The following is a 56781-nucleotide window of genomic DNA, read 5'->3' on the forward strand; positions in this document are numbered from 1 at the left end:
GGATAGCCGCGGCGGCGGCGACAAAACCGGAAACGAACAAGTCCAAACGCGAGGTCCGGGCCGCATGGCGATGCAGAATCGAAGCAATGGTGATGCCAGCGGCAGACTATTGCTGATTGACCGGGACAATGCACAGGCACAGCTGATCGCTGAATCGCTGGCGCAATGCCTGGATCAGGCCGCTCGAATTACAGTGGTATCAGGCGGAAAGCCCGCGGCTGAACTGCTGCGCGACGGCACCTTCGACATCGTATTGGCGGATTTATCGAGCCTGAGCGACCTCGCAGAACATAGCGATGACGCAGTGCAGCGGCTTGTGCGGCTGGCCAGCGGCGCCTTGCTTGTCGCGCTGTCGGACGGTGTTTCGGTATCATCGGCGGTTGGCGCGATGCGCGCGGGCGCCCATGATTATGTGGCCAAACCCATCAATGGCCCAACCATGGCCGCCCGCATCGGCGAATTGGCGCAACGGCATGGCAAGTGCCGGTCGCTGGGCATGGAAGCCCGCAATGCCGCCGGACTCAGCGATTTCGCCGGTTTCATCGGTGCTTCGAGCGCGATGCAGTTTGTCTATGAGCAGATCGGCCGGATCGCGACATCATCAGCCCCCGTGTTCATCACCGGCGAAAGCGGCACCGGCAAGGATGTCTGTGCTGAAGCATTGCACGCCAAGGGCCAACGCGCCGGCAAGCGCCTGGTGGCCATCAATTGCGCGGCGATCCCGCGCGATCTGATGGAAAGCGAGTTGTTCGGCGTGGCCCGGGGCGCGTTTACCGGCGCCCATGAAGATCGCAAGGGCGCTGCCGAACTGGCTGACGGTGGCACGCTGTTTCTCGACGAAATCGGGGAAATGGACCTGTCGCTGCAATCAAAATTGCTGCGCTTCCTGCAGACCGGAACGCTTAGTCGGGTCGGCGAAGCTGGTGTTCGGCATGTCGATGTGCGGGTGATCTGCGCGACCAATCGCAACCCCATGCAGCTTATTGCGGAAAAGAAGTTCCGCGAGGACCTGTTCTACCGGCTGCATGTATTGCCAATTCACCTGCCACCCCTGCGCCAGCGCCCCACAGATATCATGGTGCTGGCGCGACACTTCCTGGCGCGTTACGCAACCGAAGAGCACAAGAGCTTTGGCGATTATTCGGCCGAGGTCTCCAGTATGCTGACAGCGGCTGAATGGCCCGGCAATGTGCGCCAACTGCAAAACCTCGTACGCCGTCTGGTGGTCATGTTCGATGGCGGCGAGATCACGGCGACGATGCTGAGCGCGGCAGATATTGAATCACGTGGCGTGACACCAGCGGTTGATACCCAGCCCCGCAGCGAGCGTCGGCCACCTATCCTGCCAATGTGGCAGCAGGAACAGCGCATCATTGAAGATGCGATCGCTCGTTTCAGCGGCAATGTCTCGCTTGCTGCAGCAGCGCTGGAAATCAGTCCGTCGACCATTTATCGGAAGCGGCAAGGCTGGTCGGAACTGGCGTCAGCGAGTTAAGCCCCAAGCGCGATCACAAGAGACAAAATAAAGAGCATGCTGACCAAAGGTGTCATGACCCAGCGCTCTGACACACTGCGTGAAGCGGCATTTCCCACTATGCCCAGCAGGTAGAAGACGACTACCGCCCAAGCGGCAGCGTCGATCCAGTCCCCTATTGGCAAGAGTTGCAGCACGTGGGCCTTCTGCATCTGGATGGCCAGCAAGCCAATATAGATGAGAATGGCTGCAAGGCTACCGACGCGCAAAACGACCGGTAAACGACCATGCTGTCCACCCCAGGCAAACCGCCCCCAGGGGACTCCCATGGCAAGTGCTGCCTGAAAAACGGCCAGGCCGGCCAGCAATATTGCGCTGATGTATGCTGCAACCACGTTCATCGATATTCCTCCACGATCACACCCGTGACAGCCGATGCCAGAATGAAGGCTGGCAGGAGAGCTTCAAGGCGTGCTGGCCTCACGGGATTTGGCACGGTCGAGCCCAAGATAGTGTTCGCGCAAAATCACGGCGATGCCCGAGGCGACAATGATCAGGGCGCCAGCGATCATTGTAATGGTGGGCACCTCCGCGAACACCACCAGACCGATGATGATAGTCAGGATCAGCGAGACATATTCGAACGGGGCAATCACCGACATGTCCGCGTAGCGATAGCAGGAGGTGAGCAGCAACTGCCCTACCCCGCCGGCGAAACCTGCGCCGATAAGCAGCACCGCCTGTTCAGGCGTCGGTTTGACCCAGCCCAACGGGATGGTGAGCAACGACAATAGGCTAGCGCACATGAAGAAGTAGATGACGATCGTCTCGGTACGCTCGGTCTGGACCAGCTTTCGAACCTGCATCATGGCGAATGCAGAGAACACCGCTGCCCCCAAGGCTGCTGCTGCACCAATGGTTTCGCTGTTGCCAATCGGCGCGCCGCTGGAGAACAGCGTCAGGCGCGGCCACAAAATGATAACCACACCAACCAGGCCAACCAGTACAGCGGTCCAGCGGAAGACATGCACACGCTCTTTGAGCAGCAAAGCGCTGAACACCACGATCAGCAGTGGTGCCGCATACCCAATCGCAGTGGTCTCAGGGAGCGGTAGCCGGGTCAACGCAAAAAAGCCCATGCCCATCGAGCACACGCCAATAAAGGAGCGCAGAACGTGGCCAAGGGGATTGCTGGTGTGCAGGGCCGTGCGCAGTTTCCGCCGCCAGGCAAGATAGGCAATCACCGGAATAATGGCGAAGAAGCACCGGAAAAAAACCAGTTCACCCGCCGGTACGGTTTCGGTCGCCTTGAGCAGCGTGGCCATCACCACGAAGCAGCATACTGACAAAACCTTGAGCGCGATGCCGCGCAGGGGACTTCCCGCATTGAGCGTGCGGTTGGGCGCAACGGTCGCTTTGGGAGGGGACACGATCAACTCGTGGCTGGGATAGCGGCATGGGGTAGAGACCGGCGCAGCACATGGGTGGCGCGCCGGGTGAGAAATCAGCCTTTGGCTGCTTCGAGCTTTTCCTTGGCCATGCGCGCGGTAGCGAAAGCCTTGTGTTCGGGGCCGACAGCGCTGCCGGTCTTGACCACCTTGCCGGTGGCGTCATGAAGTTCCCAATGCCAGTTGGCGTTAGGGCCGCTGCCGCCCTTGAGGCGCAGCTTGATTTGAAGCGAGTTATCCTGGGTCATGAAAGCCTTATGGCGCAGCTTGGCGCGGCGTGGAAGGGGGTGGATGAAAAAGATGCTGCATGCCGCATGCCAACCGGCGCTATGGCAACGGCTTTAGACCTCTGACAACCTGACTTCGATCCGGTCCCCCCAAAAGGCGAGCATGTCACGAATAGGTTCCACCAAAGGGCATGGATCGGGATAGTACCAGACCTGATCCGTTCCGGTTGCCGTCAGGGTCTTGATGGTGCAGTACCAAGCCTCACCCTTATACGGGCAATGGGTGCGGGTTTCCGTTTCCTCGAGAATGCTAGGCTGGATATCCTCGCGCGGAAAATAGATTCGTAGCGGTGACCCCGGCTCATCGAGTTGCATGGCTTTGGTAGAGCTGGCGATCTCGGCGCCATCGAACAGTACGTGCGCCCGCCCCTTAATCGGCGAGATCTTGATATCCTTGTCGAGACATTGTGCTGTCATGATTGCCTGCCATCTCTGGGTTTGTTGGTTGAATAATAACAACGCACGAGGGTGATTGCGGTTCACCCGACCTTGACTCTGCAAAGGCTCAATCCTATATCCCTGCCACCTGTTAGCACTCTCCTTGTGTGAGTGCTAACAGCTCAGAAATTGCATTCGAAATGCTGCTATAGGAGCAAATCATGGGCTTCCGTCCTCTGCACGACCGCGTGGTCGTCCGCCGCCTCGACGGCGAAGAAAAGACCAAAGGCGGGATCATCATCCCCGACACTGCCAAGGAAAAGCCATCCGAGGGCGTCATCGTCTCGGTTGGCCCAGGCGCCCGCGACGACAACGGTAAAGTGACCGCACTGGACGTCAAGTCCGGCGACCGCGTGCTGTTCGGCAAGTGGAGCGGCACCGAGGTCAAGGTCGACGGTGAAGACCTGCTGATCATGAAGGAAAGCGACATCATGGGCGTGATCGAAGGCTAATCGCCTTCCACCCTCATTGTCCTCAACTCATTTCAAGGAGCGCCTCACATGGCTGCTAAAGAAGTAATCTTCTCCACTGACGCACGCGACAAAATGCTGCGCGGCGTCAACATCCTGGCCAATGCGGTCAAGGTGACACTGGGCCCCAAGGGCCGGAACGTCGTGATCGAAAAGTCGTTCGGTGCTCCACGCATCACCAAGGACGGCGTCACGGTTGCCAAGGAAATCGAACTGGAAGACAAGTTCGAGAACCTGGGCGCACAGTTGCTGCGTTCGGTTGCTTCCAAGACCAATGATATCGCCGGCGACGGCACCACCACCGCAACCGTTCTCGGTCAGGCCATTGTTGTTGAAGGCGTCAAGGCAGTTGCCGCCGGCTTCAATCCAATGGATCTCAAGCGCGGTATCGATCTGGCCGTGGACGAAGTTGTTGCTTCGCTCAAGTCCAGCGCCAAGAAGATCACATCTTCGGCTGAAGTTGCCCAGGTCGGCACCATCTCGGCAAATGGCGAAAAGGCCATTGGCGACATGATCGCTGAAGCCATGCAGAAGGTCGGCAATGAGGGTGTTATCACCGTCGAAGAAGCCAAGACCGCTGAGACCGAACTCGATGTCGTTGAAGGCATGCAGTTCGATCGGGGCTACCTGTCGCCTTACTTCGTGACCAATGCAGAGAAGATGACTGCGGTTCTGGACGATCCGCTGATCCTGCTGCACGAAAAGAAGCTCGGCAACCTGCAGGCTATCCTGCCGATCCTGGAATCGGTTGTTCAGTCGCAGCGTCCTCTGCTGATCATTGCTGAAGACATCGAAGGCGAAGCTCTTGCGACCCTGGTCGTCAACCGTCTGCGCGGCGGCCTCAAGGTAGCAGCCGTCAAGGCTCCTGGCTTCGGCGATCGCCGCAAGGCCATGCTCGAAGACATCGCCATCCTGACCGGTGGCCAGGTGATCTCGGAAGACCTCGGCATCAAGCTGGAAAACGTGACCATCGACATGCTGGGCACTGCCAAGCGCGTTGAGATCACCAAGGAAACCACCACCATCGTTGATGGCGCCGGTTCCCAGGATGACATCCAGGGCCGCGTTGGCCAGATCAAGGCGCAGATCGAAGAAACCACTTCGGACTACGACAAGGAAAAGCTGCAGGAACGTCTGGCCAAGCTGGCCGGCGGCGTTGCCGTGATCCGCGTTGGTGGTTCGACTGAAGTGGAAGTCAAGGAGCGCAAGGATCGCGTCGACGACGCTCTGAACGCTACCCGCGCTGCCGTTGAAGAAGGTATTGTTGCTGGCGGCGGTGTCGCTCTGCTGCGTGCTTCGAACGCCATCACCGTCAAGGGTGCCAATGCTGATCAGGACGCTGGTATTGCCATCGTTCGTCGCGCTCTGCAGGGCCCTGTCCGTACCATCGCCAACAATGCTGGCGCTGAAGGTTCGGTCGTTGTCGGCAAGATCCTCGAAAACACCTCGGTCAACTTCGGCTACAACGCCGCGACCGACGAGTACGGCGATCTGGTTGCGCTGGGCGTGATCGATCCAATGAAGGTGGTTCGTACTGCCCTGCAGGATGCCGCTTCGGTTGCTTCGCTGCTGATCACCACTGAAGCCCTCATCGTCGAGGCTCCCAAGGCTGACGCACCGGCCATGCCCGGCGGCGGCGGCATGGGCGGCATGGGCGGCATGGGTGGTATGGACTTCTAAGAAGTCCGACCCAGAAAGCTTTGGAGTTCGTTTCTTCCCAGTCACGGACTTCACGAGAAAGGCGCGGTGGCAACACCGCGCCTTTTTCCTTGAACCCTACCGAAACCTTTCCACGACATTAAACATGGCGGCCCAAAAGCTGTTCCAGCCTGCTTGTTAAGACCCGGTTAACTGGACCCAACACTTTGTTGAGGCGACCAGTTTTTTGGTCACAACCACAAGGAGCGGCATGTCGACAATCAGTGGCATAGGCGCACAATCAGCTTCACAGCTGACGCGCAACGCCTTCCAACCACCAAGCTTTGCCCGCTTGGACAAGAATGGCGATGACAGCCTGACGTTGAGCGAACTTGAGCTCAACGTCCCAAAGGGTGCATCGAGTGCGCAAGGCAAGAGCCGCGCGGAAGCTCTGTTCTCGGCAATGGACTCTGACAGTAACGGTAGTGTCACCAGCAGCGAGAAAGACGCGTTCGATGTCCAGATGGCCAATCGGCGGCAGACCATGGCGTTCATGGCTCAGCAAATGTCAGCGCCATCAAACGCAGATATCTTCGCCGACACCGACACAGATAGTGACGGCTCGGTGAGCCTCGCCGAGTTGGGTGCGGATGATGCTGCCACTTCGATCAGCAGTGAAGGACTGCAGAAGCTGTTCGACCTGATTGATGCAGATGGCGATGGCTCGATCACCGAGAGCGAAAGCTCGACCTTTCTCGATTCCGTCAAAGCCGCGCTAGAAGACACAGCGGGTGCGGCCGGCGAACCAACTCGCGGTGGACCACCGCCGGGTGGCCCTCCTCCAGGCGGGCCGCCGCCCGGTGGGCCACCACCGGCAACCGCAGAAGATGAAGAGACCACGGACGGCACGACGACGAGTTTGTTGGCCACTGCCCAGAATGCCTACACAGCAAGCGCACAACAGACACTGCTCGAACAGTTGACATCCATCTTCAGCACCTCAGCATGATCAGGTCGGGGGCGTACGCGCCCCCTCAACCATTTCAGCATGCCCGTTGCACATGTTAATGCCCCTGCAAGAGCTGCGTACAGCTAGCATGAGCAAAACTGAGGGGACGATTCGATGCGACCACCAAGAAGGACGGGTAGCGCGCTGGACAATGCCGAGGCAGCATTCAAGGCGGCGACGAGTAAGCCGGTCGAGACGGCGCCAAAGGCCAAGATCATTCCCGAAGGCAAGGAAATGGTGTCGCTGCGGCTGGACCGTGCTGTGCTGGAGCATTTCCAGGATGATGGCCCGGGCTGGCAGGACCGCATCAATGACGCACTGCGCGCAGCCGCCGGGCTGGACGAGGTTTAACCCCTACCCTAGCGGAAGAACAGCAGGCGCAGGGCCAGGGCGATCGAGACCACAACGACCAGTGGCCGGATCAACCGGGCGCCGAAGCGAATACCTGTGCGCGCACCAATGTAGCCACCCAGCAATTGGCCTGCCGCCATGGCCAGAGCGGCAGGCCAGACGACATCGCCCGCAGTGATGAAAATCGTCAGGGCCGCCAGATTTGAGGTGACATTGAGGATCTTGGTATTGCCTGAGGCTCTGGTAAGCCCGAGACCGAACAGCATTACGAAGCCGATGGTGAAGAACGAGCCGGTCCCCGGTCCGAAGATGCCGTCATAGAACCCGACAGCGAAGCCCAGTAGCGGGACAAACCGATGGAACGGCAGACGCGCCGCCTTGTCGACGTCGGACAGGTTGGGCGCGAAGAGGAAATACAGCGCAATACCAATCAGGGCGATCGGCACGGCGATGTTGAGCAGGCTGGTGTCGATCTGCTTGACGATCAGCGCCCCGCAGAAGCTGCCGGCATAGGTCAGCGCAATGGCGGGGATCAGCGCTGGCAGATTGATGAAGCCACGGCGCCAATAGGTGAACGCTGCCATCCCGGTGCCGAACACCGATTGCAGCTTATTAGTGGCCAGGGCGGCGACAGGTGGCAGACCTGCAGACAGCAAGGCCGGCAGCGCTATCATGCCGCCGCCGCCTGCTATGGCATCAACAAAACCGGCCAGCAGACCGACGCCAGCCAGTGCCAGCAGAACCAGAGGATCGAGCATGATGGATCAGGTCCGATCCAGTTCGCGCCGGCGCTGCATCGGGTCGTCAGGCGTTGGCACCTCGGCGACGCGCCGCTCATAGATGGGGATATTGATCATGGAGGACATGAAGCCACTCATCATCAGTTGGAAGCCCGACACCAGTGCCGTCATGGCAAGGATAACCGGGCGCATGGTCCTGCTCGGATTGAGTGGGCCGAAATCGCGCACGGCCCATTCTCCAACCCCCCAGACCAGAGCGGCAAAACCGATCATCATGAGCAACACCGCAACGAGCAGAGTACGCTCTAGGGTCAGCCCCTCAAGCAGGCGGTCGTAACTGCCTGATCGCGGTATAAAACCGTAGCGCGAGGCAAAGCGACGGCCAATCACAGCAAAGGAAATAGACTGCAGCCCCACAATGATACAGAGCGCTGCCACGAGGAATGTGTGGACATCGAAACTGACGCCGCCCAGGCGCAAAGGACCGGGCAGCAGAATGGCACCGACTAGCAGGCCCAGGCACAACAGGGCAATGCCGGGATAGAGAAACAGCCAGCGCGGTGAGAACAGCAGCAGAAAGCGCAAATGGCGCCAGCCGTCGCGGAAAGACCGCAAATGGGGAGGTCGGGAACGACCATCCTTGGCCAGGGTGGTGGGTACTTCGCGCACATCAAGGCGTGCCAGCGTCGCTTTCACCACCATTTCGGAGGCGAACTCCATGCCGGTGGTACGCAGGTTGAGGTTCAGCACTGCGGCGCGCGAAAAACCGCGCAAGCCGCAATGAAAATCGCGGATCGGGGTCCGGAACAGCAGCCGACCCAGTGCGCTCAGGACCGGATTGCCAATGTAACGATGATGCCATGGCATGGCGCCAGGCGCGACACCGCCTGCAAATCGGTTGCCCATGACCAGATCTGCCCCGTCGCGCAGTTGGGCAACGAAGGCATCAAGGCGGGAAAAGTCGTAGCTGTCGTCAGCGTCGCCCATGATGATGTAGCGGCCGCGTGCGGCGTTGATGCCTCCGGCAAGAGCGGCGCCGTAGCCGCGCTCCTCGATGGGGACAACGACAGCACCTGCCGCTTCAGCAATCTTGCGCGATCCGTCTGTGGAGCCATTGTCGGCGATCAGCACCTCACCCTTGATGCCGGATGACTGCAGAAAGCTGCTCGCCTTGGCGATGCAAATCGCCAAGGTCTCTGCCTCATTCAGGCACGGCATCAGTATGGTCAGCTCAAGTTGCTTCGCCAAGTTGCCCCCCAGGCAAGAGTGGCACAGTTGTGCCGTGAATCGGCGGGTCGTGGCAATCGGGCCGGCGGCCGAAAATGCCGCCTGTTGTCAGAGGCCAGAACTCACGCCGATGTCGCCGAGAACCTGCTCCAGCGTGGCGCGACGTTCTGGGGACCAGTCTGCAGTTCGCGAAACGATAAGGCAGGCTTCACTCCTGAGCATCACACCATCTTCAAGCACACGCAGACCATTGGCGGCGAGCGTGGAGCCCGTGGTGGTGATGTCGACCACGATATCGGCAACCCCTGATGCCGGGGCAGCTTCGGTGGCGCCCAGACTTTCAACCGTGCGATATTCGGCTATGCCGGCCTTGGCAAAATGCTGGCGGGTAATGGTGATATACTTGGTGGCGATGCGCAGCCAGCGACCATGGCGGGCGCGGAAGTCCGACGCGACATCGGCCAGATCGTGCATGTGGGTGACATCAATCCAGGACTCAGGGACAGCGACAACGCAGTCTGCCTTGCCAAAGTCGAGCTTGCTGGCGATCGACACGCTGGCCGGGCCGGTCTCACTGGTTTCGTGAATAAGGTCGAGCCCGGTGACGCCGACATCGATATTGCCGCGGATCAGTTCGCGGGCAATTTCAGAGGCTGGAAAGAAGCGCACGGTGACATCGGGCATGCCCTCGATAGCGCCGAGATAAGAGCGCGCGCCGCCGGGGCGGGTAATGGTCATGCCTTTGGCGGCAAACCAGTCGCGTGTCAGTTCTTCCAGACGCCCTTTGGAGGGCACGGCCAGGGTAATGCCGGTCATGATGCGACCTCCGCTTCGAGACGATCAACCCAGACAGAACAGCCGGAGGCGGCGATGGGTGCAGTGGCGCCGAGGCGTTCTAGCAGACGATCATACTGGCCGCCCGAGGCGAGAATTTCGCCGCTGGGACCGGTGAGTTCAAAAACGATACCGGTGTAGTAATCGAGGCGTGGCGAAAAACTGGCGTCAAAGCTTACCCGGGCTTCGCCCAGGCCATTGAGGTGGCGGCGCAGGGCACGGATGGGGGCACCAAGCATCAGCTTGTGCTGAGCGGCCAGTGCCTCAATCTGCGTGAGTGCCTGCAGCACGGAGCCGGAAATAGCCAGATAATCACGCAGCAATTTGAGCGTTTCAGGCGGCACATGCGCCGCGTCGAGCGCCTGCTGCTCAAGATAGCGATCAGCGATTTCGTCTGGCGTACGACCTTCGGAAAGGCTGAGACCCGACGCCACCATCTGCGCTGTGACATCTTCGACCAGTTCTTCGCGACTGGGCTGAGCCTCGCGCGGCATGTCGGGTGCTGCCTCAAGGCGTGTCAGCAGCCGATTGAGCGCTTCGGTGTGACCGAAGCGGTTGCGAATACGTGGACGCCAGGCGTCAGGCATGTCGGCCTGGGCCAGCAGGCCCTCGAACAAGCCAACGCCACCCAGACGAACCTGCGGCGCGACACCAAAAATCGACAGCGCCGCGCGGGCAAATGTCAGCACCTGATCAAGCGCAACATCGCCATCGGGCTGGGCCAGCAACTCGATACCGGCCTGGTCGAATTCGGCTGCGCCGGTTTCGCGCTGGCGGAAGATGGGGCCGAGATAGGAGAAGGCTGCCGGCTTGCCGACACCATCAGCGATGTAGGCCTGGGCAATCGGCAGGGTGAAATCGGGGCGCAGACAATGTTCGGCGCCGGTCGCATCGGTCGTCAGCAACAGCCGACGCCCGAACTCTTCACCTGCCAGATCGAAATAAGGATCGGCCGAGAGCAAGAGCGGCGGCGTGGCGCGGGTTGCGCCCTGCGCCTCGACCAGTGCCTCAAGATTGGCGCGACGGAGCGCTGCGCCGCTCATTGTTCGCTCAGCAGCTGCTGGATGGCGGAGACGAGGTCTTCGCGCTTGATTTCGAACTGGCCGGGGCGCGCCGCTTTCCATTCAGCATTGTCTGTGATCTCGGCAGCAGCCTGTTTCCCGGCCACCAGATCTTTGACCTGCAAAATGCCCTGCTCGCGTTCCTGACTGCCCTCGATAATGACGGCTGGTGCGTTGCGCTTATCGGCATAGGCGACCTGCTTGCCGAAATTCTTGGTGTTGCCGAGGAACATTTCGGCGCGAATGCCGGCCTTGCGAAGCTCCGACACCATGGCCTGGTAGCCCGCGGTCTGATCCTTATCCATCACCAGCACGACAACGGGGCCAACAGGCTCGGCTGCGTCGAGATTACCGGTGAGCTTGAGCGCACTGGCCAGACGCGAAACGCCGATCGAGAAGCCGGTGGCTGGAACGGGTTCGCGCCGGAAGCGTGAGACCAGACCATCATAGCGACCGCCACCGCCGACCGAGCCGAAGACGACGTCTTGGCCCTTTTCGTTCTGTACCTTGAAGGTCAGTTCGATCTCAAAGACTGGACCGGTGTAGTATTCGAGGCCACGCACCACCGATGGGTCGAGCATGACGCGATCACCAAAGCCGCTGGCCTGGACCAGACCGAAGATGGTGGCCAATTCCTGTACACCGGCCATGCCAGCGTCAGAACCACCAATCAGACCCGCCAGTGTGTTGATGGTGCCCACAACATGGGCATTGCTGCCGCGCTCCACGCCGTTAGCGGGTTCACCGCTGGCAACATAATCGAGCAGTGGTTCAATCTGGTCGGGGGTCAGACCGGCGCCCTTGGTGAAGTCGCCGCTTTCATCCTTGCGACCTGCACCGAGCAGCAGCCTGACGCCGTCGGTGCCGAACTTGTCGAGCTTGTCGATGGCGCGCAGCACGGTGAGTTTCTGCTCGTCGGAGGTGACGCCAGCGGTGGCGAGGACGCCGTCGAGCACCTTTCGATTATTGACCCGCACGACGTACTGGCCCTGAAGGCCCAACGCATCCATGACGTCGGCCATCATCATGCACATTTCCGCGTCGGCCTCGGGGCTGGCGGAGCCGACCGTATCGGCGTCAAATTGCATGAACTGGCGGAAACGGCCCGGACCGGGCTTTTCATTACGGAACACATAGCCCTGACGATAGGAGCGATAGGGCTTGGGCAGGGTTTCAAAGTTCTCGGCGAAATACCGGGCCAGCGGCGCTGTCAGATCGTAGCGCAGGCTCATCCACTGCTCGTCATCGTCCTGCAGAGAGAACACGCCGGCATTGGGCCGATCGGTATCGGGGAGGAATTTGCCGAGGGTTTCGGTGAGCTCAAGCAGCGGGGTTTCGACGGGATCAAAACCATAGCGCTCATAGACCGCCTTGATCTTGTCCATCATGGTGCCAACCGCAGCGATGTCGCCGGGCGTACGGTCTTCAAAACCGCGTGGCAGACGCGGGGCAATCAGCTTGGCTTTTTCGGTCATTTTGGCGGTCCTGCTGGGTCGGGGTGTTGTTAGCGGATCAAGGTGTTCGAGACAACAGCCGCGCCGATGCTCCGGTCCATTCGGTGAATGGCCGGGTATCGAAAACGGACGGTCCCCGAGACGGTGTTTCGCCTCTGAGAAAATTTTAGGGACACGAAGACCGCCTCGGGGCACCGGTTTTTTTGCCCCGACCGTATGGCCATACCCATCGCTCGCAGGCCGGCTGCCCAGTCTCGCACCCGTACGGCTGCAATGCCGCACGCCCAGGCTGTCCCGCCTCTGTCCTGCAGGCCGCCCGTGCGGGAGAGATGGGACCAAGATAGGCACGCTTTGGGTTGCGGGGATCAGGGTGATAGACGCCACACGCATTGGTCAATCTTCACCCCCTCCCATCTGCCATGAGCGCGATGCGCGAATGGCAGCTGGTAGGGTGATGTGCAGCAATTGGGGCGACAGCCGAGCGTGATCAGCTGTCGCCTTGATCTAGATGCCCGGCCTCTTCAGGGGATCGGGGATGCCCGAATTGTGCGGGGCGTTGTACCAGTAGCTCGGCACGTCGAGCGGCGGCAGGCCGACATCGGCCCGCAGGTAGTTGGGCAGATCAGCCGGGATACGGGGCCGGTTCCACCAGGCGCCGACAGCGGCACCGACAACGGAGAACAGACCGCGCTGATACACTGCATCTGCGATAGAGAACTCAAGGCGCAGCACAACGCTGCCCTCGGGAAGAGAGTTTTGCGACATGATAATGCCCGGACGCGGAAACGACCGGCCTTCTTGTTGGGTTGAGCGCCTGACGGACTGAAACGGAATCGCGGGCGACCCGGATTCAAGTCATCAAACAGTTCTGGTCAGGGAGTGTCCGCAGTCAAAAGGGACTGCACTGGCTTGGACGCTAGTGGCGCGCGCAATGCCATTTGCCATGACCTGTATGGAGATCAAACATGACTGTCATGTAGCTGCCTCCCTCAGGTTGGCTGTTGTGGACGAATGTTCTCTAGCTCACGGCAAAGTGAGCCGCAAGCGAGCATGTGGCGGGATGTCGCACTAAGCTGCGATTGTTGCGCGATGGCAACAGTTTGGCCGCGCTGCGCTCAGCGCGTCGGCATGGGGCGAACCAGCGCATTGCGCTGCGCTTCCACTTCCGCGCGGCAAAAACAATCGATTGTATGGTCGTTTACCAGACCCATGGCCTGCATGAATGCGTAGCAGGTAGTGGGACCGACGAACTTGAAGCCACGTTTGCGCAGGTCCCTGGAAAGCGCACGCGAGGCGTCGGTCTCAGCAAGCTTGCGCAGGGCGTCCCAGCTCAGATCATCGGGACGGTGTTCGGGCCGCGTCTCAAAGCCCCAGAAATAAGCCGCGAGAGAGCCAAACTCGGCCTGAATTTCGAGCGCGCGCTGGGCATTGTTGATGGTGGCTGAAATCTTGCCGCGATGGCGGATTATGCCCGCGTCCTGCAGCAGGCACTCGATGTCGGTCTCGTCCATAATGGCGACTTTGGGAATGTCGAAGTCATGAAAAACAGCGCGGAAGTTCTCGCGCTTGCGCAGAATGGTGATCCAGGAGAGGCCTGACTGGAACCCTTCAAGGCAGATTTTTTCGAACAGGCGCGTGTCGCTGATCACAGGACGCCCCCACTCGACATCATGATAGTGTTGGTAGAGCGGGTCGTCACTGGGCCATGGACAGCGTGGCAAGGCAGAAGAGTGCTGCAAATCTGACACTGAGTTTGACATGGGTGGCCCACCTTCACTATCGAATGAGGGGCATTGCTTAGACCGCAATTGGATCAATTGGAATTGCGGAAGACGGTATTGTGGCGAAGACTTTGCCACGATGACAGACGGATGCAGGAAATTGAGGGTGCGGCGGTGATTATTCCGGGTCGATTGCGCGCACTGGTTGTTGATGACAACACCTATGCCCGCGCCATTTGCGGTGCGAGCCTGAAAAAACTCGGCGTCACCGACATTACCGAAGCCGATAACGGGGCCGAGGCGATACTCGCGCTGATGACCGCGCCGTTCGATTTCATGGTGATGGACTGGTATATGCCCGATATCAGCGGCGCGGGCCTGATGCGCGTGCTGCGCGATATCCGCTTCGGCGCCCCCAGCAATACCCCGGTGATCCTGATGACGGGCTATGCCAGCCGGGATAATGTCGCTCTGGCGCGCGAACTGGGGGTCAACGAAGTTTTGGTCAAGCCGTTCACCACAACGCAACTGGGTATCGCCGTGGGACGGGTTCTGGGGCAGTCGCAGCAGGCCGGCGGAGATGACGCGGTGTTCCTCTGACCCGTTAAGGTTTGAATAACCATTGGCGTCACCAAAGACTTAACTACGCCCGTTCACCGCAAATTCGACAATTGAAGCCATCGTTACCACCAAACACCGGCCAGTCGCTGGCAGTAATTGTGAGTGGGACAATGGGAAACACAATCGTGGTCAAGAGTGCGCTGGCGCTGTTGCTGAGCGTATCAATGGTCATGCCAACCTCCAGTGCCGGGCTGCAGCCTGGATGGCGGTTTGCTCCCCCACCGGGCATCACCATTACCCAGTCCAAGCCGCGCCACGCGCTGGCGATGCAGGCCAACATGGCCGTGCATCCGATGTATCTGCGTCAGGTGGTTCAGTACCCCACACATGAGAGCAGCGGCACGCTGGTGGTCGATACAGGCGCGCATTTCCTGTATTTTGTGCTCGGTGACGGGCGGGCGCTGCGCTACGGCATTGGCGTGGCCAAGTCGGGATTTGAATGGCGGGGAACCCACCGGGTATCGCGCAAGGCCGAGTGGCCAGGCTGGACGCCGCCAGCGGAAATGCTCAAGCGTCGCCCCGACCTGCCCCGCCATATGGAAGGCGGCCCGGATAACCCGCTGGGCGCCCGTGCGCTTTATCTGGGCTCCACTTTGTACCGCATTCACGGCACGACCGAGCCCTGGAGCATCGGGCAGAATGTGTCCTCGGGCTGCATCCGTATGACCAATGCGGACGTCATAGACCTTTACGGACGCGTCAAACTTAATAGCAAGGTGGTTGTCCTTTAATAAGGATTTCCCGCGACACTCATGCTTGCTCCAAACCGGGGCAGCCAGCCTATGGGTCCTGCATGATGCGTCAGTCTTCCAGCCTTATCACCCGCTTCAAACGCGACGAGCGCGGCGCCTTCGCCGTGATCTTTGGGCTGATGGCGATCGTCCTGATCGCTTTGGGTGGCGCGGTGGTCGACTATGTGTCGATGGAGCAGGTGCGCAATCGCGGACAGATTGCACTGGATGCGGCAACGCTTGCGCTGCAGCCTGAGATTTTCAAGGTTCCCGTCAATGTCGCTGACATCAAAGAGCGCGCCGAGGATCTGGTACTGGATCGACTGGGCGGCGAATTTGGCGTGACTGCCAGCCTGCTGGACCCCACCGTGGACGTGGCCAATGGCACGCTGACGCTGGAAGCACAGATGAGTGTGCCCACAGTGTTTGTGTCGCTGGTTGGCGTCAGCAAGCTTGATGCCCGCATCCGCTCGCAGGCCACCCGGCGCATGCTGGATGTCGAAGTTGCCATGGTGCTCGACAATTCGGGGTCCATGGGCGGCAGCAAAATGAGCAACCTCAAGACTGCAGCCTGCAACGCGGTCAATATTCTGTTTTATGATCGCGATGGCTTAGGCTGCAAGGTTCCGACGGGGGTCTCCAAGAACGAGAACGTGCGGATCGGCGTGGTGCCGTTCACCGCCCTGGTCAATATCGGCACCCAGTTCAAGAACGAGGCATGGCTGGACTGGACCAGCGCCTCGCAGGTGGCCGCCTATGGCGAGATTCTCAATTTCGATGATGACGACAACGAAAACACCAAGTTCACCGGGCCGATGGACCGTCGCACGCTATTCAATGAAACCAAGACAGACTGGCTGGGCTGCATTGAGGCGCGCGTCTCGCCTTATGACACCACTGATGATCCACCGGACATCGCCGAGCGCAAGTTCATTCCACTATTTTCGCCCGACACGGTCTACAACAATAACAACAACTACCTGTCGGACAATGGCGGCACCTGCCAGCTCAAGACCTGCACCCAGGAAAAGACCCAGAACAGCTGCTATTACAGCCGGTGGAGTGGTTGGACCTGCTACGGGTCCACGAGTTACAAGTACACCAAGCGCGTGGGTAACATGACGACCAATCTGGGTGCGGCCTCCTGCCTGCCGTCTAACCCTGTCGAGATTTCGTCGTCGTCCAATACTGGTTCGACGACCACCACGACAACCGTCTACAGCCTGCTCACCGAGCGCGAACTGCAGAGCCGACTGTGCAAGTATAATGGCACCAATGAGAACTCGAGCCGCACCAATGACAATTGCCCAACGGCAAAGGTGCTGCCACTAACGGACCAGCCAAAGTCGGTGCTCGACAGCATCAACGCGATGGTGGCCAGCGGTAACACCAACATCCAGCAGGGCACTGTATGGGGCATGCACGCGCTAACATCTGGCGAGCCGCTGATCGAAGCCAAACCCATGGCGCCTGGCCAGGTTTCCAAGGTGTTGATCGTGATGACCGATGGTGAGAACTACCCTGATCTCGGCCCCGGCGATTCCGACATGAATGGCAGCAGCTATTTTTCCTGGGGGTTTCGTTATGACGAACGGATCGCGCCCAAGAATGAAATCAATACCCGGGCCAAGCTGACCAGCGTGATGGATGATCGCACCATCGCTGCATGCGAATTTGCCCGCGAAAATCGCGACATCGATGTGTACACGATCGGGTTGGGCTCGAACAATGCGACCAAGGCCATGCTCACCGCGTGCGCCTCGGGCGAGGAGTATGCCTACTTCCCCAACAGTGCCAACGAGCTCAATGACGTATTCCGCGCCATTGCCGGTCGTCTGGCAGCACTGCGGTTGTCGCTGTAACAATCTTGGGGGGGGTGGTACCGCCTCTCCGGATTGAACGGAGGACCTCTAGATCCACAATCTAGCGCTCTAACCAACTGAGCTAAGGCGGCACATTTGCCTGTCAGGGGATCGCCTTAAGCTTGCCCCGAAAGCGCGCGGAACATAGGGCGAGAATCTCGGGATGACAAGCACCCATTTTGCACTTTTTGCCCAGCTCTGCCACAGCGGGGTGATCAGTGGAAAACTGTCTGGCGCGATCGGGCGCTGACCTTTTGCAAACCATTGGTATTTAACCATGACCGGCGAAGCTGGGCCCTGAGCGCCCCGCCGCTATGGACCGTGCGCAACCCGCACTATATTGAAGAATACTTAAGGTTCCGGGCACAACTGTGCCGGAATGGCACAATAAGTTGCCGCCAACCCGGGACGGAGAAGACGCCGGTTTATGGATGCTGAGTGGATCACATCGCCAAATGCACGTCGCGTGCTACAGCATGCCGCAGACCTGCGGCCGGCTTGGCTATGGTCGCAAGACGGGCAGACCCTGATCTGGCAGAATCCTGCGGCCGGCCTGTTTTTGGCCAAGCTCAAAAAACATGGGCTGAAGCTGGCGCCGCCAGCGGTGCCGATCAAGGGACAGGTTGCGCGCAATATCCGACTGGGCTCACCGGGCCGAACGAGCCTGGCCCGGATCCAGTTTCTGGCCGGTGAAAAGCCGGCATCGTCAACCTGCGCTACGACACCGCTGGTGTGGGAGAACGGGCAGAATGTTCTTCTGATCGTGGGCGTGGATCCCATTGCCGATGACATTGTGGCCGCTGCCGAACAAAGTGGCGCCCTGCAGGACGAGACCGACGCCGCTCTGGAGTTGGAAGAGCGCGTTGAGGCCGAGACCCATACCGGCGAAGTTACGCCAAGCCAGGATGCGGCCAGCCAGAGCACATCCGGCATCTACACAGATGAAACCCCCTCCACTGACGCGATACAGGCTGAGGTGGATAGCGCTGGCGATGACGTGGCTGCGTGGACGGTAGAGAACGACCACAGTATCGAGGTGCCAGAGGCGCCTGAAGAGCCGCCCCTGAGCGATGATGAACAAAGCCATGTTGAGGACAACGCCTATGCACGTGAACTCGACAGCTGGCGTGCGGCCGAACAGGACGGTCAGCCGAGCCTGAGTGTAGTCGACAATGCGACCGAAGCCAGCGAGCCTGGATATAACGGGCTCGTTGATGGGGCAGACGCCGTAGCCGACAGCGCAGAGCTCGAGACTGAGACTGAGACTGAGACTGAGACTGAGACATCGGAAACGCCTGAGCCGTCTGCTGACACCAGTTCGACCAGCAGTCGCCTTAGCCGTCTGGTGGATCAACTGGCTGCCGACGACGCGCTCTATGCGCCGCTGACCGATGAGGATGACGCGCTGCTGCAAACGCCGCAGCTAGAGGACGCTGCACCTAATCTGGACGTTAGCGAGACTCTGGACGATATCGCGGCAGACGAGATCCATGCCGATGCGGAGACCGATCTGTTCCGTGTCACCGGTCGCGGCTTTGTCGCGGAGCCGCAGGAACAGACGGAGGAAGAAGCTGATCAGGCGGACTTGAGCGCACTGGACGTTCCTCACGGTGAACCTGCCGACGACGCCAGCGAAAACGACCCCGTCGAAACGTCCGCGGATGAGGAGTCGAACGGTGCGAACGATGCCGCGCAACGGCTGAGCGCGGCCATGGCGGAGATCGAACCGCCACAGAGCAAGGACCCCGAGATTGTCGAGCGTGTCTCCCGCTACAATTTCGACGAGCTGTCGCGCATCCTCAACGACCGTGTAGGGGATGCCAACCAGCCAGTGCAGCGTCAGGCGCCGGTTACCCAGCAAAGCGCGGCTCTGGTCAGCCTGGGCGGTGAGACGCTGGTGCTCAATCGCCTGCCACTGGGCATTCTGGTGTTCCGTGACCAGCAGATCCTGTTTGCCAATCGGGCAATCACGGAGATGGTCGGTTACGACTCGGTAGAGACGCTGCGCGAGGCCGGACTGGCAGCGGTGTTCCCGGCAGCAGGTCCTGACGAGCACGATGCCGGCCCGGTCAATCATCTGGTGCAGCGTGACGGGACATTGGTGCCCGTCACCGCGCGGTTGCAGTCAATTTCCTGGCACGGGCGCCCGGCCCTGATGCTGTCGGCCAGCGGCACCGAGGTGCGTACTGGACATGAAGGGGCGGTCAACGCATTTGCTCAATCACTGGCCGATGTGCGCGGCGATGGCTTTTTCGAAGCCAGCCGGACTGGCGTGGTGAGCGCCATCACGCCTAAGGCCAGCAGCCTGCTGGGTCACAGCGGCCCGGTCGAAGGCAAGCCACTCACCGGGCTGATAGCCGGTAGTGACATTGCCGCCCTCCGCGCGTTTCTTGAGCGGCCGGCCCGGTTTGCCGAGACCGCACGGCCTGCCCTGTCCTTGCGGGCAGCCAATGGCAAGGCCGAGATTTCGCTGTTCGCCCAGGGTCAGGCCGGTGTGGTCACAGGGTATTTCGGCTTTGTGCAAGGGCGCGATCTGGCACCGACGCGTCTGAGCGGTCCGGCCGAAGCCGATCCGGCGCTACTGGGACGCATCAGCCGCGGTGTGCGGCGGCCCTTGAACACCATCATCGGCTTTGCCGATTTGCTACGCAATGCGGGCGGGGATACCCAGCCCGGCCAGCTTGAAGGCTATGCGCGCGATATCAGTGCCGCAGGTCAGGACATCGCCTCGCTGGTGGATGAACTGGACGATTATGCCCGGCTGCGCGATGGCCGCTACCTGCCGGAACGCGCCAGTATCGAATTGACCGAGATGCTCGAGAATTGCGTGCTGCGCATTCGTCAGCACGCCAGCAATGCCCGAGTGTTTGTGCGCAATGCGATTTCGGAAACCCTGCCCCGGCTCACCGCTGATCGGGCATCGCTGGAACAGGCCGTGCTCAACCTATTGGCCAGCGCCATCGATCAGAGCCCCAATGGTGGGGCCGTGGTGATTTCCGCTCAGCGCGAAGATGGCGGCGGCATTGCCGTGCATGTGCGCGACAGCTCGGTGAACGCCGTCGATATGGCAGAGCGCTTCGTGGTGTTTCGCGATGGTACGGGGCGTGACGGCAAAATGCTGGCGCCGGTGCGCTCAAGCGTTGGACTGGCGCTGACGCGCTCGCTGCTGGCAGTCAATGCGTTCTCGCTCAGCGTCGACCCGGCCGGCGAAAAAGGCATGTTGTTCACGCTGCGCATTCCCGCCGATCTGGTCGAAACAGATCCCTCGACTGACGTCGCTGAATAGACCAGCGCCAATGCCCACTATGTCGCATTCGTGAAAGTGGACATCCACAATCAGCTAATGGCCTGATTTTTCACAGCATTTGCTGCCCAGTTTTGAACCGTTCCAGAGTTCAAGTCTTTGATTTCATTTAGCATTCTTGACTCTGGCGCCGCTATGGCAGAGAACGCCAGCGCTTGAGGGAGGTCCTTTTGCCCTCGCTATGCTTTGGAGACTGTCATGACCAATATCGCGCGTCTCGCGGTTACGCTGCTGACCTCGGTTACCCTGGCTGGTGTTGCTGCACCGGTTTTCGCCCAGAGCGGCGAAGTGAACATTTACAGCTATCGCGAGCAGAGCCTGTTGCAGCCCTTGCTGGATCAGTTCAGCGCCGAGACCGGCATCAAGGCCAATGTGCTCTATGCCGGTGACGGCCTGCTCGAACGCGTCGCCGCCGAGGGCGAATTGTCGCCCGCAGACGTTGTGCTGACGGTTGATATCGGCAATCTGGTTGGTGCCGAGGAACAGGGGCTGACCCAGCCCATCACCACCCCGGAACTCGATGCGCGTGTCCCTGCCGAATTCCGTGACGATGACGACAACTGGACGGCTTTGTCACTGCGCGCCCGGGTTTTCTACGTCTCCAAGGATCGCGTCGACGCCACTGCGTTGAGCTATGAAGACATTGCCAAGCCTGAATGGAAGGGTCGCGTCTGCACCCGTCCGGGCGACCACGCCTACAATATCGGGTTGATTGCCCAGCGCATCGCCGCCAATGGCCTGGACGATACCCGCACGTGGCTGGCTGGCGTACGGGACAATCTGGCCTATGCGCCATCGGGCAATGACCGCGAAGGCGTCAAGAACATCCTGGCGGGCACCTGTGATCTGGCGATCGGCAACACATATTACATGGGCGCCATGCTCAACAATGACGCTGAGCCCGAGCAGAAGCAGTGGGCTGCATCGGCCCGCATCATCTATCCTGATGCCGATGGCGCAGGGACGCAGGTGAATGTGGCTGGTGGTTTCATCGCCAAATATGCACCCAATGCCGAGAACGCCAACGCACTGATCGGCTTTCTGCTATCGGACGAGGCCCAGAGCATCTATGCCGACACCAATTATGAGTTCCCCGTGGTGCCATCGGTGGCGCCGTCTGAATTGACCCAGAGCTGGGGCACGTTGAACGCGGCCAAGACGCCATTGGTTGAGGTCGCAGCCCATCGCGATGAAGCTGCTGCTCTTGTCGATGAACTCAAGTTCAACGAAGGTGCACAGAACTAAGCGGCGGAGTCGCCCAATTTCGAGCGTATCTAGCGATCACCAAGGTTTCAGGACCGGCAGGGCATTTGCTCTGCCGGTCGTTCCACTTTTGCTTGCCGCCATCATGGGGCTGCCCATCGTCTGGCTGGGCTGGTCGGCGCTAGAGGCCATTGCATTGGGCAGCAATGGTCTGGCCGCGTCCATGCTGCCAACCGCCCTGCGTGAAACCGGTGTGCTGATGGCAAGTGTGGGGCTGGTGACGGGCTGTGCGGGCCTGGTGGCTGCCTGGCTCGTGACGCATTACGAATTTCCCCTGCGCAGACTGTTTGACTGGGCGCTGGTGCTGCCGCTGGCGGTGCCAACCTATCTGGCTGCCTATAGCTATGTAGAGTTTCTGGGGTTTCCCGGGCCGCTGCAGACGGCCCTTCGTACACTCAATGGCGCAAGCACGCTGCAGGATTACTGGTTCCCCGACATCCGCAGCAATTGGGGCGCGGTGCTCGTGCTCTCCAGTGTGCTCTACCCATATGTCTATGTGGCGTGCAGAGCGTTTTTTCTGATGCAGTCGAGTTCGCTCAATATTGCTGCGCGCACGTTGGGTGCTGGCGGCATGCGCACGTTCTTCACCGTCACGCTGCCGCTGTCGCGGCCCGCGCTGGTGGTCGGGGTTACGCTGGCCATGATGGAGGTCGTCAACGATCTGGGCGCGGTGCAGTATTTCGGGGTCAACGCGATCACCGCGATCATCTATTCGACCTGGATCAACCGGTCGGACTTTGGCGGTGCCGCACAACTGGCAGTGACCGTGGTGCTGGTGATCGGCCTTTTGATTGCCGCCGAGCAGCGGGCGCGCCGTGATCGGGTCTATCTGGGACGGCGCGACAGCCGTGTGCCGCCCGCGCGCGAATATCTCGTTGGTGCGCAACGCTGGTTGGCATTCGGGTTCTGCCTGGTGCTGCTGGCGCTGGGGTTCGGCATTCCGGTAGGACAACTGGGTTATCTGGCGTTCCGCGTGATCCTGCCGGAGACGGTCAGCATGACCATCAATGCGCTGATCCCGACGCTGATCCTGGCAAGCCTGGGTGCGGTCATCACGGTCGCGATCGGGCTGGTTGCCGCCAAGCTGGCGCAGCGCTCGGGCAGCACAGGTCGCGGCGCGATCCGGCTGGCGACACTGGGCTATGCCATTCCGGGAACGGTGCTGGCGCTGGGATTGCTGCAACCGCTGGGTCAGGCCGATCTGTGGTTCAACCGGATGACCATGGCCCTGATCGACTGGCGACCCGGACTGATCCTGTCGGGCTCGATGGCCGCACTACTCTACGTCTATGCCATCCGTTTTCTGGCCGTGAGTCATTCCACACTGGATGCCGCGATCAAGAAGCGTGGTGATGCCATGCTTGATGCCGGCCGGGTGCTGGGCGAGCGGGGGCTGGGGCTGCTGCTGCGCATCGATCTGCCGACGCTGATGCCCGCGATCCTGAGCGCAGCGACGTTGGTGTTCGTCGAGATCGTCAAGGAATTGCCTGCCACGCTGCTACTGCGCCCGCTTGGTATAGATACGCTGGCGACACTGGTCTACTCGCGCGCAAATGTCGGACTTTTCGCACAGGCGGCGCTTCCCGCACTGTTTATCGTGCTGGCGGGGCTTATTCCGGTCATTCTTGCTACGAGACTGGGCGATCGTAGGAAAGTATAACAATCGAGCCTACTGCCATGTTAGTGGCGATCCTCTATATGGTCGCGCCATGGGAGCCGGAGCCTCACGCGCCGGCATGATCCTGAGGTGCAAGAACAGCGGGTTGGCAATAAATGCGCCGCGTCGCACCAACGGATCGAACGGCGATGAACCGCCGAAAATAGGAGTTACCTATGGACAAGACGTTGCAGGCATTCGGACTCGCAGTGGCACTGACCGCAGCGATGGCTGGTGGCGCAATGGCCCAGCCAAGCGAAGTACGCATCGGCGTCGCGCTTGAGCCGCCAGCGCTCGACCCCACCGCCGGGGCCGCCGAGGCCATCGACATCGTCGTCTATCAGAACATCTTCGAAGGTCTGGTTCGCATTGACCAGAACGGCGGCGTTCAGCCCGGCCTGGCCAGCGACTGGACGATTTCGGATGATGGACTGACCTATACGTTTACGCTGCAGGACGGGGTGACATTCCATGATGGCACCACTTTCGACGCCGACGATGTCAAGTTCACCTTCGACCGCATTCTGAGCGAAGACAGCGTCAACGCCCACAAGGAATTCTTCACGCCGATCACCAGCGTCACCGTGGTTGATCCACTCACTGTCGAGATGAAACTGGACCATGTCGTGGGCCGGTTCCTGTTCGACCTGGGTCGCGGCGATGCAGTAATCGTGGCGCCTGAGAGCGCCGACAACAACGCCGTCGAGCCTATTGGCACCGGACCCTTTGCCTTTGTGCAGTGGGACAAGGGTAGCCGGGTAATCCTTGAGGCTTATGGCCCCTATTGGGGTGAACCCGTGCACCTGAGCAAGGCGACCTATCTGTTCATCAGCGATACCGCGACGATGACCAATGCGCTGCTGGCCGGTGATATCGACGGCACCAATAATTTTGCGTCCGAGGCGCTGGCCGTGTTTGAGAACAATCCGCAGTTCAAGGTGCTGGTCGGTACCACTGAAGGCGAGACGATCCTGACGACCAACAACAAGAAGCCGCCTTTTGATAATCTCAAGGTGCGGCAGGCCATGGCGCATGCGCTGGACCGTCAGGCGATCATCGATGGCGCCACTTATGGCTATGGTGTGCCAATCGGCGCGCCGTTCGCGCCTCATGATGCCTACTATGTCGACCTGACCGACACCTATCCGCACGACGTCGAGGCTGCCAAGGCCTTGCTGGCTGAAGCGGGTTTTCCCGATGGGTTCAGCGCCACGCTGAAGCTGCCACCGCTGGCCTATGCCCGGCTGTCGGGCCAGATCATTGCCAGCCAGTTCGCCAAGGTCGGCATCAAGATCGAATTGATCAATGTGGAATGGGCACAGTGGATCGAAGACGTCTATTCCAACAAGGATTATGACCTGACAATCGTGAGCCATGTGGAGCCGTTCGACATTGGCAATTACGCCAACCCCGACTACTACTACGGCTACGACAATCCTGATTTCCAGGCCCTGATCGAGACCCTGAATGGCACGACCGACGAAGCCAAGCGCAAGGCGCTGGCCATCGAGGCCCAGACCATCCTCGCCAAGGACGCGGTCAATGGCTACCTGTTCGAGCTGGCGCAGACAGGCGTGTGGAACGCCAAGCTCACCGGCATGTGGCAGAACTCGCCCATTGAAGGCCTTGTGCTGCGCGACATTGCCTGGACTGAATAGTCTGGCTTACACCGCTCGCTTGAACACCCCTACCCTCATTCCCTCCCCTCCGTGGGGAGGGAGCAAGGGCGGGGGTCAGTTCGCCCCGATCTGCACATGATCGTCTTTGTGCTGCGCCGCTTCGCCGGTTTCGCGGCCACGCTGCTGGTTGCGTCCCTGGTGATCTTCTATCTGCTCGACCTGCTGCCAGGCGATCCAGCGCAGTTCATTCTGGGCATCAATGCAACCCCTGAATCGGTAGCCCGGCTGCGCGAACAGATGGGGCTGAACGTGCCGGCGCCGGAACGCTTCCTCAGTTGGATATGGGGCATGGTGCAGGGTGATTTCGGCATGTCCTACACCCAACGCGCACCCGTATCCCAACTGATCTGGGACCGGCTTGGGGTGACCATTCCGCTATCGCTGTCGGCGATGGGACTATCGATGCTGGTCGGGCTGCCGATGGGAATTCTGGCAGCGCGCAAGCGCGGCAAAGCTCCCGATACCGCCATTATGGTTCTGGCACAAACAGGCATTGCTGTGCCCAGTTTCTGGTTCGGCATGTTGCTGGTGCTGCTGTTCGCCGTGCACTTACGCTGGCTGCCGCCGGGTGGATTTACACCTTGGCATGAGGATGCCGGCGCGGCGTTTCGCAGCCTGATCCTGCCGAGCCTGGCGCTGGCGCTACCGCAGGCCTCGATCCTGGCGCGGGTGATGCGCACGGCGCTGGTTGATGTCACTGAGCAGGATTTCATTCGTACTGCACGCGCCAAGGGGCTGACCATGGGAGAAGCGGTGTGGCGGCATGGCGTGCGCAATGCACTGCTGCCGGTGCTGACAATTCTGGGGCTGCAATTCGCCTTCCTGATTGCCGGGACGATCATCGTCGAGAACGTGTTCTACCTGCCCGGACTGGGCAAGCTGCTCTATACCGCGATTTTGGAACGCGATCTGATACTGGTGCGCGGCGGGACCATTATCCTGATCATTGCGGTTACCCTCACCATGCTGCTGACGGATCTGGCCTATGGGCTGGTCGACCCGCGCCTGCGCGAAGGAGCGTCGGCATGAGGCGGCTTTTTTCCAATCCCAGTCTGGCTATTGGCCTGAGCGCCACACTGGTCTTTGCGCTGATCGGGCTGGTGTCGCTGGTATGGACCCCCTTCCCCATTGCCGACATCGACATCGGGCGGCGCTTTCTGGGGCCGACGCCGGAGCACTGGCTGGGCACGGACAATCTGGGGCGCGACATGGTCTCCCTGCTGATGTCGGGGACGATGACCAGCTTTCTGGTGGCGGCACTGGCGGTTGCCATCGGTACCGGCATTGGCGTGCCGCTGGGCTTGATTGCCGCTGCCTGGGGCGGCCCCGTCGAATGGCTGGTGCTGCGGTTCTCCGACTTCATCTTCGCCTTTCCAGCCGTGATCGTGGCCATTCTGATCACCACACTGAACGGGCCAGGTGCGATCAATGCAATCATCGCCATCGGCATTTTCAACATTCCGGTGTTTGCCCGGGTGGCGCGCGGCGGCGCGCTGAGCATCGCGACACTGGATTTTGTGGCGGCTGGACGGCTGGCGGGGCTGGGCAATATGATGATTGCCTATCGCCATCTGCTGCCCAACATCATGAGCCTGATCATCGTGCAGGGCACGATCCAGATGTCGCTGGGCATTCTGGCCGAAGCAGGGCTGAGCTATATCGGGCTGGGCACCCAGCCCCCCGAAACCAGCCTGGGGCTGATGCTCAAGGACGCTCAGGGCATGTTCTTGATCTATCCATGGCTGACTGTGCTGCCAGGCATTGCCATCGTGCTGATCGTGATTGCCCTCAATATTGCTGGCGACGGCCTGCGCGACGCCATCGACCCGCGCCTGCGACAGGGACAAGACAATGTCCTTGCTTGAGGTATCGGGCCTGTCAGTCCGCTTTGGCGCGACGGCTGCCGTCGCCGATGTGAGCCTGACGCTGCAGCGGGGCGAACGCTTTGGCATTATTGGTGAGAGCGGCTCAGGCAAGACAATGGCGGCATTAGCCATGACGGGGTTACTGCCTGAGGGTGCCGAGTTGGGCGGGTCCATTCTGCTCGACGGGCACCCCCTACCCCGATCCGAGCGCGAGATGGCAAGGCTACGCGGCAAGCGCATCGGCATGGTATTTCAGGAGCCCATGACGGCGCTGAACCCATTAATGCGCGTGCATGCCCAGATCGCCGAAGCAATCGAGCTGAACCCCAGCGGCATGGCCGAGGTCGATGTCGGGCATTTGCTGGCAGAGGTGGGGCTGGAACCCAAGCATGGCGAGCGCTTCGCCCACCAGCTTTCGGGCGGTCAGCGCCAGCGGGTGATGATCGCCATGGCCCTGGCGAGCCAACCGGACATTCTGATCGCCGATGAGCCGACCTCGGCGCTGGATCTGATTACCCAGCGTGTGGTGCTCGATCTGATCGCCGAGATCTGCGAGCGCCGACACATGGCGCTGCTGTTCATCAGCCACGATCTCAAAGCCGTCGGCGCGCTGTGTTCGCGGGTGGCGGTGATGCATGACGGGCGCGTGGTCGAGACCGGGCCGGCCGAGACGGTATTTTCCCATCCGCAGGAGCGTTACACGCAAGCGCTGGTGGCCGCCTCGCAATTCAAGATGCCCGCGGTCACACGCGAACCCGGCGGGGCGCCGCTTCTGGCTGTCGATAATCTCACCCGGGAATATCGACATGGTGGTGGGTTGTTTCGTCCCCGCAAATCGGTACGCGCTGTCAATAGCGCCAGCCTGAGCATCGGTACGGGTGAATGTCTCGCGCTGGTGGGCCCATCGGGTTGCGGCAAGACCACGCTGGCCAAGATCATTGTGGGGCTCGATAGCGCGACGAGCGGCGAAATTGCCTTGGAGGGCCAGCGCTATCACGGCAAGGATTTGCCTGGCAGCCTGCGCCGCGATGTGTCGCTGGTGTTCCAGGACCCGTTCGGCAGTTTCAATCCGCGGATGACGATCGGGGCGTCGCTGGCCGAACCCCTGCGGCTTGAGCCGGACCTGCAGGCCGAAGCTATCCCGGCCCGACTGCAAACAGCCATCGAAGCCGTCGGGCTGACAGTTGAGATGCTTGAGCGTTACCCGCACGAGTTTTCAGGCGGGCAGCGGCAGCGACTGGCCATCGCCCGGGCGCTGGTAACTCGCCCCAAGCTAGTGGTGCTCGACGAGCCTGTATCGGCCCTGGACATGTCGGTGCGGGGCGAGGTTCTGGGCTTGCTGGTGCGGCTGCAGGCGGAGTTCGGGCTGACCTATCTGATCATCAGCCATGATCTGGACATGGTGGCCGCCATGGCCGACCGCGTGCTGGTGATGGAAGCAGGGCAGATTATCGAAGAAGGTGCGCCCGGCGCGATCTTTGCCAATCCCCAACACAATCTGACGCGCGCGCTGGTCGCCGCGCGATTGCCCGAAGTGGTTTAGGGCACGGCGCCTGTAGCGCCGTGCCAAAGCGTCTTCAGAGCGTGCCGATATAGGCGCCGAACGGCTCCAGATCGATTTCACCGTCGATGGATGCAGCGTTCACGCCGGGGCAACCCGCATCATGGGGCAACATGCCGGCAGGCAGGCGATAGGCCGCTGCGGATTCGCCCATATTGAACACGCAGACCAGCCGCTCATCGCCATGCTGGCGGATAAAAGCCAGGACATCGCCCTCGACCGGCAGCAGTTCAATTGAGCCCTTGGCCAGCGCTGGATGCGCCTGACGGAAGACGAGCATGGCCCGGTAATATTCCAGAACCGAGCCCTCGACGCCGTGCTGGGTATCGACAGCGTGGATCAAGTGCTCGGCCGGCACCGGCAGCCAGGTCCGGTTGGCGGTCGAGAAGGCACCGTTGTGGGCGTGAGACTGCCAGACCATGGGCGTGCGGCAGCCATCGCGGCCCTTGAACTCGGGCCAGAATTCTATGCCATAGGGATCGACCAGATCGGCATAGGATAGTTCGGCTTCCTTGAGCCCGAGCTCTTCGCCTTGATAGAGGCAGACCGAACCACGCATGGACATGATCAGCGTAGCGGCCAGACGGGTAAAGGCTTCTTCCTGACCGTGGGCGCTCCATCGGCTGACATGGCGCACCACGTCGTGGTTGGAGAAAGCCAGGCAGATCCAGCCATCTGGCGCCTTGGCCTCGGTTTCCTCAATGGCCTTGTGGAAGTGGCTGGCCGAAAAATCGCCGCCGAGATAATCGAAGGTATAGGCCATGTGCAGCAGATCATCGCCCGAGGTGTACTGGGCCATCAGCTCTAGCTGGTGCTGGCTGTCGCCAATTTCACCAACCGTGGTGCGGCCGGGATATTCGTCGAGCAAGGCGCGCAGTCGGCGAAGGAATGCCAGATTTTCCGGGCGCGACTTGTCGTAGACATGCTCCTGGAAATTATAGGGGTTCACGGCAGGCGCGGTGGAGGCATTGAAATCCTCCGCCTTGACCACCGGATTGTCCTCAAATCCGAGCGAGCAGAAGTAGAAGTTCACCGTATCGAGGCGGAAGCCATCGACGCCGCGCTCGAGCCAGAAGCGCATTTCGCCCAGCAGGGCTTCCTGTACATCGGGGTTGTGGAAGTTCAAATCGGGCTGCTGCACCAGGAAATTGTGCAGGTAGTACTGCATGCGACGGCTGTCCCAATGCCAGGCCGAACCACCAAAGATGGAGAGCCAGTTATTGGGCGGGGTACCATCGGGCTTGGGGTCGGCCCAGACATACCAATCGGCCTTGTCATTGGTACGCGACAGCCGGCTTTCGGAGAACCAGGCGTGCTTGTCCGAGGAGTGCGAGATCACCTGATCGATGATGACCTTGAGGCCCAGCGAGTGGGCCTTCTGCACCAGATGATCGAAATCCTCGAGCGTGCCAAAACTGGGATCGATGTCTCGATAGTTGGAGACGTCGTAGCCAAAGTCGCGCATGGGCGAGGTGAACACTGGCGAGAGCCAGATGGCGTCCACGCCCAGATCGGCGACATAGTCGAGGCGGCTGGTGATACCCACCAGATCGCCAATGCCGTCGCCGTCCTGGTCCTGGAACGAGCGCGGATAGATCTGATAGATGACCGCGCCGCGCCACCAATCCTTATCGATCGGGGCGTCCTGGGTGTTTCTGGGCGAGGTCATCAGGGGACTGGCAGTCATGGGGCGCTCCGGATCGGCGTTTGAAACCCACCCTTAGCACCACCATTGTTCGCCTGAAAGGCCGCCTTACCGGGTGTTGTGCAGCAATCCCTGAAACGCATGGTAGCTGGACTTGGGCGTGCGCTGCTGGGTCTCGTAGTCCACATGGACAATGCCAAAGCGCTTGTTATAGCCCTCGGCCCATTCGTAATTGTCGAGCAGTGACCAGGCGAAATAGCCCCGAACATCAGCGCCCTGACTGCGGGCGTTCAGCACGGCCTTGAGGTGTTCCTCATAGTAGCTCACACGGCGCGGATCATCATTGCCCTCGGCCTCGGCCATGCCGTTCTCGGTAACGTAAATGGGCAGTTTGGTGTACTCATTGGAGACCCGCACCAGCAGGTCGGAGAGGCCCTTGGGGTAAATTTCCCAACCGATATCGGTCTTTTCGAGCGGGCCCTTGACCTGCTCGGCCGGCACGCCGGGCGTGCTGGAGGCCTGGTAGAGGCCACGGGTGTAATAGTTGATACCCAGCCAATCGAGCGGCCGCGAGACCACAGCCATATCGTCCTGGTAATTGGCGGGGAGATGCTCGCCGAGCCAATCGGTCATCCGCTCAGGGTACTGCCCCTTGAGCACACCGCCGAGATACCATCGATTGAAGACTGCGTCGCCGAAATCGGCAGCAGCGATATCCTCAGGCTTGTCAGAGGCGGCTTCGGCCTTTTCGAGATTGAGCACGATGCCAAGGTTCTTGGCACCATTGGCGCGCAAGGCATCAATGGCCGTGCCGTGGGCGTAAAGCACATGGTGCATGGCACGTGCGGCAGCGCGCTTGTCACGATAGCCTGGTGCATGCACACCCAGATAGTGGCTGAGGAAAGCAACGCACCAGGGTTCATTGATGGTGGCAGTGGCTTCAAGCCGGTCACCGAACTTCTGGGCGATCAGGGCAGCATAGTCAGCAAACCAGCCGGCAATGTCGCGGTTCATCCAGCCGCCCCTGTCCTGCAAGGCCGATGGCAGATCCCAGTGATAAAGCGTTGCATAGGGCTTGATGCCACGCTCAAGCATGCCGTCGACGAGGCGATCGTAATAATCGAGACCGGCCTGATTGACGGCGCCCGTGCCCTCGGGGATCAGGCGCGGCCACGAAAAGGAGAAGCGATAGGCGTCAAAGCCGCCATCGCGGATGAGATCAAGATCCTGCGGCCACAACTCATAGTGGTTGCAGGCCACAACGCCGGTATCGCCATTGTGCACATTGCCGGGGGTGGAAGAGAAGCTGTCCCAGATTGATGGGCCGCGTCCATCGCGCTGGCCACCTTCAATCTGATAGGCCGCAGTGGCGACACCAAAGGTGAACTGGGGACCGAAGTCCTTGCGGTCAATCGAGAACATTTACCCTCCTCTGCGGCGATGGACGCCTTGTTTGTTACAAGGCGATAGCGCAGATGGAATGACTATGCAATCGATTGCAGCGGGCTTTTTGCGCCGATTAGCGGTACCACTTGGCGGGTTCTGCCTTGGCCTTGGCTTCGACGGCCATGCGGGTGCGAATGAGCTGCGCGGTCAGGTTCGACTGATTGGCGCTGACCTGCGCGAGCGAGTTGGCCAGCGTATTGCGCAGATTATCTGACGAATAGAGGGTTTTCTGGGCGGCTTCCCGCCGCGCCTCGGAACGGGCCTCACGCAATTCGGCTGCATCCCGCTGCTTCTGTCTGTGCATCAGAATCGTGTCGTACCGGCTATTGGTCGCGTAAATCGCCATGCGATGGATTCTGCGCCCAGATTCCTAACAAGTCGCTAACGCGTCTCGGCAGGAAACTGTGCCAGAACACGTTGGGCGATAGCGCGGTAGGCCTGTGCCTCGGGCCCGTCAGGCGCAGATGCCATGGGTGGCGTGCCCGCGTCTGAGCCTTCACGGATCGACATGACCAGCGGGATGGCGCCCAGAAAGTCCATGTCGAGATCAGCGGCGGCCTGTTCGGCACCGCCAGACCCAAAAATATCGTAGCGGGTGCCGGTATCGGGGGCGATGAAGTAGCTCATGTTTTCGACCAGACCGAGCAGCGGTACATTGAGCCGGCGCAGCATGTCGATGGCCTTGCGGGCGTCGATCAGCGCGAGGTCCTGCGGCGTGGACACGATCACCACACCATCGACCACCGCCTGCTGGAATAGCGAGATATGGATATCACCCGTGCCCGGCGGCAGGTCGATGACCAGGACATCGAGATCGCCCCAATCGGTCTCGCGCAACAACTGGCGCAGTGCCGAGGTGGCCATGGGGCCGCGCCAGACGACCGCCTGATCTTTGGTCAGCATGGAGCCAATCGACATAATCTTGAGCCCCAACGCCTCGTGCGGGGCAAAGATGCCGTCCTCGCGCAGGGCAGTCTGCCCTTCAAGCGCCAGAAGCTTGGGAATGGAGGGGCCGTACAGATCGGCGTCGAGAACGCCAACGCTGAGCCCCTGCGCTTGCAGCGCCAGCGCGACATTGACCGCTGTCGTGGACTTGCCGACGCCGCCTTTGCCGGAACCGACGGCGATGATGCGCTTGATGCCGGGAACCGGCGTCTTGCCGGGGGGAACGGGTTTGCCGTGCGAGAAGCTGGGCGCTGCCGAAGCCTTGCCGCCGGTGAGCGAGACCATGATCTTGCGGGTCCCGGCGGCGGACTGGGCGGCCAGTTGCGCGGCTTCGCGGGCGGGACCGAATGCGGCCTCCATGCCCGGCGCGACAGCGATGGCAAAGGCAACAGCCGACGGGGTGACGATGATTTCGGAGAGACCGGCATAGCTCGCCAGATCACCGCCGCCCGGTATTTCGACAGCGGCGAGCGCAGTTTTGATGGCAGCAGCGAGTTCGGTATCGGCCATGGGTAGGTTTGGCGCGCGCCAAAAGGCTGCGCATCTCCAATGTCATTCCGGCGCAGGCCGAAATCCATCCTGAGAATTACTCCCGCACACCCATTTCAGGATGGACCCCGGCCTGCGCCGGGGTGACACCGCGTGTGCGGGAGCATTGTCGGCTAGAGGATGGACTGGCCGGTGGCCTTCCAATCCTTGAGGAAGCCTTCGATACCCGCATTGGTCAGCGGGTGATCGGCCAGCTTGCGGATGACCGCAGGCGGGATGGTGGCAACGTCCGAACCGGCCAGCGCGACCTGGGTCACGTGGTTTGGCGAACGGATCGAGGCGGCCAGGATCTGGGTCTCGAAACCGTAATTGTCGTAGATCTGACGGATGTTTTCGATCAGCTCAACGCCATCAAGATTGATGTCATCAAGGCGCCCCAGGAAGGGCGAGATGTAGGTGGCGCCAACCTTGGCGGCCAGCAGGGCCTGATTGGCCGAGAAGCACAGGGTAACGTTGGTCTTGATACCCTTGTCGAAGAAGTACTTGGTGGCCTTGAGGCCATTGAGCGTCAGCGGCAGCTTGATCACGACGTTGTCGGCAATCTTGGCCAGGTGTTCGCCTTCAGCGATCATGCCCTCATATTCGAGCGAGGCAACTTCAGCCGAAACCGGACCGGGCACCAGATCGCAGATTTCCTTGATGACTTCCTTGAAGTCACGGCCGGACTTGGCGATCAGCGATGGATTGGTGGTGACGCCATCGAGGAGACCGGTCGCATAGAGCTCCTTGATGTCCTTGATTTCCGCAGTATCGACGAAGAACTTCATGGTTCCCTCCTAGTTGTCTTCAGACACGCCCAATGGGCAAAAGATGTAGCACGGCAATGGTTTGCCGCAAGGCCAAAGGCCGGTGCTATTTGATGGCCGCCAGCAAGGCATCGGCGAGATCGTCAACGCGATCCTCGGGGATGCCGGCGACATTGATGCGACTATCGCCAATCATATAGACGCCGTTGGCGGCTTTTAGATGTTCAACGACAGCATTTTCGAGCCCAAGCAGCGAGAACATGCCGCGATGGGCGGCGATGAAATCGAAATCAGCCGAGTTGGACTTGGTGCGAATGGCTTCGCTGAGCTTCTCGCGCAGGCGGATCATGCGGTTGCGCATGGCTTCAAGCTCGACTTCCCACTCGGCGCGCAGTTCGGCGTCCTCAAGGATGGTGCGGATGATTTCGGCGCCATGATCGGGTGGCTGCGAATAGGAACCGCGAATGATGTTGAGCAGCTGTGACTGCGCAATATCAGCCTGAGCGGCATCGCGGGCGATCAGAATGGCGGCGCCGATACGTTCGCGATAGAGGCCGAAATTCTTCGAACCCGAGAAGGCGATCAGGGCTTCAGGCACCGAGGCAATGACCTTGAGCGTGCCATAGGCGTCTGCCGCCAGACCATCGCCAAAGCCAAGATAGGCCAGATCGATGAACGGCAGCGCGCCGGTTTTGGCGAGGCTCGCCGCGACCTGATCCCACTGGGCATTGGTCAGATTGGCACCGGTAGGATTGTGGCAGCAACCGTGCAGCAGGACGACATCGTCCTTGCCCAGACCGTCGAGCGTGGCGAGCATCTGCTCGAAGCGCACGCCGCGGGTTTCGGTATCGAAATAGGGGTAGGTCTTGACCGTCAGGCCCGCGCCCAGGGCAATCGGGTTGTGATTGGGCCATGTTGGATCGGAAACCCAGATGGTGGCCCCGGGACGGGCGCGATTGACCAGTTGCATCAGCACCCAGAGCGAACCGGTGCCGCCGGGGGCCTGGGCGATGCGGACGCGGCTGCGGTCCAGCGTATCGCCAAGCACCAGATCGAGCACGGCGGCGCCAAAGCCCTTATTGCCGGCAATGCCGAGATAGGTCTTGGTCTTGCCCTGCGCGAGGATGCGTTCCTCGGCCTTTTTCACCGATGACAGGATGGGGGTAACACCCGCCTCGTCTTTGTAAACGCCGACGCCAAGGTCGATCTTGGTGGGACGCGGATCGGCCGCGTATTCGCCCATGAGCGCCAGAATCTTGTCGCCGGGGGCCTTGGTGAGGGTCTCGAACATGATGAGGAGTCGTTCCGGTGGAAAGGCAAGGTCTTTATAGGCGGCGGGGAGATTATTGCAATTGGCAGCACGCTAGTGCGCAAGGCCCCCTCACCCGGCGCGAGGCGCCGACCCCTCCCCGGCGGGGAGAGGTGAGATGGCTCAGCGTTTGACGCCGAGCCGGTCGAGTTCGGCAGTCAATTGCGGAATGATTTCAAACAGATCACCGATCAGGGCAATATCGGCCAGCTTGACCAGCGGCGCTTCGGGATCGGTATTGATGGCGACGATCTTCTTGGCGCCCTGAATGCCAGCCAGATGCTGCAGCGCGCCGGAAATGCCGATGGCGATGTAGAGGTCGGGGGCAATGATCTTGCCGGTCTGGCCGACCTGCCAATCATTGGGCGCGTAGCCCGCATCGACAGCTGCGCGGGTGGCACCAACGGCAGCGCCGAGTTTTTTGGCAAGATTTTCAACCAGTTGGAAGTTTTCGGCCGAACCCAGGGCAATACCACCGCCGACCACGATCTGGGCCGTGGCGAGGTCTGCCGTGTCGCTTTCGGTTCGGTCGGACGAGAGCAGTCTGGCGACGGCTTGCACCGAGCCATCGAGCGCTTCGATGGGCGCAGCGTTGCCGCCTGCGGCGGGGCGGAAGGCCGAGGCGCGCAGGGTCAGCAGATGCTTGTCCTGAGTGTCGGTGACGGTCTGGACGGCGTTGCCGGCATAGATGGGGCGCTCAAAGCTGGTGGGGCCTAGGATTTTGACGACATCGGTGACCGGCATCAGATCGAGCGTGGCGGCCAGACGGGGGACCACATCCTTGCCCACACTTCCCGCGCTAGCGACCACATAGTGGTAACGGACTGCTAACGTTGAGAGCTGCGTAGCGAGGCTATCGGCGACAAGATAGCCCTTGAGCGTCAACACCTTGTCGACGCCGGACAGGCTTGCAGCGGATTGGGCAATGGCGGCGGCATCATCGGCCACGACCAGCAGATCGACCGGACCCAGTGTGCTGGCCGCGCTGACGATGCGCGCGGTGGCGGGCGACAGGACGCCGAGATCGTGATCGGCAAGAACCAGAACGCTCATTTACAGCGCCTCCATCTGTGCAACATCGTCGGCGATGAAGGCGGCCAATTCGGTGACCGAGGCCACGGTCTTTCCTGCCACACGTTCGGCGGGCGGGGATATCTTTTCGACAGTCAGGCGCGGGGCCAGATCGACGCCAAATTCGGCAACGGGGCGCACGGCCAGCGGCTTGGAGCGGGCCTTCATCACCATGGGGAGGGCGGCATTGCGCGGCGTGTTCAGGCGCAGATCGGCGGTGACAATGGCGGGCATGGGCAGGCTGAGGGTTTGCCGGCCGCTATCGACTTCGCGGGAGACTTCGAGCCCGGCGCCGACAACCTTGATCTCGGAAGCGAAGGTGGCCTGGGGGCGATCAGCGAGGGCGGCGAGCATCTGGCCGACATGATTGCTGTCATCATCAACGGCCTGCTTGCCGAGCAGCACGATATCGGGCTGTTCCTCTTCGACCACCTTGGCCAGCAGCTTAGCAATGGCCAGGGTTTCGAGCTCGGCATCGGTCTCGATGAGAATGCCGCGATGGGCTCCCATGGCCAGCGCGGTCAGGATCACGTCATTGGCGACCTTGGGCCCGATGGAGACAATGACGATCTCGTCGCCATGCCCGGCCTCGGACAATTGCACGGCAGCCTCGACGGCATGCTTGCAGAACGGGTTCATCGACATGCGCACGCCAGCGGTTTCCACGCCCGTGCCATCGGGGCGCACCCGGATGCGGACGTTGTGATCGACGACGCGCTTAATGGCGACCAGGATTTTCATGCAGTCCTCCAACCAGTTGGGGGTGTCATGACAAATCTGGGTGGAACGGACAAGCCGCGCAAAGGGAAATTTGGGCCACAGGCGGGGAGATTGTTGGAAAAGGGTGCTGTTGGGCATGTACCGGCGTCGCTAGTCATGTACCGGCGTCGCCACACCGACAGCGTCAGACTGGAAGTATTTGCGCGATGACCGAAACGGGGTGGGATTCGGACAGTCGGCTCTTGGTATGGTAGCTCGGTTTAGCTGACGTATCACGCGGGGTTAAAGCATGGGCCAAAACCGTTATCGTGACGAACTTGAACGGGCATTGGCACGGTCGGATGCAAAGTCGCTCCGTGACACGATCAGCGTTTATCATCAGTTTGCCGCTTTAGACGGCAAAGCAGCACAGTCCTTCTACGATGATAATTCCGTTGAGATTGATGCCGTGATTCTCAGCGTCAACGATCCCGATAAGGCCTTCGCTTATCTTGCCTTGTCCACATCCATGTTCGACGAGCCTAGGTTCCTAATGCTTATGGCAGCGGGCCCACTTGAAAACCTTATGAAAAAGCCGCGCCGGGAAGTAATTGGTCGTATTGTTGCCGAGGCGAGGAAAAATCCTCGCTTCCGGTGGATGCTTACCGGCGTGTATCTGCACGCCATATCTGATGATGCACGCCTGGCGATAGCGCCGCTAATTGCCGGGATGAGCAGCGAAGGCCCAGTGCCAGACCGATCAAGCTGAGGTCGGAATTAGGGAAGGCAAAGCGCAAGACGAACGACAATCTCCGGGGTCGACTGCTGACCAACGGCATCGGGGTGGATATCGGACCGGCCGGTGTTCAGCGGGGAGGACGCCAACAATACTACCTGCTTATGAACTCTTCCCAGTAAGGTGAGCCGATGCACTCGCCCGTCGTCTCAATCCATCTGCCTCCGAGGTCAGTGCATTGAAACGACAGGCGCCCTGTCCAGACCCAGTAAACCGCGCACACGGCGAATGTCAAAGCTGCGACAACGGCCAAATTTCGCATCGTGCTGCTCCTCACAATGGTTTGGCGCATTTCTACCCCAAGTATTGGCTGCTTCCGGCGGTTACTGTCTAAAAGGTAAACGGCCGCAATGGGGTCGACTCTAGACTGACCGCTACTGCGGGTCGCAGGCAGTCCGGTCAAAGTGCCGATTGCACCAAAAAGACGCATTAAAGCCGGATGTCATCCAACTTCGAGAATACGACAGCGGCCACTGCGCCCGCGAGCATGAAAACCGCGCTGAACTCGATGGCCACAAATGTTGAGCCGGATGCTTTCGAGACAAAGTATATCGGCAGGAAGACAATCAGGCCACTAGCCAAGCCAAGAAGCCAAACCCATGCAGTATCCAACCCTGAATAACGTCGTCGAAGCCACATTCCTACCAACATTCCCGGAAGCGCCAGAAGCGCACCCGGAATAGTTCCAAGAATGACTGCCATAACAACAAAGTAGCTTGCCGACACCGGACTACTCCCCCTGGCAAACACGTCGACTAGGACGATCGCCACCCCCACGAGGCCGCATCCAACGGCGACGCTTGCAAGGTACCTTAGGACCAACGCCGAAATTCGTCGTTCGTTCTCACTCTTCACTTTGCCACCACGCCGTTCGTCAAGGCCACGCGCCCACGACTGCATTACTTGTCTGCTATCGGGCATCAGCCAACAAGCCTTTGGTGTCTCCAATGGGGTCGATAGCCGCCATCCCGCCCGCAGAAGGCGAGCAATTGCTTCTCGACGTGCATGCCTGAGGGGGCGCCGACCAACACAAGGTGATGTTGGTCGCATGGTGTTGGGGCGGGGGATGGACTAGTGTTGACGTCCTTGATTGGGACAGCGATGCTGACCCAGAATCGACCTTCCTGGACCAGATATGCCCGTTCTCAATCGTATTGCCGAGTTTGCCGACGAAATCGCTGCCTGGCGGCAGGATTTTCATGCCCACCCTGAAACGCTCTATGATGTGGTGCGTACAGCCGGGATCGTGGCCGACAAGCTGAGCGCGTTTGGCTGCGATGAAGTGGTGACCGGGATTGGCCGGACCGGGGTGGTTGGGGTGATCAACGGGCGCAGCAATGCCAGTGGCCGGGTGATCGCGCTGCGCGCCGATATGGATGCGCTGCCGATCACGGAAAAGACCGGCAAGGACTATGCCTCGACGGTGGATGGCAAGATGCATGCCTGCGGCCATGACGGGCACACCGCCATGCTGCTGGGGGCGGCGAAATATCTGGCCGAGACGCGCAATTTTGACGGCCGGATCGCGCTGGTGTTCCAGCCTGCAGAAGAGGGTGGCGCGGGCGCCAAGGCGATGCTGGACGACAAGCTGATCGAGACGTTCGGGATTGAAGAGTTTTACGGATTGCACAACTGGCCGGGCATGCCGGCCGGGCATTTCGGCATTCGGGCTGGCGGCATCATGGCGGCGACCGACCGGTTCTATATCGACATTACCGGCCAGGGTGGCCATGCGGCACGGCCGCAGACGACGATCGACCCGGTAATCGTGGCAGCCAACATGATTGTGGGGATGCAGGCGATCGTGTCGCGCAATGTCGATCCGCTGCACGCGGCGGTGCTGTCGGTGACGATGGTGGAAGCGGGCGAAGCGGACAATGTGATTTCCCAGAGCGCCAAGATCACCGGCACGGTGCGCACGCTGGACCTGGCGGTGCAGGACCAGATCGAACAGCGGCTGGCCGAGTTCGTGCCGCAGTTCGCCGCCAGCTTTGGCGCGACCGCGACGGTGCGCTATGCGCGCGGCTATCCGGTGACGGTCAATTCGGTGGCACAGACCGCGTTTGCCGCCGAGGTGGCCAGCGAGATTGCCGGGCCCGAGCGGGTGGATAGTGACGCCCCGCCATCAATGGGCGGCGAGGATTTTTCGTTCATGCTGGAGCAGCGGCCCGGCGCCTATATCTTTCTGGGCAATGGCGACAGCAGTGAGCTGCATACCGACACATATGATTTCAACGATGCGATCATTCCGATGGGCGTGAGCTATTTCGTGCGGGTGGCGGAGCGGGCGCTGCCGGTCGGCTAGCGGCGTGATCATTTCGTGCTTGTCTGGCACCCTCTCCCGGCCTCCCCCTAATAGGGGGAGGAATGGTCTGGTGGGCGGGGGGTGCTCCATAGACACTCCTTCCCGGCCTCATCAAGGAGGCGGTGACGTGTGGTGGGCAGGCGTTTTTTTGCCCTGAATTGAAGCAGGTTTGTGCCCCACGGGGGTGAACCCGGTGGGTTGGACGTGATGGCTGCACCAGCAACGACACTGAAGGCAATCTGGCCCGTGCTGCTGACCCTGCTGATTTCGGCAGCGGGGGGTGGTGTGGCGACGTTGGTGGGCATGCCCGCCGGGTGGCTGATGGGCGGCGCGCTGGCGGTTGCCGTGGCGGCGGTAGCGGGGCTGCCCATGGTGATGCCGGACCGGCTGCGGGACCTGTCGTTTCTGCTGATCGGCATGTCGATGGGGGCCAGTGTGGCGCCCGACAGTCTGAGCCTGATGGCCAGCTGGCCGCTGAGCATTGCGGCGCTGGCGATCGAGCTGGTGCTGATCGTGTCGCTGACCGGCTGGATGCTGGCAAAGGTGTTCAAGCTGGATCGCGGGACGGCCTATCTCAGCTCGTTTCCGGGGCATTTGTCGTTTGTGCTGGGGATCGCCTCGACCGGGGTGGGCAATACACGTCAGATCGTGATCATCCAGGTAATCCGCATTCTGATGCTGACCATCTGCGTGCCAATTGGCGCGGTGTTTCTGCCGATTGCCCATTTCGCGCCCCGGGTGGCGACCGACTATCTCGATGTCTGGCAATTGCTGGGGCTGGCGGCGGGATGCGTCGTGGTGGGGCTGGTGTTCATCAAGCTGAAATTCCCGGCCGGGTTCGTGCTGGGCGCCATGGCCGCAGCGACGCTGGGCAAGCTGGCCGGATTTTACAGCGCGGCCATGCCGGTGCCGCTGGTGACGCTGACCTTTGTGTTGACCGGGGCGCTGATCGGATCGCGCTTTGCCGGGATTTCGCGCGGCGAATTGCTGACGGCAGCCAAGGGCGGGTTCGTTGCCACGATGATGACAGTGGGCATTGTCAGCGTGGTGGCGTTTCTGGTCAGTCTGGTGGTGGAAATGCCTTATGGCCAGATCTGGCTGGGGCTATCGCCGGGGGCGCTGGAGGGCATGGGCGCGCTGGGCATTGCGCTGGGTTATGACACCGCGTTTATCGCGGCCCATCATGTGCTGCGCCTGCTGATGCTGACACTGGCCATTCCGACCGTGGTGGTGCTGATCAAGCGGCGCGAGAGCGCCACAATCATGGGTCAGGATTAGTGCAAAGGAGATTTGCCATGCTGCGTCGCGGTCTTGCCGTCCTCACCCTGTCCCTGCTGGCCACCCTGCCCGCCGCCGCGCTGCAGTGCAGCGGCACCGGCGGGGGCGTGACGTTTTCGTTCGGCTTCAATGTGGGCGAATTCAGCGAACAGGAACGCGCCGAATTCGACCTGATGATCCTCAAGCGCATGGGCGTGGATGCCACGCGAGTGGAACGCTGGGGCGACTGCCTTCGGGCCTTTGTGCGCAAGCCCGGCGGCGGCGAGGAGATGCAGTTCTTCAACCCCGACACCTATGAACGGGTGTATTGAGCCGGCTGCAAAGCTTACCGGAACGTGGCGGGAAGATTACCAGCACTTTCCGAAATGTCATAAGAATTACAGGTGTTTAACTGGCGATGGCGGCGCTTGATCGGCATGTTCGGGGTGTTCACCTCCTCCCGAACAAGGAAAAAGAAAAATGATCAAGACCCTCGCAGCTGCCGCCTTCGCCACCGTTTCGCTGATCGCCGTTGCCGTGCCCGCACAGGCCGCCAACACCTATGCCGATGCCAGCTATTCGGTCGCCGACAATGAAGCCTCCATCATCCAGCGCCTGACAGAAAAGGGCGTGGACGTCCAGGGCGTGGAAGAGTGGAGCGGCTATGTGCGCGCCTTCGTGACCAATGCCGATGGTTCGACCAGCATGGCCATCTATGACCCGATCTACCTCAACGAAGTCAATTTCGGCGCCCTGTAAGCTGACGCCGTAACGATCCGACCCCGGCCCGCGCCAGACAGCGCGGCCGGGGCTGATTGCGTTGGATCAGGCCAGACCACCCAGCGTGGCGGTGCTGGAGCTATCGAGCGCGATGAAGGCAAAGCCATTGGCGCCCAATTGCAGGCTGTCATGGCTCAATACGGCGCGCTCTGAAACCGGCTCAAGACTCGTACCGTCGTGCAGGCCGGTCATGGCCACGGTGTGATCATCGGCCGACAGATTGAACACGCACAGCATGGCGTCGTTGCCGCTGCTGCGGCGGAAGGCCAGAACGGGCTCGGGTGTGTCGCAGAAGGTAATATCGCCCAGGGCCAGCGTGGGATGGTTCTTGCGCCAGGCCAGAATGGTGCGGAAAAAGGCCAGCGTGGAGCCGTCATCGGCATTCTGGCCCGCGACATTGAGCGCGGATTGCTCGGGCTTGAGCGGCAGCCACGGCTTGCCGGTCGTGAAACCATTGGGCGGCAGCCCCTGATCCCACGGCATGGGAGTGCGGCAGCCATCGCGGCCCTTGTCCTCGGGCCAGAAGCGAATGCCGCGCGGATCGGTCAATTCCTCAAACAGCAGATCGGTTTCGGTCAGCCCCAGTTCCTCGCCCTGATAGAGGCAGACCGAGCCCTTGAGCGAGAGCACGAGCGCGGCTGTCTGATGAGCCAGATCGGGCAGGCTTCTGGCGTGCTCGGCCCAGCGGCTGACATGGCGCGGCACGTCGTGGTTGGAGAAGCTCCAGCAGGGCCAGCTGTCCGGCCCGATTTCGAAAAATGTCTCGATGCGCGAGCGGAAATGGGCCGCGGTAAACTGGGGGCCCAGGAAATCAAAGCCGTAGCACATGTGCAGCGTATCGCCGCCGGCGGTGTATTGCGCCATCAGTTCAACCGAGCGATGGCTGTCGCCAACCTCGCCCACCGAGGTGGCGCCGGGGAACTGATCGAGCAAGGCGCGGACGCGGCGCAGAAAGCCCAGATTTTCCGGCTGGCTCTTGGAAAACTCGTGGATCTGCATCTCGTAAGGGCTGGCCGAATGGGGCCCGTGGCGGAAATCGGGATCGGCCGGGTTTGAACGCAATTGCTCGTCGTGGAAATAGTAGTTCACGGTATCGAGGCGGAAACCATCAATGCCGCGCTCGAGCCAGAAGCGCATCACGTCAAGCACTGCATCCTGCACGGCAGGATTGTGGAAGTTCAGATCAGGCTGGCTGGTCAGGAAATTGTGCAGGTAATACTGCCCGCGCGTGCCGTTCCACTCCCAGACACTGCCACCGAACACGGCGGGCCAGTTATTGGGGGGCGAGCCATCGGGCAAGGGATCGGCCCAGACGTACCAGTCGGCGCGGGCATTGGTGCGCGAGACGCGGCTTTCCTGGAACCAGGCATGGTGATCGGAGGTGTGGCTGACCACCTGATCCATGATGACCTTGAGGCCGCGGGCATGGGCCTGCTTGACCAGGGTATCGAAATCCTCGAGCGAGCCAAACAGCGGATCGATCTCGCAATAGTCCGAGACGTCATAGCCCATATCGGCTTGCGGCGATTTGGTGATGGGAGAGAGCCAGATGCAATCAACGCCCAGGCTGGCAATGTGATCAAGCCGGGCAATGATGCCGGGTAGATCGCCGACCCCGTCGCCATTGCTGTCCTGGAATGAGCGTGGATAGACCTGATAGATTACCCCGCCACGCCACCATTCCGTCATCTGCACACTCCGTCATCGCTCTGGTGAATCGGCCCACGCGACCGCTTGTCTGGCGCAACCTAACGGTTCATGGCCTGCGCGTGAAACGCTTAGGGCGCAATGGAGAGGTTCGCACAAGACAGAGCGGGCGACGTGGGGATGCACGAAACGGCGACGGCGGCGGGGTGGTTCCCGTTGCGATCAGGCGTTGGGGTGCGTGGTGCCGAAGGCAGCGTGCGCCTGACTGCGCGCGCCAATGGCGATCACTCGTGGCGCAATCGATCGATCCGGGAGACCGGATATGGTGGTCAAAAAGGCCATTCAGGCGATGATGGCAGCGTCGACGCCATTGGGTGTGGAGCCACCAAACCATCCAGCTTCTGGCTTCTGGCTTCTGGCGTCTGGGCTTCGATTGCTTCAAGGCCCTGTCCGACCTGGCTGCGCAGGCAATCTACCCGAACTGACCACCAGGTGGGCGTGGTGAGGACGGCGACGCGACTGAGCGGATTGCGGGCGCGAAAACTCTCGAAATCCGCCCCGAACAAGTCGACGGGCCGAGGTTCGAATTCCCGGCCCTGCAGATCCAGCCAGATGGTGACGCGGCGGACGAAGGGCGACCTTTTGCCACCCTGCAGGGCCAGCATCATTCCGGCTTTGCCGCCAAAATGATTGGATCGACCTCGACAAGCCGGAGCGCGGTGACCATGTCAGCCGTACCCAGCTTGTATTTGAGGAAATGTGGGGTCTGGATATGGGCCTCATAATCGGCACGGGAGGCGTAGACTTCAAGAATGCGGATGTGATGCGGCTGGTCCCTATGCGCAACCGCGTGCAACATGAGAACGCCTGGCTCGATCTCGATAGAAGCCGCGATTTCTTCGGTGAGAAATCCGGAATAGGCCTCCAATTGACCTGGATCAACTTCTATTTCGGCGATGCGGATCATGCGTGGGTCGGACATGCTCACACCACTGCGCTGATAAGCGGTTCGCCGGCGAAGTGGGCGTCGAGATTGGCAACGACGAGGGCGCCCATGGCGTTGCGGGTCTGGTTGGTAGCGCTGCCCTGATGGGGTGAGAGCACGACATTGTCGAGCGCGAAGAAGGCTTCGGGTACGGCCGGTTCCTTTTCGAAGACGTCGAGCGCGGCGCCGCCCAGACCACCGGACTGCAGCAGGTCGAGCATGGCGGCTTCATCGATCAGCGTGCCACGGGCGACGTTGACGATATTGCCGTTGGGGCCGAGCGCTTCGAGCACCTCGCGCGAGACAATGCCATTGGTGCCCTTGCCGCCCGGCGCAATGACAACAAGCCAGTCGCTGTCACGGGCCATATCGACAAGATTGTCGTAAAAGATATGGGGCTCGGCGGGCTGGCGCTTGCGGCCATAATAGACCACGCGCATTTTCATGGCCTGGGCCCGAGAAGCGATCTCCTTGCCGATGCGACCGAGACCGAGAATGCCGACTGTCTTGCCGGTGAGTTCGGAGAACAGGCCCATGCCAGCGGAAGGCCACTTGCCGGCGCGGACGAACTGGTCGGCTTGGGGGATGCGACGGGCCAGCGCGATCATCAGGCCGATGGTGAGTTCGGCCACCGCGTCGTTGAGCACGCTGGGTGTATTGGTGACGCGCACATTGGCGGCGCGCGCGGCGGCGGTGTCGATGGTGTCGTAACCGACGCCAAAATTGGCGATGATCTCGAGCTTGGGCAATCTACCCATCAGTTCGGCGTTGACTGCCCCACCGGCGATGGCACGCACATTGGGGCTGATTCGGGCGATAAGAGCCTCCTTGTCATCTGTCTCATGCAGCTTGTGCACCGTGAAGCGTTCGGCCAGTGCCGCCTCGCAGGTATCGAGCAGCTTATGGGTCTGGAGGATTTCGATGGGCATGGGGACTCACGACAAAGGAGGGCAAATGATTGCGCTACCATACTAGAGCGGCTGCACAGCGCAAATAGCGCGATCTTTTGCAGAGCCGCTGGACGCGGCCGTACAAACGTGTAGCAATGGTGGTGTAGTGGGATGAGCCGTAAACCTTTCGGAGCGAAATGGCCGATCAACCGCCGTTTGATGAAATGTACGAAGCGGATGGCAGTGTCCGCGAACCCTATCGGGCCCTCTCACAGTGGCTGGAAGAGCAGCCAGACAAAGCGCTGAACCTGATGCAGGCCGATGCGGAAGCGATCTTCCGCAAGCTCGGCATCACCTTTGCGGTCTATGGATCGGACGAGGGCACCGAAAAGGTGATCCCGTTCGACGTGATCCCCCGCATTATCGCGGCGCAGGAATGGCGCAAGATGTCCAAGGGCATCGAGCAGCGGGTCAAGGCGCTGAACGCGTTTCTGTATGACATCTACCACCGCCAGGAAATTCTCAAAGCCGGGCGTATTCCCGAAAAGCTGATCCTGCAGAACGAAGCCTTTTGCCCTGAAATGATGGGGCTGGAGCCGGCGCGCGGCGTCTATGCCCATATTATCGGGGTGGATATCGTGCGGGTCGGTCCCGACGAATTCTACGTGCTTGAGGACAATCTGCGCACGCCTTCGGGTGTCAGCTACATGCTCGAAGACCGCGAAGCGATGATGATCCTGGCGCCGGACCTGTTCCACCGCTGCAAGGTCGCGCCGGTCGAGAACTATCCGGAAAACCTGCGCCGGACGCTGGAAAGCGTGGCGCCGGAAAATTCGAGCTCATCGCCCAATATCGTGGTGCTGACGCCGGGCATCTACAACTCGGCCTATTTCGAACACTCGTTCCTGGCCGACCAGATGGGCGCGACGCTGTGCGAAGGCCCTGATCTGTTTGTTGATGGCGGCAAGGTCTATATGCGGACCACGACCGGGCCGGAACGCGTCGACGTAATCTATCGCCGGATCGACGATGAATACATCGATCCGCTGGCCTTTAACCCCAGCTCGATGCTGGGCGTGCCTGGCCTGTTCGACGCCTATCGCGCGGGCAATGTGACGCTGGTCAACGCGCCTGGTACCGGCATTGCCGATGACAAGGCGGTCTATACCTATGTGCCCGAAATCATCGAGTTCTATCTTGGTGAAAAGGCCATTCTGCAAAACGTGCCGACCTATAACTGCACCGATGAGGAAGAGCGCAACTGGGTGCTCGCCAATATCGCTGACCTGGTGGTCAAGGAAGTGCACGGCTCGGGCGGCTACGGGATGATGGTGGGGCCCACCTCGTCCAAGGCCATGCATAATGAATTCCGCAAGAAGATCGAAGCGCGGCCAGACAATTATATCGTGCAGCCCACCTTGGCGCTGTCGACCTGTCCCACTTACGTCAATTCAGGCATCGCCCCGCGCCATGTCGATCTGCGCCCCTATGTGCTGATCGGCGATGAGGTTCGGATAACGCCCGGCGGGCTCACTCGTGTCGCGCTCAAGAAGGGCTCTCTGGTGGTCAATTCCAGCCAGGGCGGCGGCACGAAAGATACGTGGGTGCTGGAAGATTGAGAATGCTCGGTAGGACTGCACAAAATCTGTTCTGGCTCAGCCGCTATGTTGAGCGGGCCGAAAACATGGCACGCCTGCTGGAGGTGGGCTACCGCATGAGCCTGACATCGCGCCGTGAAGGCGGGGTGTCGGAACATCTGATCTCGATGATGCAGGCAGCCGAAGTCGAAGAGGAATTCGGCAAGAAGGATCGTGTTGCTGACGTCGATACGGTTGCCCAGTTCATGATGTTCGACCCCGAGAACCCCAGCTCGGTCTATTCCTGTCTGCTCAACGCCCGGACCAATGCGCGCACTGTGCGCACCGCCATCACCAGCGATATGTGGGAAGCGATCAATTCGGCCTGGCTAGAATTCAGCCAAATCAAACCGCACCATGTGCGTGGCGCCAAGCTGCTGGGCCTGCTCGAATGGGTCAAGAATATCGGCCACCAGTTCCGCGGCGCCCTGCTGGGCACCAAGCTGCGCGATGACGGCTTCGCCTTCCAGCAGGCAGGCAATTTCATCGAGCGTGCGGACAATACGGCCCGTATTCTGGACATGAAATATTATGTGCTGCTGCCGCGCTCGAAAATGGTGGGCGGGGATCTCGACATCCAGCAGTGGACGCTGATCCTGCGGGCGGCGTCGGCCCATCGCAGCTATCGTCACGTTTATCACGACCGCTACAAGGCCCATAACATCGCCGACTTCCTGATCCTGCGGCCCGAAATGCCCCGATCACTGGTGTATTGCGCACAGTATGTGGAAGACAATCTGGCGACGCTGAGCAAGTTCTATGGCGAGCGCCAGGCCTGCAACGAGGCCGCAAGCCAGCTACGAGCCATGGTGGAAAACACCGACATGGACAAGATCTTCGGATTTGGGCTGCATGATTTCCTTACCGAATTCATGGCCCGGGCCGACCGCGTTTCGGACACCCTTTCGGAGAGTTACAACTTTTACTGATGCGTATCACCATCCGCCACCAATTGAGCGTTACCCCGCCTGCCGGCACAGCTCACGCCGTGATGCACCTGTTGCTGACCCCCAGCAATGGATCGACGCAGACTGTTGAGGAGTGGAATGTCGAGGTTCCCGGGATCGACAATGCGGCGGTGTTTTCAGATGCCTATGGCAATAGCGTTCAACTGGTGAACCAGGAAAAGCCCGAAGGACCGCTGGTGGTGACCGTGAGCGGTATCGTGCAAACCACGGACAAGCATGGTGTGGTTGGCCGTATCAGCGGCGAAAACGTGCCGGCGCTGTTCAAGCGGATTACGCCGCTGACCAAGGTTTCGGTCACATTGTACAGCAAATTCAGAGGTAGCAAGGATTCGCGGATCGATGTGCTGCACGCATTGATGGCGCGTGTGGGCGAAACGCTGGGCGTGGACACCGAAGCAGGTCAGAGCCAGTCGCAGAGTTCGTCGGGAGGCTCGCAAAGCCAGAGCCAGAGTTCGGATGAGGCGGCACCGGCAACAGCCAGCGAACTGGTTCACATGTTTATTGGCGGGGCGCGTGCGCTCGACATTCCGGCACGTTTTGTGACCGGCTATGTGGCCGCAGAGCCTGATGGCGATGACGATCTGATTGGCTATCATGTCTGGGCGGAAGCCTATGACGAGGTGCTGGGCTGGGTGGGGTTTGATCCGCTGCTGCAAATCTGTCCGTCCGACCTCCATGTACGGATGGCCGTTGGGCTGGACGAGTTGTCGAGCACCCCGCTGCGCGCATCGCCCGAAGGCGACGGCGTTGAAGTGCTATCCGTATCGGTCGCTTCGGAGGCCTGAGTTTGGCGGCCGCCAATCCCCTGCATTATGAGAGCCCGGTTCTGGCGCGGCTCTATGATCAGGACAGCGGCTGGTCAGCGGATCGCGACTTCTATCTTGAGCGGGCCGGAAATACCCCCAAGCGCATCCTTGATCTGGGCTGCGGTACGGGATTGCTGTGCGACGCCTATGCCGCACGCGGCCATAGCGTGACCGGGGTTGACCCAGCCGCCGCCATGCTCGCGGTGGCCAGAAACAAACCCAATGGCGCACAGATCGAATGGGTTCAGGCCACCGCCGAGCAGTTTTGCAGCGAGAAGCGTTTCGACCTGATCATCATGACCGGCCATGCCTTTCAGGCGCTGGCAGATGAGGCTGCCGTGCAGCAAACGCTGGCGGTGATCCGCACCCATCTGGCACCCGGCGGCGAGGTTGTTTTTGAGTCCCGGAACCCTGCCATAGACTGGGTGGCGCGGTGGGGCGGCGAAACGGTGCTGCAGGTTGATGGGCAAAGTGTGACCGAAGCGCACCGCAACATACGCCTGGATGGCGCCTATATACACTTCGACACCCACTACACGCTGGCTGACACCGCGATGGTTTCGTACAATACGCTGCTGTTTCTGACGCGCGAGGCGATCGCCGGGCAGCTGGCGCAAGCGGGTCTGGTGCTCAACACGGTAATGGGCGATTGGGACGGCACGGCGTTCGACGCGTTGCTTTCGCCCGAAATGGTGTTCGTGGCCAATCTCCCCAGCCAGGGGTGAGCCCGGCCTTGCTGCCTAGAAATGATGGCGCAGGCCGATAACCTGTGCGTTGTGGCCGTCGAACATGTCGCCCATGGTTCCCCAGGCGCCGGAGCGATGCTGCACGCGGTAGAACAGTTCTGTGTCCGGGTTATCCGGGGCCGACAGGTTGATCTCGGGCGCCAGATAAAACAGGAGGCCGGGATCGGCATGGCGGTCTGCGGCGCGCTCGGCCTCAACCCCAATGGAATTGGTGACGGCGCTCAGGCCAAAGGTGAAGGCGGGTGAGATGCGCAGCTGTTCGCCAATCGTCCAGCCATCATAGCGAGCCACCGCGCCAGCCCAGACTTCGCCGCTGGCCTGTTGCCCGCCCCGCAGGGCAAGGCCGGCCTCGACACCAAGATGGAAGTCAGGAAGCGGCTCGGCGAGGAATTTCTGATAGCCGGCGCCAAGCACTACATTGTCTTCGTAATCAGCGACCAGCGGCGCCAGAGCGTGCTCAAAATAGCCGTCCACATAGCGCCCGCCAAAGGCGAAAACTGCCTGATCACGACCCTGGCCGAGTGCAGTTACCGTGAAGCTGACAAGGGCTCCGAGCAGAGTCAAAAACAGAATGAAAGCAACACGCACGACACAACCACCGGCTTATCCAAAAGGTGGCAGGCAAATGGTTTGGCGCTAAAGTAGTTCCGGCCAAACGCGTGTGGGCGACAATCGTGATCGGTGCAGGCCCCGCCTAGAGCGTCAGAATGTAGAGCCAGATCGAAATGGTCAGCGCCGAGCTGACGGTGGCGATCAGAATGGTATTGGCGGCGACGTTGACGCCACGATTGTAATAGGTGGCGAACACATAGGCATTGACGCCCGCAGGCATGGCCGAGAGCAGGATGCCGTAACGCGCGATCTCCATGGGGACATGGAACACCCAGATCATCAGCACATAGGCGATGGCGGGGTGAATGATCAGCTTGATCAGCGAGGCAATCAGCGCCTGGCGCCAATTGTCGGAGAGCTTGAACTCGTTGAGGGCGCCGCCAATGCCGAACAGAGCTGCGGGGACGACGGCCTGGCTCATCATGCGCAGGAAGGCATCGGCGGGCTCGACCAGTTGCAGGCCCGCGAAATAGCCGATCATGCCGGCGGCAATGCCCCAGATCAGCGGATTGGATGCCACGCGCTTGCCGGCGACCAGCAAGGTGCGCCCCAGCGAGGCACCATCGCGGCGCATCAGCTCGATGGTGACCATGCCAGTGGTCAGCAGGATGGCGCCATGCAGGCCGATGATGGAAAGCACGACCGGCAGCGCCTCGACACCATAGGCGCGCTGGATGATGGGCAGGCCGACCAGAACGGTATTGGTGAACATGCCCGAAAAACCCACCGAGACGGCAACGCCGGGACTGTTGCCGAAGCCGCGCAGGGCAATGACGATGCCCAGCACAAAGCAGACCAGTGCGCCGATGTAATAGGGGCCAATGATCGCGGGATTGAACGCGGCGGCGAAGTCGCTCGTTACCAGTGAGTGGAACAGCAGACAGGGCGTGGCGAAATTATTGACGAAGGCAATCAGGCTCTTAATGCCCTCGGCCGGAAACAGGCGCAGCCGAACGGCGCCAAAACCAAACGCCATCAATGCAAAGATGGGCAGAATAACGCTGATGATGGCGAGCATGGCCGAGACTTCCGGGGCCGGGATGGTTCCCTGCCGTACGCCGCCAAAACCGCGGGGTCAATGGCCAGCTGGTATGGTAGATTGACGTAGCCGTCAGAGATGATAAACGAAACTCTACGCTTCCAATCCGAAATCCAAACGCGTAGAAACGAAAGCAACACAGGATGGAACCCATGAGCGTAGGCGACAGCGTTGATATCTTTGTCATTGGTGGCGGCATCAATGGCGCCAGTGTGGCGCGGGACGCCGTGGGGCGCGGCTATTCGGTGGCGCTGGCGGAGATGAATGATCTCGCCTCGGGAACCTCCTCGGCCGCGACCAAGCTGGTGCATGGCGGGCTGCGCTATCTTGAGCATTACGAATTCCGACTGGTGCACGAGGCTCTGGCCGAGCGGGAAATCCTGTGGGCTGCCGCGCCGCATATCATCTGGCCGCTGCGCTTTGTGCTGCCGCACCACAAGGGCCTGCGGCCAGCAGTGATCCTGCGCGCCGGGCTGGCCATGTATGACTATATGGGCGGGCGCCGCCTGCTGCCGCCCACCAAGACGCTGGACCTGAAAAAGGACATCACCGGCAAGCCGCTCAAGCCAGGCTACAAGCTGGGCTTTGAGTATTCCGACTGCTGGGTGGATGATGCACGCTTTGTGGTGCTGAACACCCGCGACGCCGCCGACAAGGGTGCGGCGGTGCATGTGCGCACCAAGGTGACCAGCCTGCGCCGCGACAAGGGTGAATGGATCGTCGAGCTGGATGGTGAAGCAGGTCGGCAGACCGTGCGCGCCAGGCTGGTGGTCAATGCCGCCGGGCCCTGGGTTGATGATGTCATCACCGGGGCCATGGGCAAGAATGGCGCGCATAATGTGCGGCTGGTCAAAGGCAGCCATCTGGTGGTGCACAAGCTTTATGACCATGACCGCTGCTATATTTTCCAGAACAGCGACGGGCGTATCATCTTCGCCATTCCCTATGAGAACGACTACACGCTGATCGGCACCACCGATGAGGACTATGATGGCGACCCCAAGGACGTCAAAATCTCCGCTGCCGAAACCGACTATCTGCTGAGCGCGGCGAGCGAGTATTTTGCCAAGCCGCTGACCCATGACGATATCCACTGGAGCTATTCGGGCGTGCGGCCGCTGTTTGACGACGGCGCCAGCGCGGCCCAGGAAGCCACGCGCGACTATGTGCTCAAGGTGGATGGCGATGCCGAAACCGGGGCGGCGATCAATGTGTTTGGCGGCAAGCTGACCACATCGCGGCGGCTGGCCGAGTCGGTGCTCGAAAAGATCGAAGAAGTGCTGGGGGCCAAGGGCGAGCGCTGGACCAAAAAAAGCACCCTGCCCGGCGGCGATTTCGAGCCATTGGCGTTCGATGCCGAGGTGCGCCGGCTGCACAAGGACTATCCCGAACTGCCCAAGGAAATGGCGCATCGCCTGACCCGGCTCTATGGCACCAGGGCGCGCGTGCTGCTGGGCGACCGGCAGGATCTGGCCAGCCTTGGCGAGCATTTTGGCGCTGATCTGTATGCAGCCGAAGTAGACTATCTTGTGAGCCATGAATGGGCGCGCACCGCGCAGGATATCCTGTGGCGGCGCACCAAGCTGGGTCTGCGGGTGAGCAAGGACGAGACGGCAAGGCTCGCAGGCTATCTGGCCAAAGCCGGCTGATACAGGCGCGGCGATATTCCCTCTCCCTGACGGGAAGGGTTAGGGTGGGGTGAGGCCGTGGCTCAAACACCCCCGCCCCTGTCCCCCCCTATAAGGGGCGGGAGACGATAGAACCGAAAACTCGGCGTCGAGGAGATTGTGATGCGTGACTATATTCTGGCGATTGATCAGGGCACGACCTCGAGCCGGGCAATCGTGTTTGCCAAGGATCGCAGCATTGCCGGGTCCGGGCAGAAGGAATTCACCCAGATCTTTCCCCAGGACGGCTGGGTAGAGCACGACCCCGAAGAGATCTGGGAGAGTGTGGTCTGGTCGGTCAAGACGGCGCTCGAGGACGCGAAAATCACCGCAAAGGATGTGGCGGCCATCGGCATCACCAATCAGCGCGAAACCACGCTGATCTGGGACCGCAAGACCGGCAAGGCGGTGCACAATGCGATTGTCTGGCAGGACCGGCGCACCGCAGCCTATTGCGCCACGCTCAAGAAGGACGGGCATGAAGCGCTGGTCACCGACAAAACCGGGCTGCTGCTGGACCCCTATTTTTCCGGCACCAAGATCAAGTGGCTGCTCGACAATGTCGAGGGCGTGCGCGCGCGGGCCGAAGCCGGCGATCTGGCATTTGGTACCATTGACAGTTTTCTGATCTGGCGGCTGACGGGCGGCAAGTCCCATGTCACCGACGCGACCAATGCGGGCCGCACGCTGCTGTTCGACATTGCCGACAATGAGTGGGACAGCGAACTGCTGAACCTGTTCACCGTGCCTGCCGCGCTGCTACCGGCAGTCAAGGATTGCGCCGATGATTTCGGCACCGCCGAGGTAAGCCTGTTTGGCGCTGACATCCCTATTCTGGGGGTGGCGGGCGACCAGCATGCGGCCACGATCGGGCAGGCCTGCTTTGAGCCGGGCATGCTCAAATCGACCTATGGCACAGGCTGCTTTGCGCTGCTCAATACGGGCACGGACATTGTGCGCTCCAAGAACCGGCTGCTGACCACCATCGCCTATCGGCTCAACGGCGAGACGGTCTATGCGCTCGAAGGCTCGATTTTCATCGCCGGGGCGGCGGTGCAGTGGATCCGAGACGGGCTCAAGCTGGTCAAGCATGCCAGCGAAACCGGCCCGCTGGCCCGCACCGCGGACCCCAGCCAGAATGTCTATATGGTGCCCGCCTTTGTGGGGCTGGGCGCGCCCTGGTGGGATGCCGATGCGCGCGGGGCAATCTATGGCCTGACGCGTAATTCGGGCCCGGCGGAGATCGCCAAGGCGGCGCTTGAAGCGGTCTGCTATCAGACGCGCGACCTGCTTGAAGCCATGCGCAAGGACTGGGGCGATAGCGGCAAGACCGTGCTGCGGGTCGATGGCGGCATGGTCGCCTCGGACTGGACCATGCAGTTTCTCGCCGACATTCTGGATGCACCGGTCGACCGGCCCAGAATCCTTGAAACCACGGCACTGGGTGCGGCCTGGCTGGCCGGCTCAAAGGCCGGGGTATGGCCCGACATGGCCGAATTTGCCGCCAGTTGGGCGCTGGACAAGCAGTTCAAACCCGAGATGGATGCCACCACGCGCGACGCCAAGATCAAGGGCTGGGACGATGCCGTGCAGCGGACGTTGACGACGCGCTAGGGCGAGCCGAAGAGCTGCCGAGAGCCGAGACACCAGGGGTTAGAAAGCTTCCGTTCTGGCAGCTGGCCAGCCACGTCTGAAATTGGGGTGGGAAGGAGACGGTCTGGTTTTGGTTCACACGAAGCGTTAGCTGCCGCACCTGCAAGATACGACTTTGAAGTTGGGCTCTAGCCGGCTAGGCCCAGAGTGTCCCATGCCAGAGAGGCCGCCACGTGGAAGACATCTATTTCTGGGCATCTGGCACCCTAGTCGCATCAGGCTTTCTTCTGTCCGCTCGCAACTGGCTGCTGTTCTTACTCGTGCTCTTGCCTGGCGCCGTGTGCCTTATAGGACTTTGGGTCGATTTTTGGTCGACCCTGAATTGCGGGGATGCGTGCCCGTCCGGACACGATATTGGAATTGGACCAATCACCGGGATCGTCGTTGCAGCCAGTCTGTTCTTTGTTCTGATTGCTGCCACTAAAGGGTTTATGATCAGGCGTCGGCGGAGCCCTTAGCACTGACGAACGGCTGCTATTTGGATCTTTCGGTCGGACCACGACCGGCAGAAACGGGGTCGCAAGCCGCCGGGCCGCAACGCGCCCCATTTCAGAGGTTAGGTCCTCGTCGGTGACGTCCTAAAAGCAGAAACTCTTATGAGGCTCCGGCAACGCCGATAAGGGGTGGAAAGCTGACGGTCTGCATTTCCACCTGTTCGCCGGTAGCAGACCTAAGCGCCCAACTTTTGAATTCAGCTGCCCACTGTTATCCGGCAGATCAGCGTATTGTCCTGATGCAGATCCTCGCCCCAGATCAGCTCGGCTGAACTGTCCCAAGCGATATTGTCGTAGCCGTCCTTGGGACTGACCTCCTGGGCGCTATGTACCACGGCAGCGGGCCAGGCGCTGTCGTCAAAGCCGGGCGCGGTCCAGTCTGACGGAATATCGGTTTCGGTGAAGCCGCAGGCGCCCTCACCGGCAACCGGATTGCTCTCCTTGGCGCAGGCGACATCCAGCGGCGCATGGTGGACAACCAGGCAACGCGCATCGCCATCGGTGACCGCGACCAGAGCGCCTGCGGCATCGTGGAACTGTGCAATCAGCCCACCATCGCCCATCTGCTGGCGATTGGTGCCGATATATTCGAGCCCGGAATCGTTCTCCTTGAAATCCTTGGCCATGATGGCAATGGTCATGGGCATGTCGGCTTCAAAGCTGGCCGTCTCGGCGTTGAAAGAGCGTTCGGTCGTGATCGGCACGCTGTCTTCCAGGACCTTTTCGCCGTTCACATACATCTCGAACCAGTTGTCCGCCCATACATCTGCGGTGATTGTCTGGCTCTGGGCCATCACCGAGCCGGTGCCCAGGCTCAGCACGATTGCGGTCGCGAGTAAGGTGTGCATCTGGTTTTCCTTCATATGGTTCAGGAACAGGCGTCCTGCGGCGGGGGATCGGTTCAGTTCAGGAAGGCAATACTGGATGACGCGATGATCTTGCCTTCCATGGCCTGGGTCATGCTGGACCAGTCCACTTGCAGGTCATCATGGGCTGGCAAATCGTCCAGTGCGCTGCTTAGTGCGTAGAGCGTGATGACATATTCATGCTGGGCCCCGGGTGGCGAGCATGGCGGCGTGTAGCCGGTGCGCCGTTCATCCTTGTCGCCCCCCTCATCGCCGATGGAGGCGGGATTGCCTCGTGGCAGCTCAACAGTGTCGACAGGAATATTCCACAACAGCCAATATTGGCTGGGCGCATCCACCCCCTCGACGGTCCCTTTGGGATAGTGGTGCATGATCAGCGCCAGGCCTTGCGTGTCGACAGGCGTCGCGGACCAGGCGAGAGGCGGCGTCAGCCCGTCGCCGCCGTCGCGGGTGCATTTGAGATCGGCGGGCAAAGTACCGCCATTGACCATGACCGGGCTCGACAGCATGAACGTGTCCTGCGCTGCC

54 protein-coding genes and 1 tRNA gene (1 of these 55 only partly in view) are annotated in these 56781 nt (G+C 60.8%); 26 read left to right on the forward strand and 29 right to left on the reverse strand.

The window, feature by feature from the left end:
* The first annotated feature begins 64 nt into the window (after positions 1-64).
* Entirely contained in the window at positions 65-1495 is a 1431-nt protein-coding gene (locus tag KD146_RS12045; protein WP_249327661.1) for a sigma-54-dependent transcriptional regulator, read from the forward strand.
* Here KD146_RS12045 and KD146_RS12050 read toward each other — a convergent pair.
* The 4 genes from KD146_RS12050 to KD146_RS12065 form a co-directional block, all read right to left on the reverse strand.
* Positions 1492-1875, reverse strand: a complete 384-nt coding sequence (locus KD146_RS12050) for a hypothetical protein (protein WP_212658903.1) — start codon at positions 1873-1875, stop codon at positions 1492-1494. The two genes, KD146_RS12045 and KD146_RS12050, sit on opposite strands and share 4 nt — an antisense overlap.
* A gap of 63 nt (positions 1876-1938) precedes the next feature.
* Complete coding sequence (locus tag KD146_RS12055) at positions 1939-2904, reverse strand: DMT family transporter (protein ID WP_345790795.1); 966 nt, start codon at positions 2902-2904, stop codon at positions 1939-1941.
* 74 nt (positions 2905-2978) lie between these two features.
* A complete protein-coding gene (locus KD146_RS12060; RefSeq protein WP_212658904.1) occupies positions 2979-3170 on the reverse strand; it encodes a hypothetical protein in 192 nt (63 codons plus the stop codon).
* Between the two features lie 93 nt (positions 3171-3263).
* The gene (locus KD146_RS12065; protein ID WP_212658905.1) at positions 3264-3626 is read right to left on the reverse strand and encodes a DUF427 domain-containing protein; all 363 of its coding nucleotides are present in this window, start codon (positions 3624-3626) and stop codon (positions 3264-3266) included.
* A gap of 182 nt (positions 3627-3808) precedes the next feature.
* Here KD146_RS12065 and KD146_RS12070 point away from each other — a divergent pair, with 182 nt between their 5' ends.
* The 4 genes from KD146_RS12070 (at position 3809) to KD146_RS12085 (ending at position 7115) form a co-directional block, all read left to right on the forward strand.
* A complete protein-coding gene (locus KD146_RS12070; protein WP_212658906.1) occupies positions 3809-4099 on the forward strand; it encodes a co-chaperone GroES in 291 nt (96 codons plus the stop codon).
* A 48-nt stretch (positions 4100-4147) separates the two neighbouring features.
* Positions 4148-5797, forward strand: coding sequence for a chaperonin GroEL (gene groL, locus KD146_RS12075; protein ID WP_212658907.1), 1650 nt, complete (start codon positions 4148-4150; stop codon positions 5795-5797).
* Positions 5798-6107: 310 nt separating this feature from the next.
* On the forward strand, positions 6108-6764 hold the full coding sequence (locus tag KD146_RS12080) for an EF-hand domain-containing protein (protein ID WP_212658908.1): 657 nt from the start codon (positions 6108-6110) through the stop codon (positions 6762-6764).
* Positions 6765-6878: 114 nt separating this feature from the next.
* Complete coding sequence (locus tag KD146_RS12085; RefSeq protein WP_212658909.1) at positions 6879-7115, forward strand: BrnA antitoxin family protein; 237 nt, start codon at positions 6879-6881, stop codon at positions 7113-7115.
* Positions 7116-7123: 8 nt separating this feature from the next.
* Here KD146_RS12085 and KD146_RS12090 read toward each other — a convergent pair whose 3' ends face one another.
* The 7 genes from KD146_RS12090 to KD146_RS12120 form a co-directional block, all read right to left on the reverse strand.
* The gene (locus tag KD146_RS12090; protein WP_212658910.1) at positions 7124-7873 is read right to left on the reverse strand and encodes a TSUP family transporter; all 750 of its coding nucleotides are present in this window, start codon (positions 7871-7873) and stop codon (positions 7124-7126) included.
* A 6-nt stretch (positions 7874-7879) separates the two neighbouring features.
* Positions 7880-9103 (reverse strand): glycosyltransferase family 2 protein, encoded by a 1224-nt coding sequence (locus tag KD146_RS12095; protein ID WP_212658911.1) that lies wholly within the window; start codon positions 9101-9103, stop codon positions 7880-7882.
* Between the two features lie 87 nt (positions 9104-9190).
* Positions 9191-9898, reverse strand: a complete 708-nt coding sequence (gene hisG, locus KD146_RS12100) for an ATP phosphoribosyltransferase (RefSeq protein WP_212658912.1) — start codon at positions 9896-9898, stop codon at positions 9191-9193.
* On the reverse strand, positions 9895-10959 hold the full coding sequence (locus tag KD146_RS12105; protein WP_212658913.1) for an ATP phosphoribosyltransferase regulatory subunit: 1065 nt from the start codon (positions 10957-10959) through the stop codon (positions 9895-9897). Before KD146_RS12105 ends, hisG begins: the two co-directional genes overlap by 4 nt.
* Positions 10956-12452 (reverse strand): histidine--tRNA ligase, encoded by a 1497-nt coding sequence (gene hisS / locus KD146_RS12110; RefSeq protein ID WP_212658914.1) that lies wholly within the window; start codon positions 12450-12452, stop codon positions 10956-10958. The genes KD146_RS12105 and hisS overlap by 4 nt, the downstream gene beginning before the upstream one ends.
* Before the next feature lie 483 nt (positions 12453-12935).
* Positions 12936-13196: a hypothetical protein gene (locus KD146_RS12115; protein WP_212658915.1), complete on the reverse strand. Its 261-nt coding sequence runs from the start codon at positions 13194-13196 to the stop codon at positions 12936-12938.
* A 350-nt stretch (positions 13197-13546) separates the two neighbouring features.
* Positions 13547-14191 carry a DNA-3-methyladenine glycosylase I gene (locus tag KD146_RS12120; protein ID WP_212658916.1) on the reverse strand — a complete coding sequence of 215 codons (645 nt, stop codon included), beginning with the start codon at positions 14189-14191 and terminating at the stop codon, positions 13547-13549.
* 111 nt (positions 14192-14302) lie between these two features.
* On the opposite strand from KD146_RS12120, the gene KD146_RS12125 reads away from it, so the two are divergent.
* The 3 genes from KD146_RS12125 (at position 14303) to KD146_RS12135 (ending at position 17366) form a co-directional block, all read left to right on the forward strand.
* The gene (locus KD146_RS12125; RefSeq protein WP_212658917.1) at positions 14303-14752 is read left to right on the forward strand and encodes a response regulator; all 450 of its coding nucleotides are present in this window, start codon (positions 14303-14305) and stop codon (positions 14750-14752) included.
* A 185-nt stretch (positions 14753-14937) separates the two neighbouring features.
* Positions 14938-15504: a L,D-transpeptidase gene (locus KD146_RS12130; protein ID WP_427857086.1), complete on the forward strand. Its 567-nt coding sequence runs from the start codon at positions 14938-14940 to the stop codon at positions 15502-15504.
* Positions 15505-15566: 62 nt separating this feature from the next.
* The gene (locus KD146_RS12135) at positions 15567-17366 is read left to right on the forward strand and encodes a pilus assembly protein (RefSeq protein ID WP_212658919.1); all 1800 of its coding nucleotides are present in this window, start codon (positions 15567-15569) and stop codon (positions 17364-17366) included.
* Between the two features lie 15 nt (positions 17367-17381).
* Here KD146_RS12135 and KD146_RS12140 read toward each other — a convergent pair.
* A tRNA-His gene (locus KD146_RS12140) sits at positions 17382-17458 on the reverse strand.
* A gap of 335 nt (positions 17459-17793) precedes the next feature.
* On the opposite strand from KD146_RS12140, the gene KD146_RS12145 reads away from it, so the two are divergent.
* The 7 genes from KD146_RS12145 to KD146_RS12175 all read left to right on the forward strand — a co-directional run bounded on the left by KD146_RS12145 (position 17794) and on the right by KD146_RS12175 (position 28677).
* A complete protein-coding gene (locus KD146_RS12145) occupies positions 17794-20652 on the forward strand; it encodes a sensor histidine kinase (protein WP_212658920.1) in 2859 nt (952 codons plus the stop codon).
* 216 nt (positions 20653-20868) lie between these two features.
* Entirely contained in the window at positions 20869-21915 is a 1047-nt protein-coding gene (locus KD146_RS12150; protein ID WP_212658921.1) for an extracellular solute-binding protein, read from the forward strand.
* Between the two features lie 103 nt (positions 21916-22018).
* Entirely contained in the window at positions 22019-23593 is a 1575-nt protein-coding gene (locus tag KD146_RS12155) for an ABC transporter permease (protein WP_212658922.1), read from the forward strand.
* A 173-nt stretch (positions 23594-23766) separates the two neighbouring features.
* Positions 23767-25248: an ABC transporter substrate-binding protein gene (locus KD146_RS12160; RefSeq protein ID WP_212658923.1), complete on the forward strand. Its 1482-nt coding sequence runs from the start codon at positions 23767-23769 to the stop codon at positions 25246-25248.
* 96 nt (positions 25249-25344) lie between these two features.
* A complete protein-coding gene (locus KD146_RS12165; protein WP_212658924.1) occupies positions 25345-26298 on the forward strand; it encodes an ABC transporter permease in 954 nt (317 codons plus the stop codon).
* A complete protein-coding gene (locus KD146_RS12170) occupies positions 26295-27134 on the forward strand; it encodes an ABC transporter permease (protein ID WP_212658925.1) in 840 nt (279 codons plus the stop codon). Before KD146_RS12165 ends, KD146_RS12170 begins: the two co-directional genes overlap by 4 nt.
* A complete protein-coding gene (locus KD146_RS12175; protein WP_212658926.1) occupies positions 27121-28677 on the forward strand; it encodes a dipeptide ABC transporter ATP-binding protein in 1557 nt (518 codons plus the stop codon). The genes KD146_RS12170 and KD146_RS12175 overlap by 14 nt, the downstream gene beginning before the upstream one ends.
* Positions 28678-28711: 34 nt before the next feature.
* On the opposite strand, the gene bglA is transcribed toward KD146_RS12175, so the two are convergent.
* The 8 genes from bglA to KD146_RS12215 all read right to left on the reverse strand — a co-directional run bounded on the left by bglA (position 28712) and on the right by KD146_RS12215 (position 37147).
* Complete coding sequence (bglA, locus tag KD146_RS12180) at positions 28712-30382, reverse strand: beta-galactosidase BglA (RefSeq protein WP_249327662.1); 1671 nt, start codon at positions 30380-30382, stop codon at positions 28712-28714.
* A 66-nt stretch (positions 30383-30448) separates the two neighbouring features.
* Entirely contained in the window at positions 30449-31762 is a 1314-nt protein-coding gene (locus KD146_RS12185; protein ID WP_212658927.1) for a GH1 family beta-glucosidase, read from the reverse strand.
* A 97-nt stretch (positions 31763-31859) separates the two neighbouring features.
* A complete protein-coding gene (locus tag KD146_RS12190) occupies positions 31860-32132 on the reverse strand; it encodes a hypothetical protein (RefSeq protein ID WP_212658928.1) in 273 nt (90 codons plus the stop codon).
* A gap of 35 nt (positions 32133-32167) precedes the next feature.
* On the reverse strand, positions 32168-33241 hold the full coding sequence (locus KD146_RS12195; protein ID WP_212658929.1) for an Mrp/NBP35 family ATP-binding protein: 1074 nt from the start codon (positions 33239-33241) through the stop codon (positions 32168-32170).
* Positions 33242-33393: 152 nt separating this feature from the next.
* The gene (gene fsa, locus KD146_RS12200) at positions 33394-34047 is read right to left on the reverse strand and encodes a fructose-6-phosphate aldolase (protein ID WP_212658930.1); all 654 of its coding nucleotides are present in this window, start codon (positions 34045-34047) and stop codon (positions 33394-33396) included.
* A gap of 85 nt (positions 34048-34132) precedes the next feature.
* Positions 34133-35317: an amino acid aminotransferase gene (locus KD146_RS12205; protein WP_212658931.1), complete on the reverse strand. Its 1185-nt coding sequence runs from the start codon at positions 35315-35317 to the stop codon at positions 34133-34135.
* Positions 35318-35458: 141 nt separating this feature from the next.
* Complete coding sequence (locus tag KD146_RS12210) at positions 35459-36388, reverse strand: electron transfer flavoprotein subunit alpha/FixB family protein (RefSeq protein ID WP_212658932.1); 930 nt, start codon at positions 36386-36388, stop codon at positions 35459-35461.
* Positions 36389-37147, reverse strand: coding sequence for an electron transfer flavoprotein subunit beta/FixA family protein (locus KD146_RS12215; RefSeq protein WP_212658933.1), 759 nt, complete (start codon positions 37145-37147; stop codon positions 36389-36391).
* A gap of 268 nt (positions 37148-37415) precedes the next feature.
* On the opposite strand from KD146_RS12215, the gene KD146_RS12220 reads away from it, so the two are divergent.
* Entirely contained in the window at positions 37416-37874 is a 459-nt protein-coding gene (locus KD146_RS12220) for a DUF6869 domain-containing protein (protein WP_212658934.1), read from the forward strand.
* A gap of 456 nt (positions 37875-38330) precedes the next feature.
* Here the strand turns inward: KD146_RS12220 and KD146_RS12225 are convergent, their stop codons facing one another.
* On the reverse strand, positions 38331-38801 hold the full coding sequence (locus KD146_RS12225) for a hypothetical protein (protein WP_212658935.1): 471 nt from the start codon (positions 38799-38801) through the stop codon (positions 38331-38333).
* A gap of 235 nt (positions 38802-39036) precedes the next feature.
* Between KD146_RS12225 and KD146_RS12230 the strand changes: the two genes are divergently transcribed.
* The 4 genes from KD146_RS12230 to KD146_RS12245 all read left to right on the forward strand — a co-directional run bounded on the left by KD146_RS12230 (position 39037) and on the right by KD146_RS12245 (position 42222).
* Positions 39037-40206 (forward strand): M20 aminoacylase family protein, encoded by a 1170-nt coding sequence (locus KD146_RS12230; RefSeq protein ID WP_212658936.1) that lies wholly within the window; start codon positions 39037-39039, stop codon positions 40204-40206.
* Positions 40207-40413: 207 nt separating this feature from the next.
* Complete coding sequence (locus KD146_RS12235) at positions 40414-41484, forward strand: AbrB family transcriptional regulator (RefSeq protein ID WP_212658937.1); 1071 nt, start codon at positions 40414-40416, stop codon at positions 41482-41484.
* Between the two features lie 17 nt (positions 41485-41501).
* On the forward strand, positions 41502-41795 hold the full coding sequence (locus KD146_RS12240) for a hypothetical protein (RefSeq protein ID WP_212658938.1): 294 nt from the start codon (positions 41502-41504) through the stop codon (positions 41793-41795).
* 148 nt (positions 41796-41943) lie between these two features.
* Entirely contained in the window at positions 41944-42222 is a 279-nt protein-coding gene (locus KD146_RS12245) for a hypothetical protein (RefSeq protein ID WP_212658939.1), read from the forward strand.
* Positions 42223-42288: 66 nt separating this feature from the next.
* Here KD146_RS12245 and KD146_RS12250 read toward each other — a convergent pair whose 3' ends face one another.
* From KD146_RS12250 to KD146_RS12265, 4 genes are all read right to left on the reverse strand, one after another.
* Complete coding sequence (locus KD146_RS12250) at positions 42289-43932, reverse strand: alpha-glucosidase (RefSeq protein ID WP_212658940.1); 1644 nt, start codon at positions 43930-43932, stop codon at positions 42289-42291.
* A gap of 287 nt (positions 43933-44219) precedes the next feature.
* A complete protein-coding gene (locus KD146_RS12255; protein WP_212658941.1) occupies positions 44220-44558 on the reverse strand; it encodes a glutathione S-transferase N-terminal domain-containing protein in 339 nt (112 codons plus the stop codon).
* The gene (locus tag KD146_RS12260) at positions 44555-44872 is read right to left on the reverse strand and encodes a putative quinol monooxygenase (RefSeq protein WP_212658942.1); all 318 of its coding nucleotides are present in this window, start codon (positions 44870-44872) and stop codon (positions 44555-44557) included. The genes KD146_RS12255 and KD146_RS12260 overlap by 4 nt, the downstream gene beginning before the upstream one ends.
* Positions 44873-44874: 2 nt before the next feature.
* A complete protein-coding gene (locus KD146_RS12265) occupies positions 44875-45804 on the reverse strand; it encodes a 2-hydroxyacid dehydrogenase (protein ID WP_212658943.1) in 930 nt (309 codons plus the stop codon).
* Positions 45805-45962: 158 nt separating this feature from the next.
* Here KD146_RS12265 and KD146_RS12270 point away from each other — a divergent pair, with 158 nt between their 5' ends.
* From KD146_RS12270 to KD146_RS12285, 4 genes are read left to right on the forward strand one after another with little or no spacing between them, the layout of a single operon-like run.
* On the forward strand, positions 45963-47384 hold the full coding sequence (locus KD146_RS12270) for a circularly permuted type 2 ATP-grasp protein (protein WP_212658944.1): 1422 nt from the start codon (positions 45963-45965) through the stop codon (positions 47382-47384).
* A gap of 2 nt (positions 47385-47386) precedes the next feature.
* Positions 47387-48331: an alpha-E domain-containing protein gene (locus tag KD146_RS12275; protein WP_212658945.1), complete on the forward strand. Its 945-nt coding sequence runs from the start codon at positions 47387-47389 to the stop codon at positions 48329-48331.
* On the forward strand, positions 48331-49155 hold the full coding sequence (locus KD146_RS12280) for a transglutaminase family protein (RefSeq protein WP_212658946.1): 825 nt from the start codon (positions 48331-48333) through the stop codon (positions 49153-49155). Before KD146_RS12275 ends, KD146_RS12280 begins: the two co-directional genes overlap by 1 nt.
* Positions 49156-49157: 2 nt before the next feature.
* Positions 49158-49901, forward strand: a complete 744-nt coding sequence (locus KD146_RS12285) for a class I SAM-dependent methyltransferase (protein WP_249327663.1) — start codon at positions 49158-49160, stop codon at positions 49899-49901.
* Positions 49902-49916: 15 nt separating this feature from the next.
* Here KD146_RS12285 and KD146_RS12290 read toward each other — a convergent pair whose 3' ends face one another.
* Both KD146_RS12290 and KD146_RS12295 read right to left on the reverse strand, forming a co-directional pair.
* The gene (locus KD146_RS12290) at positions 49917-50510 is read right to left on the reverse strand and encodes a hypothetical protein (protein WP_212658947.1); all 594 of its coding nucleotides are present in this window, start codon (positions 50508-50510) and stop codon (positions 49917-49919) included.
* A gap of 106 nt (positions 50511-50616) precedes the next feature.
* The gene (locus KD146_RS12295) at positions 50617-51552 is read right to left on the reverse strand and encodes an AEC family transporter (RefSeq protein WP_212658948.1); all 936 of its coding nucleotides are present in this window, start codon (positions 51550-51552) and stop codon (positions 50617-50619) included.
* 173 nt (positions 51553-51725) lie between these two features.
* Between KD146_RS12295 and glpD the strand changes: the two genes are divergently transcribed.
* Entirely contained in the window at positions 51726-53222 is a 1497-nt protein-coding gene (gene glpD, locus KD146_RS12300; RefSeq protein WP_212658949.1) for a glycerol-3-phosphate dehydrogenase, read from the forward strand.
* Between the two features lie 141 nt (positions 53223-53363).
* On the forward strand, positions 53364-54854 hold the full coding sequence (gene glpK / locus KD146_RS12305) for a glycerol kinase GlpK (RefSeq protein ID WP_212658950.1): 1491 nt from the start codon (positions 53364-53366) through the stop codon (positions 54852-54854).
* Between the two features lie 730 nt (positions 54855-55584).
* On the opposite strand, the gene KD146_RS12310 is transcribed toward glpK, so the two are convergent.
* Complete coding sequence (locus KD146_RS12310) at positions 55585-56235, reverse strand: PEBP family protein (protein WP_212658951.1); 651 nt, start codon at positions 56233-56235, stop codon at positions 55585-55587.
* 53 nt (positions 56236-56288) lie between these two features.
* A protein-coding gene (locus KD146_RS12315) for a YbhB/YbcL family Raf kinase inhibitor-like protein (protein WP_212658952.1) crosses the window boundary here: on the reverse strand, positions 56289-56781 show its 3' portion. 65 nt of this gene lie beyond the right edge of the window; 493 of the gene's 558 nt are visible here — the last part of the coding sequence; its start codon lies beyond the right edge, outside the window; its stop codon occupies positions 56289-56291.

The organism is Devosia litorisediminis (genome assembly GCF_018334155.1).
GTDB lineage: Bacteria > Pseudomonadota > Alphaproteobacteria > Rhizobiales > Devosiaceae > Devosia > Devosia litorisediminis.

Excerpts from the sequence above, each read along its gene's own strand:
- KD146_RS12045 (WP_249327661.1), top strand. The coding sequence starts at position 65 with ATGGCGATGCAGAATCGAAGCAATGGTGATGCCAGCGGCAGACTATTG.
- KD146_RS12050 (WP_212658903.1), bottom strand. The coding sequence starts at position 1,875 with ATGAACGTGGTTGCAGCATACATCAGCGCAATATTGCTGGCCGGCCTG.
- KD146_RS12060 (WP_212658904.1), bottom strand. The coding sequence starts at position 3,170 with ATGACCCAGGATAACTCGCTTCAAATCAAGCTGCGCCTCAAGGGCGGC.
- KD146_RS12065 (WP_212658905.1), bottom strand. The coding sequence starts at position 3,626 with ATGACAGCACAATGTCTCGACAAGGATATCAAGATCTCGCCGATTAAG.
- KD146_RS12070 (WP_212658906.1), top strand. The coding sequence starts at position 3,809 with ATGGGCTTCCGTCCTCTGCACGACCGCGTGGTCGTCCGCCGCCTCGAC.
- groL (WP_212658907.1), top strand. The coding sequence starts at position 4,148 with ATGGCTGCTAAAGAAGTAATCTTCTCCACTGACGCACGCGACAAAATG.
- KD146_RS12085 (WP_212658909.1), top strand. The coding sequence starts at position 6,879 with ATGCGACCACCAAGAAGGACGGGTAGCGCGCTGGACAATGCCGAGGCA.
- KD146_RS12090 (WP_212658910.1), bottom strand. The coding sequence starts at position 7,873 with ATGCTCGATCCTCTGGTTCTGCTGGCACTGGCTGGCGTCGGTCTGCTG.
- hisG (WP_212658912.1), bottom strand. The coding sequence starts at position 9,898 with ATGACCGGCATTACCCTGGCCGTGCCCTCCAAAGGGCGTCTGGAAGAA.
- KD146_RS12105 (WP_212658913.1), bottom strand. The coding sequence starts at position 10,959 with ATGAGCGGCGCAGCGCTCCGTCGCGCCAATCTTGAGGCACTGGTCGAG.
- hisS (WP_212658914.1), bottom strand. The coding sequence starts at position 12,452 with ATGACCGAAAAAGCCAAGCTGATTGCCCCGCGTCTGCCACGCGGTTTT.
- KD146_RS12115 (WP_212658915.1), bottom strand. The coding sequence starts at position 13,196 with ATGTCGCAAAACTCTCTTCCCGAGGGCAGCGTTGTGCTGCGCCTTGAG.
- KD146_RS12120 (WP_212658916.1), bottom strand. The coding sequence starts at position 14,191 with ATGTCAAACTCAGTGTCAGATTTGCAGCACTCTTCTGCCTTGCCACGC.
- KD146_RS12125 (WP_212658917.1), top strand. The coding sequence starts at position 14,303 with ATGCAGGAAATTGAGGGTGCGGCGGTGATTATTCCGGGTCGATTGCGC.
- KD146_RS12130 (WP_427857086.1), top strand. The coding sequence starts at position 14,938 with ATGGTCATGCCAACCTCCAGTGCCGGGCTGCAGCCTGGATGGCGGTTT.
- KD146_RS12135 (WP_212658919.1), top strand. The coding sequence starts at position 15,567 with ATGATGCGTCAGTCTTCCAGCCTTATCACCCGCTTCAAACGCGACGAG.
- KD146_RS12145 (WP_212658920.1), top strand. The coding sequence starts at position 17,794 with ATGGATGCTGAGTGGATCACATCGCCAAATGCACGTCGCGTGCTACAG.
- KD146_RS12150 (WP_212658921.1), top strand. The coding sequence starts at position 20,869 with ATGACCAATATCGCGCGTCTCGCGGTTACGCTGCTGACCTCGGTTACC.
- KD146_RS12155 (WP_212658922.1), top strand. The coding sequence starts at position 22,019 with ATGGGGCTGCCCATCGTCTGGCTGGGCTGGTCGGCGCTAGAGGCCATT.
- KD146_RS12160 (WP_212658923.1), top strand. The coding sequence starts at position 23,767 with ATGGACAAGACGTTGCAGGCATTCGGACTCGCAGTGGCACTGACCGCA.
- KD146_RS12165 (WP_212658924.1), top strand. The coding sequence starts at position 25,345 with ATGATCGTCTTTGTGCTGCGCCGCTTCGCCGGTTTCGCGGCCACGCTG.
- KD146_RS12170 (WP_212658925.1), top strand. The coding sequence starts at position 26,295 with ATGAGGCGGCTTTTTTCCAATCCCAGTCTGGCTATTGGCCTGAGCGCC.
- KD146_RS12175 (WP_212658926.1), top strand. The coding sequence starts at position 27,121 with ATGTCCTTGCTTGAGGTATCGGGCCTGTCAGTCCGCTTTGGCGCGACG.
- bglA (WP_249327662.1), bottom strand. The coding sequence starts at position 30,382 with ATGACTGCCAGTCCCCTGATGACCTCGCCCAGAAACACCCAGGACGCC.
- KD146_RS12185 (WP_212658927.1), bottom strand. The coding sequence starts at position 31,762 with ATGTTCTCGATTGACCGCAAGGACTTCGGTCCCCAGTTCACCTTTGGT.
- KD146_RS12190 (WP_212658928.1), bottom strand. The coding sequence starts at position 32,132 with ATGGCGATTTACGCGACCAATAGCCGGTACGACACGATTCTGATGCAC.
- KD146_RS12195 (WP_212658929.1), bottom strand. The coding sequence starts at position 33,241 with ATGGCCGATACCGAACTCGCTGCTGCCATCAAAACTGCGCTCGCCGCT.
- fsa (WP_212658930.1), bottom strand. The coding sequence starts at position 34,047 with ATGAAGTTCTTCGTCGATACTGCGGAAATCAAGGACATCAAGGAGCTC.
- KD146_RS12205 (WP_212658931.1), bottom strand. The coding sequence starts at position 35,317 with ATGTTCGAGACCCTCACCAAGGCCCCCGGCGACAAGATTCTGGCGCTC.
- KD146_RS12210 (WP_212658932.1), bottom strand. The coding sequence starts at position 36,388 with ATGAGCGTTCTGGTTCTTGCCGATCACGATCTCGGCGTCCTGTCGCCC.
- KD146_RS12215 (WP_212658933.1), bottom strand. The coding sequence starts at position 37,147 with ATGAAAATCCTGGTCGCCATTAAGCGCGTCGTCGATCACAACGTCCGC.
- KD146_RS12220 (WP_212658934.1), top strand. The coding sequence starts at position 37,416 with ATGGGCCAAAACCGTTATCGTGACGAACTTGAACGGGCATTGGCACGG.
- KD146_RS12225 (WP_212658935.1), bottom strand. The coding sequence starts at position 38,801 with ATGCAGTCGTGGGCGCGTGGCCTTGACGAACGGCGTGGTGGCAAAGTG.
- KD146_RS12230 (WP_212658936.1), top strand. The coding sequence starts at position 39,037 with ATGCCCGTTCTCAATCGTATTGCCGAGTTTGCCGACGAAATCGCTGCC.
- KD146_RS12235 (WP_212658937.1), top strand. The coding sequence starts at position 40,414 with ATGGCTGCACCAGCAACGACACTGAAGGCAATCTGGCCCGTGCTGCTG.
- KD146_RS12240 (WP_212658938.1), top strand. The coding sequence starts at position 41,502 with ATGCTGCGTCGCGGTCTTGCCGTCCTCACCCTGTCCCTGCTGGCCACC.
- KD146_RS12245 (WP_212658939.1), top strand. The coding sequence starts at position 41,944 with ATGATCAAGACCCTCGCAGCTGCCGCCTTCGCCACCGTTTCGCTGATC.
- KD146_RS12250 (WP_212658940.1), bottom strand. The coding sequence starts at position 43,932 with ATGACGGAATGGTGGCGTGGCGGGGTAATCTATCAGGTCTATCCACGC.
- KD146_RS12255 (WP_212658941.1), bottom strand. The coding sequence starts at position 44,558 with ATGATGCTGGCCCTGCAGGGTGGCAAAAGGTCGCCCTTCGTCCGCCGC.
- KD146_RS12260 (WP_212658942.1), bottom strand. The coding sequence starts at position 44,872 with ATGTCCGACCCACGCATGATCCGCATCGCCGAAATAGAAGTTGATCCA.
- KD146_RS12265 (WP_212658943.1), bottom strand. The coding sequence starts at position 45,804 with ATGCCCATCGAAATCCTCCAGACCCATAAGCTGCTCGATACCTGCGAG.
- KD146_RS12270 (WP_212658944.1), top strand. The coding sequence starts at position 45,963 with ATGGCCGATCAACCGCCGTTTGATGAAATGTACGAAGCGGATGGCAGT.
- KD146_RS12275 (WP_212658945.1), top strand. The coding sequence starts at position 47,387 with ATGCTCGGTAGGACTGCACAAAATCTGTTCTGGCTCAGCCGCTATGTT.
- KD146_RS12280 (WP_212658946.1), top strand. The coding sequence starts at position 48,331 with ATGCGTATCACCATCCGCCACCAATTGAGCGTTACCCCGCCTGCCGGC.
- KD146_RS12295 (WP_212658948.1), bottom strand. The coding sequence starts at position 51,552 with ATGCTCGCCATCATCAGCGTTATTCTGCCCATCTTTGCATTGATGGCG.
- glpD (WP_212658949.1), top strand. The coding sequence starts at position 51,726 with ATGAGCGTAGGCGACAGCGTTGATATCTTTGTCATTGGTGGCGGCATC.
- glpK (WP_212658950.1), top strand. The coding sequence starts at position 53,364 with ATGCGTGACTATATTCTGGCGATTGATCAGGGCACGACCTCGAGCCGG.
- KD146_RS12310 (WP_212658951.1), bottom strand. The coding sequence starts at position 56,235 with ATGCACACCTTACTCGCGACCGCAATCGTGCTGAGCCTGGGCACCGGC.